The sequence below is a fragment of the Cedecea sp. Ae19-4 genome (genome assembly GCF_059801165.1).
The window spans coordinates 457,322-514,992 of sequence record NZ_JBCHWG010000003.1 but is presented as its reverse complement, the minus strand read 5'-3'; the positions used below and the strand labels follow the sequence as shown (position 1 = coordinate 514,992).

The 57,671-nt window shown below is 54.6% G+C and carries 52 protein-coding genes and 1 tRNA gene (1 of these 53 cut by a window edge); 35 read left to right on the top strand and 18 right to left on the bottom strand.

Annotation, left to right across the window (positions count from 1 at the left end; genetic code table 11):
- The first annotated feature begins 73 nt into the window (after positions 1-73).
- The 14 genes from AAIE02_RS20325 to AAIE02_RS20260 all read left to right on the top strand — a co-directional run bounded on the left by AAIE02_RS20325 (position 74) and on the right by AAIE02_RS20260 (position 18,910).
- A complete protein-coding gene (locus tag AAIE02_RS20325) occupies positions 74-1,579 on the top strand; it encodes a CoA-acylating methylmalonate-semialdehyde dehydrogenase (RefSeq protein WP_498533141.1) in 1,506 nt (501 codons plus the stop codon).
- 11 nt (positions 1,580-1,590) lie between these two features.
- Positions 1,591-3,519, top strand: a complete 1,929-nt coding sequence (gene iolD / locus AAIE02_RS20320; RefSeq protein ID WP_498533140.1) for a 3D-(3,5/4)-trihydroxycyclohexane-1,2-dione acylhydrolase (decyclizing) — start codon at positions 1,591-1,593, stop codon at positions 3,517-3,519.
- 318 nt (positions 3,520-3,837) lie between these two features.
- Positions 3,838-4,824: an inositol 2-dehydrogenase gene (gene iolG, locus AAIE02_RS20315; protein ID WP_008457020.1), complete on the top strand. Its 987-nt coding sequence runs from the start codon at positions 3,838-3,840 to the stop codon at positions 4,822-4,824.
- 35 nt (positions 4,825-4,859) lie between these two features.
- Complete coding sequence (locus tag AAIE02_RS20310; RefSeq protein WP_166995218.1) at positions 4,860-5,789, top strand: substrate-binding domain-containing protein; 930 nt, start codon at positions 4,860-4,862, stop codon at positions 5,787-5,789.
- Between the two features lie 51 nt (positions 5,790-5,840).
- A complete protein-coding gene (locus tag AAIE02_RS20305) occupies positions 5,841-7,388 on the top strand; it encodes a sugar ABC transporter ATP-binding protein (protein ID WP_336983833.1) in 1,548 nt (515 codons plus the stop codon).
- Between the two features lie 11 nt (positions 7,389-7,399).
- Positions 7,400-8,428 (top strand): ABC transporter permease subunit, encoded by a 1,029-nt coding sequence (locus AAIE02_RS20300; RefSeq protein ID WP_166878096.1) that lies wholly within the window; start codon positions 7,400-7,402, stop codon positions 8,426-8,428.
- Between the two features lie 87 nt (positions 8,429-8,515).
- Positions 8,516-9,649, top strand: a complete 1,134-nt coding sequence (locus tag AAIE02_RS20295) for a Gfo/Idh/MocA family protein (RefSeq protein ID WP_498533139.1) — start codon at positions 8,516-8,518, stop codon at positions 9,647-9,649.
- A gap of 9 nt (positions 9,650-9,658) precedes the next feature.
- Positions 9,659-11,572, top strand: coding sequence for a bifunctional 5-dehydro-2-deoxygluconokinase/5-dehydro-2-deoxyphosphogluconate aldolase (locus tag AAIE02_RS20290; RefSeq protein ID WP_498533138.1), 1,914 nt, complete (start codon positions 9,659-9,661; stop codon positions 11,570-11,572).
- Positions 11,573-11,582: 10 nt separating this feature from the next.
- Positions 11,583-12,473, top strand: a complete 891-nt coding sequence (gene iolE, locus AAIE02_RS20285; RefSeq protein ID WP_008457033.1) for a myo-inosose-2 dehydratase — start codon at positions 11,583-11,585, stop codon at positions 12,471-12,473.
- Positions 12,474-12,482: 9 nt separating this feature from the next.
- Positions 12,483-13,301, top strand: a complete 819-nt coding sequence (gene iolB, locus AAIE02_RS20280) for a 5-deoxy-glucuronate isomerase (protein WP_498533137.1) — start codon at positions 12,483-12,485, stop codon at positions 13,299-13,301.
- A gap of 211 nt (positions 13,302-13,512) precedes the next feature.
- Positions 13,513-15,375 carry a bifunctional glutathionylspermidine amidase/synthase gene (gene gss / locus AAIE02_RS20275; RefSeq protein ID WP_336818890.1) on the top strand — a complete coding sequence of 621 codons (1,863 nt, stop codon included), beginning with the start codon at positions 13,513-13,515 and terminating at the stop codon, positions 15,373-15,375.
- A gap of 515 nt (positions 15,376-15,890) precedes the next feature.
- The gene (locus AAIE02_RS20270) at positions 15,891-17,111 is read left to right on the top strand and encodes a phosphoadenosine phosphosulfate reductase (RefSeq protein ID WP_498533136.1); all 1,221 of its coding nucleotides are present in this window, start codon (positions 15,891-15,893) and stop codon (positions 17,109-17,111) included.
- A complete protein-coding gene (locus AAIE02_RS20265) occupies positions 17,111-17,737 on the top strand; it encodes an IbrB-like domain-containing protein (protein ID WP_336983838.1) in 627 nt (208 codons plus the stop codon). Before AAIE02_RS20270 ends, AAIE02_RS20265 begins: the two co-directional genes overlap by 1 nt.
- 228 nt (positions 17,738-17,965) lie before the next feature.
- A complete protein-coding gene (locus AAIE02_RS20260; RefSeq protein WP_336983839.1) occupies positions 17,966-18,910 on the top strand; it encodes a hypothetical protein in 945 nt (314 codons plus the stop codon).
- Positions 18,911-19,248: 338 nt separating this feature from the next.
- Here AAIE02_RS20260 and AAIE02_RS20255 read toward each other — a convergent pair.
- Positions 19,249-19,324: transfer RNA gene (locus AAIE02_RS20255), tRNA-Phe, on the bottom strand.
- A gap of 432 nt (positions 19,325-19,756) precedes the next feature.
- On the opposite strand from AAIE02_RS20255, the gene AAIE02_RS20250 reads away from it, so the two are divergent.
- Positions 19,757-21,892 carry an ornithine decarboxylase gene (locus AAIE02_RS20250; protein WP_498533135.1) on the top strand — a complete coding sequence of 712 codons (2,136 nt, stop codon included), beginning with the start codon at positions 19,757-19,759 and terminating at the stop codon, positions 21,890-21,892.
- Between the two features lie 114 nt (positions 21,893-22,006).
- Here AAIE02_RS20250 and mltC read toward each other — a convergent pair whose 3' ends face one another.
- From mltC to mutY, 3 genes are read right to left on the bottom strand one after another with little or no spacing between them, the layout of a single operon-like run.
- The gene (gene mltC / locus AAIE02_RS20245) at positions 22,007-23,086 is read right to left on the bottom strand and encodes a membrane-bound lytic murein transglycosylase MltC (protein ID WP_008461527.1); all 1,080 of its coding nucleotides are present in this window, start codon (positions 23,084-23,086) and stop codon (positions 22,007-22,009) included.
- 43 nt (positions 23,087-23,129) lie between these two features.
- Positions 23,130-23,405 (bottom strand): oxidative damage protection protein, encoded by a 276-nt coding sequence (locus AAIE02_RS20240; protein WP_008461529.1) that lies wholly within the window; start codon positions 23,403-23,405, stop codon positions 23,130-23,132.
- Positions 23,406-23,407: 2 nt separating this feature from the next.
- Positions 23,408-24,490 (bottom strand): A/G-specific adenine glycosylase, encoded by a 1,083-nt coding sequence (gene mutY, locus AAIE02_RS20235; RefSeq protein ID WP_498533134.1) that lies wholly within the window; start codon positions 24,488-24,490, stop codon positions 23,408-23,410.
- 155 nt (positions 24,491-24,645) lie between these two features.
- On the opposite strand from mutY, the gene trmB reads away from it, so the two are divergent.
- The 3 genes from trmB to AAIE02_RS20220 all read left to right on the top strand — a co-directional run bounded on the left by trmB (position 24,646) and on the right by AAIE02_RS20220 (position 26,476).
- Positions 24,646-25,365: a tRNA (guanosine(46)-N7)-methyltransferase TrmB gene (gene trmB, locus AAIE02_RS20230; RefSeq protein ID WP_166868480.1), complete on the top strand. Its 720-nt coding sequence runs from the start codon at positions 24,646-24,648 to the stop codon at positions 25,363-25,365.
- A complete protein-coding gene (locus AAIE02_RS20225) occupies positions 25,365-25,691 on the top strand; it encodes a YggL family protein (protein ID WP_008461534.1) in 327 nt (108 codons plus the stop codon). Before trmB ends, AAIE02_RS20225 begins: the two co-directional genes overlap by 1 nt.
- Positions 25,692-25,759: 68 nt before the next feature.
- Complete coding sequence (locus AAIE02_RS20220; protein WP_008461536.1) at positions 25,760-26,476, top strand: YggN family protein; 717 nt, start codon at positions 25,760-25,762, stop codon at positions 26,474-26,476.
- Between the two features lie 159 nt (positions 26,477-26,635).
- Here AAIE02_RS20220 and hemW read toward each other — a convergent pair whose 3' ends face one another.
- Genes hemW through AAIE02_RS20195 form a run of 5 tightly spaced genes read right to left on the bottom strand, consistent with a single transcriptional unit; the run spans position 26,636 to position 29,957 of the window.
- The gene (hemW, locus tag AAIE02_RS20215; RefSeq protein WP_498533133.1) at positions 26,636-27,778 is read right to left on the bottom strand and encodes a radical SAM family heme chaperone HemW; all 1,143 of its coding nucleotides are present in this window, start codon (positions 27,776-27,778) and stop codon (positions 26,636-26,638) included.
- Positions 27,771-28,364 (bottom strand): XTP/dITP diphosphatase, encoded by a 594-nt coding sequence (locus tag AAIE02_RS20210; RefSeq protein WP_166995243.1) that lies wholly within the window; start codon positions 28,362-28,364, stop codon positions 27,771-27,773. The genes hemW and AAIE02_RS20210 overlap by 8 nt, the downstream gene beginning before the upstream one ends.
- Before the next feature lie 13 nt (positions 28,365-28,377).
- Complete coding sequence (yggU, locus tag AAIE02_RS20205; RefSeq protein ID WP_172744601.1) at positions 28,378-28,677, bottom strand: DUF167 family protein YggU; 300 nt, start codon at positions 28,675-28,677, stop codon at positions 28,378-28,380.
- Positions 28,674-29,228, bottom strand: coding sequence for a YggT family protein (locus AAIE02_RS20200; RefSeq protein WP_008461544.1), 555 nt, complete (start codon positions 29,226-29,228; stop codon positions 28,674-28,676). The genes yggU and AAIE02_RS20200 overlap by 4 nt, the downstream gene beginning before the upstream one ends.
- A gap of 24 nt (positions 29,229-29,252) precedes the next feature.
- Positions 29,253-29,957 (bottom strand): YggS family pyridoxal phosphate-dependent enzyme, encoded by a 705-nt coding sequence (locus tag AAIE02_RS20195; protein WP_498533132.1) that lies wholly within the window; start codon positions 29,955-29,957, stop codon positions 29,253-29,255.
- A gap of 16 nt (positions 29,958-29,973) precedes the next feature.
- Here AAIE02_RS20195 and AAIE02_RS20190 point away from each other — a divergent pair, with 16 nt between their 5' ends.
- The 3 genes from AAIE02_RS20190 to AAIE02_RS20180 all read left to right on the top strand — a co-directional run bounded on the left by AAIE02_RS20190 (position 29,974) and on the right by AAIE02_RS20180 (position 31,722).
- A complete protein-coding gene (locus tag AAIE02_RS20190) occupies positions 29,974-30,999 on the top strand; it encodes a type IV pilus twitching motility protein PilT (protein WP_498533131.1) in 1,026 nt (341 codons plus the stop codon).
- Between the two features lie 61 nt (positions 31,000-31,060).
- Complete coding sequence (locus tag AAIE02_RS20185; RefSeq protein WP_166995303.1) at positions 31,061-31,243, top strand: type II toxin-antitoxin system HicA family toxin; 183 nt, start codon at positions 31,061-31,063, stop codon at positions 31,241-31,243.
- A gap of 23 nt (positions 31,244-31,266) precedes the next feature.
- Positions 31,267-31,722 (top strand): type II toxin-antitoxin system HicB family antitoxin, encoded by a 456-nt coding sequence (locus tag AAIE02_RS20180; RefSeq protein ID WP_166995305.1) that lies wholly within the window; start codon positions 31,267-31,269, stop codon positions 31,720-31,722.
- A gap of 5 nt (positions 31,723-31,727) precedes the next feature.
- Here AAIE02_RS20180 and ruvX read toward each other — a convergent pair whose 3' ends face one another.
- The 8 genes from ruvX to metK form a co-directional block, all read right to left on the bottom strand.
- On the bottom strand, positions 31,728-32,147 hold the full coding sequence (ruvX, locus tag AAIE02_RS20175; RefSeq protein WP_008461550.1) for a Holliday junction resolvase RuvX: 420 nt from the start codon (positions 32,145-32,147) through the stop codon (positions 31,728-31,730).
- Positions 32,147-32,710: a YqgE/AlgH family protein gene (locus AAIE02_RS20170; protein WP_008461552.1), complete on the bottom strand. Its 564-nt coding sequence runs from the start codon at positions 32,708-32,710 to the stop codon at positions 32,147-32,149. Before AAIE02_RS20170 ends, ruvX begins: the two co-directional genes overlap by 1 nt.
- Positions 32,711-32,857: 147 nt before the next feature.
- On the bottom strand, positions 32,858-33,805 hold the full coding sequence (gene gshB / locus AAIE02_RS20165) for a glutathione synthase (protein WP_498533130.1): 948 nt from the start codon (positions 33,803-33,805) through the stop codon (positions 32,858-32,860).
- A gap of 12 nt (positions 33,806-33,817) precedes the next feature.
- On the bottom strand, positions 33,818-34,549 hold the full coding sequence (gene rsmE / locus AAIE02_RS20160; protein WP_498533129.1) for a 16S rRNA (uracil(1498)-N(3))-methyltransferase: 732 nt from the start codon (positions 34,547-34,549) through the stop codon (positions 33,818-33,820).
- 144 nt (positions 34,550-34,693) lie between these two features.
- On the bottom strand, positions 34,694-35,401 hold the full coding sequence (gene endA, locus AAIE02_RS20155; protein WP_166878139.1) for a deoxyribonuclease I: 708 nt from the start codon (positions 35,399-35,401) through the stop codon (positions 34,694-34,696).
- A gap of 92 nt (positions 35,402-35,493) precedes the next feature.
- Positions 35,494-36,009, bottom strand: coding sequence for a SprT family zinc-dependent metalloprotease (locus AAIE02_RS20150; RefSeq protein WP_336983654.1), 516 nt, complete (start codon positions 36,007-36,009; stop codon positions 35,494-35,496).
- A 70-nt stretch (positions 36,010-36,079) separates the two neighbouring features.
- Entirely contained in the window at positions 36,080-37,474 is a 1,395-nt protein-coding gene (locus AAIE02_RS20145; protein ID WP_498533128.1) for a sugar porter family MFS transporter, read from the bottom strand.
- Positions 37,475-37,868: 394 nt separating this feature from the next.
- On the bottom strand, positions 37,869-39,023 hold the full coding sequence (metK, locus tag AAIE02_RS20140) for a methionine adenosyltransferase (RefSeq protein ID WP_498533127.1): 1,155 nt from the start codon (positions 39,021-39,023) through the stop codon (positions 37,869-37,871).
- 331 nt (positions 39,024-39,354) lie between these two features.
- On the opposite strand from metK, the gene yqgG reads away from it, so the two are divergent.
- The 4 genes from yqgG (at position 39,355) to speB (ending at position 42,944) form a co-directional block, all read left to right on the top strand.
- Complete coding sequence (gene yqgG / locus AAIE02_RS20135) at positions 39,355-39,606, top strand: small protein YqgG (protein ID WP_498533126.1); 252 nt, start codon at positions 39,355-39,357, stop codon at positions 39,604-39,606.
- A gap of 101 nt (positions 39,607-39,707) precedes the next feature.
- The gene (yqgB, locus tag AAIE02_RS20130; RefSeq protein WP_157141458.1) at positions 39,708-39,854 is read left to right on the top strand and encodes an acid stress response protein YqgB; all 147 of its coding nucleotides are present in this window, start codon (positions 39,708-39,710) and stop codon (positions 39,852-39,854) included.
- Complete coding sequence (speA, locus tag AAIE02_RS20125; protein WP_008461567.1) at positions 39,847-41,823, top strand: biosynthetic arginine decarboxylase; 1,977 nt, start codon at positions 39,847-39,849, stop codon at positions 41,821-41,823. The genes yqgB and speA overlap by 8 nt, the downstream gene beginning before the upstream one ends.
- Before the next feature lie 200 nt (positions 41,824-42,023).
- Complete coding sequence (gene speB, locus AAIE02_RS20120; RefSeq protein ID WP_008461568.1) at positions 42,024-42,944, top strand: agmatinase; 921 nt, start codon at positions 42,024-42,026, stop codon at positions 42,942-42,944.
- A 36-nt stretch (positions 42,945-42,980) separates the two neighbouring features.
- Here speB and loiP read toward each other — a convergent pair whose 3' ends face one another.
- Positions 42,981-43,739, bottom strand: coding sequence for a metalloprotease LoiP (gene loiP / locus AAIE02_RS20115; protein ID WP_008461569.1), 759 nt, complete (start codon positions 43,737-43,739; stop codon positions 42,981-42,983).
- A gap of 268 nt (positions 43,740-44,007) precedes the next feature.
- Between loiP and tkt the strand changes: the two genes are divergently transcribed.
- From tkt to AAIE02_RS20065, 10 genes are all read left to right on the top strand, one after another.
- Entirely contained in the window at positions 44,008-45,999 is a 1,992-nt protein-coding gene (gene tkt, locus AAIE02_RS20110; protein WP_498533125.1) for a transketolase, read from the top strand.
- Positions 46,000-46,326: 327 nt separating this feature from the next.
- Positions 46,327-47,373: an erythrose-4-phosphate dehydrogenase gene (epd, locus tag AAIE02_RS20105; protein ID WP_008461572.1), complete on the top strand. Its 1,047-nt coding sequence runs from the start codon at positions 46,327-46,329 to the stop codon at positions 47,371-47,373.
- 21 nt (positions 47,374-47,394) lie between these two features.
- Positions 47,395-48,558: a phosphoglycerate kinase gene (gene pgk / locus AAIE02_RS20100; RefSeq protein WP_008461573.1), complete on the top strand. Its 1,164-nt coding sequence runs from the start codon at positions 47,395-47,397 to the stop codon at positions 48,556-48,558.
- A 97-nt stretch (positions 48,559-48,655) separates the two neighbouring features.
- Positions 48,656-49,735 (top strand): class II fructose-bisphosphate aldolase, encoded by a 1,080-nt coding sequence (fbaA, locus tag AAIE02_RS20095; protein ID WP_498533124.1) that lies wholly within the window; start codon positions 48,656-48,658, stop codon positions 49,733-49,735.
- 402 nt (positions 49,736-50,137) lie between these two features.
- Positions 50,138-51,076, top strand: coding sequence for a transcriptional regulator TdcA (gene tdcA / locus AAIE02_RS20090; protein WP_034810145.1), 939 nt, complete (start codon positions 50,138-50,140; stop codon positions 51,074-51,076).
- Between the two features lie 101 nt (positions 51,077-51,177).
- Entirely contained in the window at positions 51,178-52,176 is a 999-nt protein-coding gene (tdcB, locus tag AAIE02_RS20085; protein ID WP_008461576.1) for a bifunctional threonine ammonia-lyase/L-serine ammonia-lyase TdcB, read from the top strand.
- Between the two features lie 15 nt (positions 52,177-52,191).
- Complete coding sequence (gene tdcC / locus AAIE02_RS20080) at positions 52,192-53,523, top strand: threonine/serine transporter TdcC (RefSeq protein WP_498533123.1); 1,332 nt, start codon at positions 52,192-52,194, stop codon at positions 53,521-53,523.
- A gap of 36 nt (positions 53,524-53,559) precedes the next feature.
- Positions 53,560-54,768 (top strand): propionate kinase, encoded by a 1,209-nt coding sequence (gene tdcD / locus AAIE02_RS20075; RefSeq protein ID WP_498533122.1) that lies wholly within the window; start codon positions 53,560-53,562, stop codon positions 54,766-54,768.
- A 29-nt stretch (positions 54,769-54,797) separates the two neighbouring features.
- Positions 54,798-57,092 carry a formate C-acetyltransferase gene (pflB, locus tag AAIE02_RS20070; protein ID WP_166995254.1) on the top strand — a complete coding sequence of 765 codons (2,295 nt, stop codon included), beginning with the start codon at positions 54,798-54,800 and terminating at the stop codon, positions 57,090-57,092.
- Between the two features lie 171 nt (positions 57,093-57,263).
- Positions 57,264-57,671: the beginning of a small-conductance mechanosensitive channel MscS gene (locus tag AAIE02_RS20065; protein ID WP_008461586.1), read on the top strand. The gene runs 453 nt beyond the window's last position; the window shows 408 of its 861 coding nt (coding positions 1-408); its start codon is at positions 57,264-57,266; the stop codon falls past the right edge of the window.

The window sequence follows — 57,671 nt, the reverse complement described above, 5'->3', positions numbered from 1 at the left end:
ATTTGAACTTAAAATGGAATGTTTGTTTCATATACAGTGTTCGGGAGACAACCCTAACAGCAAGAGGCCAGAGATGGAGACGGTAGCGAATTTTATCCACGGTGAATGCGTCGCGGGCGAAGGCCAGCGGGTACAGGCGATCTTTAACCCGGCGACCGGCGCGCAGATCCGCCAGGTCGCCATGAGCACGGCCAGGCAGACGGAGCAGGCCATTGCCGCTGCCCAGCAGGCGTTTCCAGGCTGGGCTCGCCAGTCTCCGCTTAAGCGCGCCCGCGTGATGTTCCGCTTTAAAAGCCTGCTTGAGGAACACATGGACGGCCTGGCGAAGCTCATCAGCGAAGAGCACGGCAAGGTTTATTCTGACGCGGTGGGCGAACTGACCCGCGGCCTTGAAGTGGTGGAATTCGCCTGCGGCATCCCGCATCTGCAAAAAGGTGAGCATTCGGCCAACGTGGGTACGGGCGTGGACAGCCATTCTCTGATGCAGCCGCTTGGCGTCTGTGCGGGGATCACGCCGTTTAATTTCCCGGCAATGGTGCCGATGTGGATGTTCCCTATCGCGCTGGCAACCGGGAATACCTTTGTGCTCAAACCGTCGGAAAAAGATCCGTCTCTGTCGCTGCGTCTGGCTCAGTTGCTGAAGGAAGCCGGGCTGCCGGACGGCGTGTTTAACGTGGTGCAGGGCGATAAAGAAGCCGTGGACGTATTGCTGACCGACCCAAGGATTCAGGCCGTTAGCTTTGTCGGCTCTACGCCGATTGCCGAATACATTTACCAGACCGCTTCTGCCCAAGGCAAGCGCTGTCAGGCGCTGGGCGGGGCGAAAAACCACTGTATTTTGATGCCGGATGCCGATCTGGAGATGGCAACTAACGCCATTATGGGGGCGGCTTTTGGTGCCGCGGGGGAACGCTGCATGGCGCTTTCGGTGGTGGTTGCCGTGGGGGATGAAACTGCAGATGCGCTGTGCGCGGGGCTGGAAAAACAGCTTGCTACGCTGCGTGTGGGGCCGGGCCTTGGGCAGGAGCCGGAAAACGAAATGGGGCCGCTCATTTCTGCACCGCACCGGGCCAAAGTGCTGGGCTATATTGATAGCGGAGAGCAGCAGGGCGCGACGCTGCGCGTGGACGGTCGGGGCCTGAGGCTCGCAGGCCATGAAGGCGGCTATTTTGTTGGCCCAACGCTGTTTGATCATGTCACGCCTGAAATGACCATTTATAAAGAAGAGATTTTTGGCCCGGTACTGAGCGTGGTGCGCGTGCCGGATTACGCCAGCGCGCTGGAACTGATCAACAAGCACGAATACGGCAACGGCACGGCGATTTTTACCCGTGACGGTGGTACTGCAAGGCGATTCACCGAAGAAGTTCTGGTGGGCATGGTCGGCGTGAACGTGCCTATCCCGGTGCCGATGGCTTTCCACAGCTTTGGCGGCTGGAAGCGTTCTATCTTCGGGCCGCTGAACGTGCACGGCAGCGACGGCGTGCGTTTCTATACGCGGATGAAAACCGTCACCGCTCGCTGGCCGGAAACCAGCCATCAGCAAGGATCTGCATTCTCAATGCCGACGCTGGGCTAAGGGGAGGAAAGATGACCACACACCGCATGACCATGGCGCAGGCGCTGGTCAGGTTTTTAAACCAGCAGTACGTTGAAATCGACGGGCAGGAAGCGCCCTTTGTGGAAGGCGTAATGACCATTTTCGGGCACGGCAACGTGCTCGGGCTTGGGCAGGCGCTGGAGGAGGACCCCGGCCACCTGAAGGTGCATCAGGGCTGTAACGAACAGGGCATGGCGCATATCGCCACCGGCTTCGCTAAGCAACACCGGCGGCAGCGTATTTACGCCGTGACCTCCTCCGTGGGGCCGGGGGCAGCCAATATGGTGACTGCCGCCGCAACGGCCACCGCCAACCGTATTCCGCTTCTGCTCTTGCCCGGCGATATTTACGCCAGCCGCCAGCCGGACCCGGTGCTCCAGCAAATCGAGCAGTTTCATGACCTGAGCATTAGCACCAACGACTGCTTCCGCCCGGTGTCCCGTTACTGGGACAGAATCAACCGCCCGGAGCAGCTGATGAGCGCCATGATTAGCGCCATGCGAGTGCTTACTAACCCTGCGGATACCGGCGCGGTAACGATTTGCCTGCCGCAGGATGTGCAGGGTGAAGCCTGGGATTATCCGCAAAGCTTCTTTGCCCGGCGAGTGCATCATATCGAGCGGCGTCCGCCGGATGAAAATCGGCTGCATGCCGCGCTAAAGCTCATTGCCAGCAAGCGTCGTCCGCTGGTTATTTGCGGCGGTGGGGTTCGCTATTCCGGCGCGCATCAGGTTTTTCAGGATTTTGTGGAACGCTTCGGGCTACCGTTTGCCGAAACCCAGGCCGGAAAAGGTGCGCTTGTAAGCGAGCACTCACTTAATTTGGGAGGCCTCGGCGTGACGGGCGGCCTGGCGGCTAACCTACTGGCCCCGCAGGCAGATTTAATCATCGGCGTCGGCACCCGGCTGACCGACTTTACCACCGGCTCTAAATCGCTGTTTTCACCCGAGGCTGAGTACCTGCTGCTAAACGTTGCCGAATTCGACGCCCTGAAGCTGGACGCCACGCCGCTGGTGGCCGATGCCCGGATTGGGCTAGAGCAGTTGACTGCCGGGCTGCATCAGGCTGGCTATCACGCCGCCTGGCAGAACGAAGCTGCTAACGCTCAAGCGGCCTGGCGCGAGGAGTGCCAGCGGCTGTGGACTCGGCAATGGCAGGCGGGAGAAGCCCCTGAAGTGGCGGGCCATCTGGACGAAACGTTGCAGGAATACAGCCGTGAGCTAGGTACGTCATTGACTCAAACCCGCGTGCTGGGCCTGGTGAATCAGCATATTGAAGATGACGCTATCGTGGTGGGCGCGGCGGGTTCGCTGCCGGGGGATTTACAGCGCCTGTGGCAGGTAAAAACGCCGGACAGCTATCACCTCGAATACGGCTATTCGTGCATGGGCTACGAGATTGCCGCGGCGGTGGGGGCAAAGCTCGCGAAGCCGCAGCAGCCAGTGTATGCAATGGTGGGGGACGGTTCTTACCTGATGCTGCATTCCGAGCTGCAAACCGCCGTGCAGGAAGGGATAAAAATCACCATTCTGCTGTTCGATAATGCCGGGTTCGGCTGCATCAATAACCTGCAGATGGGCCACGGCATGGGCAGTTTTGGTACCGAAAACCGCCATCGAAGTCCACACAGCGGCAGGCTGGATGGCCCGCTGGTGAAGGTCGATTTTGCCCAAAATGCCGAAAGCTACGGCTGCAAAGCCTGGCGGGTCAATAGCGAGGCGGAGCTGCTTGCCGCGCTGGAGGCATCCCGGCATGAGCCTGGGCCAACGCTGCTGGATATCAAAGTGCTGCCTAAAACCATGACCCACGACTACGAGGCCTGGTGGCGCACCGGAGACGCTCAGGTTGCTCGCTCGAGCACGGTGGCCGATGCCGCTGAACAAACCGCCGCTAAGCTCAAAAACGCCCGTCAGTACTAACCCTTCAGCATTCCGCTGGACTGTCTGGCGGAATGTTTATTTCATTTTTGCTTTATTCTCTTCTCGTACTGGAGCATGGGCGCGCTCTCCCTCTCAAATCCCTTCTCTGTGCAGGTTTTAATTCATTCGGCGTTGTGATTTTGCTAACAAAATACAGCCGATAAATTATCAAAATGTTAACCTCTGCGCAAAAATGAAACTTTCACTCTGCATTAAAATGAAATAAATGTTTTATTTAAGGCGTCGTTATTCAGCTGCATGTGAAAGCCGGAAGATCCGGCTCATGACCCTACTGCAACACCACTTTCGGGAGCCGCCATGTTTAACATTGCTTTACTGGGCGCGGGCCGTATCGGCCAAATCCACGCCGCCAATATTGCCGCCCATCCCCATTCCACCCTCTGGTCCGTTGTCGATCCTAATGCAGAAAACGCCGCGCGCATTGCCGAAAAATACCAGGCGCGCCAGCAGAGCGTTGCCGAGGCGATGAGCGACCCGGAGGTTCATGCGGTGCTGATCGCCTCGGCGACCGACACTCACGCTGACCTGATTGAGCTTGCCGCCAAACACGGCAAAGCGATCTTCTGTGAAAAGCCGGTGCATTTGGATCTGGCCCGCGTGCGCGACTGCCTGAAAGTGGTGAAAGCTCATAATGTGCCGCTGTTTATCGGCTTTAACCGCCGCTTTGACCCTCAGTTCCGCAAGCTGAAAAACGAAGCGCTACAGGGGCGCATCGGCACGCCGGAATCGCTGGTGATTATCTCCCGCGACCCGTCGCCGCCGCCCGCTGAATATGTGCGTGTCTCCGGCGGCATGTTCCGCGACATGACCATTCACGACTTTGATATGGCTCGCTTCATCATGGGCGAAGAGCCGGTGGCCGTGTATGCCCAGGGCAGCAATCTGGTAGATCCGGCGATTGGTGAGGCAGGCGACATCGACACTGCTTTTATCGTCCTGAAATATGCCTCTGGGGCGCTGGCGACCATTGTGAACAGCCGCCGCTCGGCCTATGGCTACGACCAGCGTCTGGAGCTGCACGGCGCTAAGGGCCTGCTAACAGCGGGCAATATCCTGGAAAACCAGGTTCAATTCTTTGGCGACGGCGGGAACACCAGCGCGTTGCCAGAACACTTCTTCCTCCAGCGCTACAAAGATGCCTACGCCGCCGAATGGCAGCACTTTGTTGCCGTCCTGCGCGGCGAGGCCAAACCCGAGTGCAGCGGCGATGACGGTGAACGCGCCCTGTACCTGGCCGACAAGGCGCTGGAGTCACTGCGTAGCCAGCGCGAAGTTGCTTTGTAACCTCCGAAGACCCTACACATAGAAGAGAGATAACAATGAAAAAGCTGATCCTCGCCGCCCTCATCGCCCTGACCACGGCTCCGGCGCTGGCCGAAAACGAACAGATTGTTTTTAGCACCCCCAACCTTGCGATGCCGTTTGAAGTGCATATGCAGCGCACCGCCGTGCAGGCCGCCAAAGAGATGGGCGTCAAGCTGCAGGTTCTCGACAGCCAGGGCAGCTCTCCTAAGCAGGTCGCGGACCTGGAAAACGCCATCACCCGTGGCGCTCAGGGCTTTATCGTTTCGCCAAACGACGTTAACGCCGTGTCGAGCGCGGTAGGTGAAATTCAGGATGCCAAGCTGCCGGTGGTGACACTCGACCGCTCGGTTGTTAGCGATAAGCCGGTGCCGCACTTTGGCGCCAACAACTATAAAGGCGGCCAGGCGGTGGCGGACTTTGTGAAAGCCAAATTCCCTGACGGCGCGGACATCGTGCTGCTGACCGGGCAGCCTGGCTCCTCCTCCAATATCGAACGTACTAAAGGGATCCGCGATGGTCTAAAAGCCGGGGGCGATAAATACAGGATCGTCGCCGATCAGACCGGGAACTGGATGCGTTCCGAAGGTATGCGCATCGTTGAAAGCGTTCTGCCGTCTCTGCCGAAAAAGCCTCAGGTGATCCTCTCCGCCAACGACGATATGGCGCTCGGCGCGATTGAAGCGCTGCAGGGCCAGGGCATGAAACCGGGTGAAGTGCTGGTGACCGGCTTTGACGCAGTGCCGGAAGCGCTGGCCCGCGTACGCGATGGCTGGATGGCGGCAACCGCCGATCAGCGCCCTGGTTTTGCGGTGAAAACGGCGATGAGCCAGCTGGTGGCCAACATCCGCGAGAAGAAGGCGATTACCGGGGCAGATTACGCGCCCACGATGATCACCAAAGATAACCTCGATCAAGCAGAGCGTATCGGCGAAGCCGGCAAATAAATCTGAACGTGCCCGTCCGCCTGCGGGCGGGCGCAACAGAGGAGCAGTCTGATGTCGCAACCTTTACTGAAAGTGACCGACCTGGCGAAGAGTTTCTCCGGCGTTTGGGCGTTAAGCAGCGCGCAGCTCAGCGTCGGGCAGGGGGAAATCCATGCCCTGCTGGGGGAAAACGGCGCGGGAAAATCCACGCTGCTGAAGGCGCTGGCCGGGGCGCAGCCGCAAACGCGCGGTGAGATCTGGTTCAACGGTGAAACGCTTTCTGCGGATGACTCGCCGGTAGCGCGCCAGAACAAAGGCATTATCACGATTTATCAAGAATTTAACCTGCTGCCCAATATGACGGTGGCGGAAAACATGTTTCTTGGCCGCGAGCCGCGCCGCCGCAACCTGATCGTCGACAGCAAAGCGGTGAACCAGGAAGCGCAGGTCATTCTGGATTATTTGCAGCTCAACGTTGCGCCGACGACCGCCGTGGCCCGCCTGAGCGTTGCCCAGCAGCAAATGGTGGAGATTGCCAGGGCGCTGACGCTGAACGCCCGGCTGATCATTATGGATGAGCCATCCGCTGCCCTGAGCGACAGCGAAGTTGAGAGCCTTCACCGCGTGGTGCGCGAGCTGAAAGGCCGTGGCGTCAGCATTATTTATGTGACTCATCGCCTGCATGAAGTCTTCCAGCTTTGTGACCGTTTCACCGTGTTTCAGGATGGCCGCTATACCGGCTCCGGCGACGTGGCGGGCATCAACGTGGAGCAAATTATTCGCCTGATGGTCGGCCGAGACGTGGTGTTTAACCGCCGCGATGCCAGCCTCACGCACCATGCAGACAAGCCCATCCGCCTGGCGGTGAAGGGGCTGAGCCGTGAAAAGCCGCCGCTTGATCCACACGGCATTGCGTTGAAAGACATCAGTTTCCACGTGCACGCCGGAGAAGTGTTGGGCATCGCCGGGCTGGTTGGTGCCGGACGCACCGAGGTTGCTCGCTGCCTGTTTGGCGCAGACAAATTCACCACCGGCAGTTTCGAGCTGGACGGCAAACCTTACCGGCCTCAAAACCCGATGCACGCGCTGGACCAGGGCATCGCGCTGGTGCCGGAAGATCGTAAAAAAGAAGGGGCGGTGCTGGGCCTGTCGATCCGCGACAACCTGTCGCTCTCCAGCCTTTCGTCCCTGCTGACCTGGCGCTATTTCGTTAGCCCGCGTAAAGAAGATGCGCTGATTGAGTCCTACCGGCAGGCGCTGCAAATCAAAATGGTTAACGCCGAACAGGAGGTGCGCAAGCTCTCCGGCGGGAACCAGCAAAAAGTGATCCTGGCGCGCTGTATGGCGCTGAATCCAAGGGTGTTGATCGTCGACGAGCCGACTCGCGGCATTGACGTAGGCACGAAATCTGAAGTGCATCAGGTGCTGTTTGATATGGCTAAGCGAGGCGTGGCGGTGATCGTGATCTCTTCCGACCTGCCGGAAATTCTCGCGGTGTCGGATCGGATCATCACCCTCAGTGAAGGGCGAGTGACCGGCGAACTGCACGGCGACGAAGCCAACGAAGAACGGCTGATGACCCTGATGGCCATCAACCATAGCGCCTTAAGCGCCGCATAACGGGGGAGCCCATGACGCAGATGATTACCAAAACCCAGACGCCGGCAAAAAGTGCCTCACGCTTCGATCCGATCGCTTTCTTCGAGCGCTTCGGGGTGCTGATCTTCATGTTCCTGCTGCTGATCTTCTTCCAGTCGCAGAACAGCAACTTCCTGTCCGAACGTAATATTTTCAACATCCTGACCGAGGTTTCTATCTACGGGATCATCGCGGTGGGCATGACCTTTGTCATTCTCACGGCGGGTATCGATCTGTCGGTGGGTTCGATCCTGGCCGTGTGCGCGATGACCGCAGCCTACGTGATCAAGGGGGATAACTTTACCACTGTCGATCCGAACGCCTGGGGCGGCTTTAGCTGGCTGCTGGGGTTGGGGATTTGCCTGGCGCTCGGCACGCTGATTGGGTTCCTGCACGGTCTGGGCGTCACTCGCCTGCGTCTGCCGCCGTTCATTGTCACGCTGGGCGGGATGACTATCTGGCGCGGCCTGACGCTGGTGATCAACGACGGCGCGCCAATTGCCGGGTTTGATGCCGGCTACCGCTGGTGGGGACGCGGCGAAATGCTCGGCATCTCGATACCTATCTGGATCTTCGCCATCGTCTCGATTCTGGGCTATCTGGCGCTGCACAAAACTCGCTGGGGACGCTTTGTGTATGCCATCGGCGGCAACCCGGAAGCGGCTCGCCTCGCCGGGGTTAACGTGAGGCGCGTGCTGGTTAGCGTGTATGTGGTGATTGGCTGTCTTGCCGGGCTGGCGGGCTTTGTGCTCAGCGCCCGATTGGGCAGCGCTGAAGCGGTCGCGGGGATCTCCTTCGAGCTGCGCGTTATCGCCTCGGTGGTGATCGGCGGGACATCGCTGATGGGCGGCTACGGGCGGATCAGCGGCACGATCATCGGCGCCATCATCATGGGGATCCTGATTAATGGCCTGGTGCTGATGAACGTGTCGGCCTACTACCAGCAGATCATTACCGGGCTGATTATCGTACTGGCGGTGGCGTTTGATACTTACGCCAAGAACCGGCGCGGCGCGCTGTAGGGATTGCCCCTCATCCTAACCCTCTCCCATTCAGGGAGAGGGCTGGGGTGAGGGTACAAAGGCTGGTCACGACTTCAGGAACAACACATGAAAAAGGTCAGAATTGGTTTAATCGGCACCGGCTACATCGGCAAAGCCCACGCCATCGCCTACGCCCAGGCGCCGACGGTCTTTGACCTGCAGGGCGAACTGGTGCGTGAAATGGTAGCGGAAATCACGCCGGAGCTGGCGGCAAAACGCGCGGCGGCGTTTGGGTTTAATCGCTCCACCGGCGACTGGCGCGAACTGGTAGCGGACCCGAACATTGACGTGGTGGACATTTGTTCCCCAAACCACCTGCATAAAGAGATGGCGCTGGAAGCGATTCGCCACGGCAAGCACGTCTATTCAGAAAAGCCGCTGGCGCTTAACGCCCGCGACGCACGCCTGATGGTGGATGCTGCCGATTTGGCTGGAGTGAAGACATTGGTCGGCTTCAACTACATGAAGAACCCGACGGCGCAGCTGGCAAAGCAGATCATTGCACGCGGTGAGATCGGGGAAGTGATCCACTTCTACGGCACCCACAATGAAGACTATATGGCCGATCCGCTTTCGCCGATCCACTGGCACTGTTTCAAAGAAACCGCCGGGCTTGGTGCGCTGGGGGATCTGGCGGCGCACATCGTCAATATGGCGCAGTACCTGGTGGGCGATATCCACGAAGTCTGCGGTGACCTGAAAATCGTGGTGCCGGAGCGCCCGGCTTCCGCTGGCAGCAGCGAGATGATCGCCGTGGAAAACGAAGATCAGGCCCACGCGATGGTGCGTTTTGAAGGCGGCGCCCAGGGCGTGATCGAAACGTCACGTGTCGCCAGCGGTAGAAAAATGGGGCTGACCTGGACAATCACCGGCACGAAAGGGGCGTTGAGCTTTACCCAGGAACGCATGGCGGAGCTGAAACTTTATCTGCAAAGCGATCCCGAAGGACGCCAGGGTTTCCGCACGCTGCTGGTTGGTCCGGCTCACCCGGATTACGGCTCGTTCTGTATGGGGGCGGGGCACGGCATTGGCTTTAACGATCAAAAAACGGTGGAAGTACGCGATCTGATCGACGGCATTGCCACTGATAAGCCGATGTGGCCGGACTTTGAAGAGGGCTGGAAGGTGTCGCGCATTCTCGACGCTATCGCCCTGTCACACCAGCAGGGGCGCTGGGTCAACGTATCTGACATTGTCTGAGGACGAAGCATGAAAGAAAAGCAGTTGGATCTGATTTGCATGGGGCGGGTCGCGGTAGATCTCTACAGCCAGCAGATTGGTGCGCGGCTGGAAGATGCCAGCAGCTTCGCCCGTTATCTTGGCGGCTCCTCCGGCAATGTGGCCTACGGTACCGCTCGCCAGGGGCTGAAATCTTCTATGCTGGCGCGCGTTGGCGACGAGCACATGGGGCGCTTTCTGCGCGAAGAACTTAGACAGGTCGGCTGCGACACCAGCCATTTAATTACCGACAAAGAGCGGCTGACGGCGCTGGTGCTGCTGGGCATCAAAGATCGCGACACTTTCCCGCTGATTTTTTATCGCGACAACTGCGCGGATATGGCGATTACGGCGGACGATTTCAGCGAAGAGTACATTGCCTCTGCCCGCTGCCTGGCGATTACCGGCACGCACCTCTCAAACCCGCGTACCCGTGAGGCGGTGCTGACTGCGCTGAGCTATGCCCGCCGGAACGATGTTCGCACCGTGCTGGATATTGATTATCGCCCGGTGCTGTGGGGGCTGACCTCCCTCGGCGACGGCGAGACGCGCTTTGTTGAAGCCGAACAGGTCACAACCCAGCTGCAAACGGTTCTGCATCTTTTTGATGTGATTGTCGGCACCGAAGAAGAATTCCACATTGCCGGCGGGTCAATCGACACGCTCGCGGCACTGAAAAAAGTGCGGCAGAACACCGAGGCGACGTTGGTCTGTAAGCGAGGCGCGCAAGGTTGTTCCGTGTTCCTCGGGCTGATCCCTGACTCGCTGGATGGCGGGATAAACGTCAGCGGCGTGCGCGTGGAAGTGCTCAACGTGCTGGGCGCGGGGGACGCGTTCATGTCCGGCCTGCTGCGCGGCTACCTCAATGACGAAGGCTGGGAGCAGGCCTGCCGCTATGCCAATGCCTGCGGTGCACTGGTGGTTTCACGCCATGGCTGCGCCCCGGCGATGCCGAGCAAAATTGAGCTGGATGATTACCTTTCGCGTGAACATCAGGTGCCTCGCCCGGATCTCGACGAACGCCTGAATCACCTGCACCGCGTCACCACGCGTCGACGCCAGTGGCCGGAACTCTGCGTGATGGCGTTCGATCACCGCAGCCAACTGGAAGAGATGGCGCTGAAAAGCGGCGCGGATTTACGCCGAATTCCGGTGCTTAAACAATTGATTTTACAGGCTAGCCGCGAAGCCGCTCAGCGTGCCGAGCTGGAGGGCAAAGCCGGGCTGTTGTGCGATGGCACCTTCGGCCAGGACGCGCTGAATTCCATCACCGGTGAAGGCTGGTGGATCGGTCGCCCGATTGAGCTGCCAGGGTCACGCCCGTTGGAAATGGAACATGGCAACATCGGCTCGCAGCTGATTAGCTGGCCGCAGGAACACATTGTTAAGTGCCTGGTCTTTTTCCACCCGGAAGATGCCCACGCTCTGCGTCTGGAGCAGGAGCAGAAGATTGCCGAAGTGTACCGCGCCTGCTGCCAGTCGGGCCACGAGCTGCTGCTGGAAGTTATCCTCCCGGCGAATATGCCGCGCAGCGATGAGCTTTATCTCAGAGCCGTTTCCCGCTTCTACAACCTTGGCATCTACCCGGACTGGTGGAAGCTGCCGCCGCTGAGCAGCGCTGGCTGGGCGGCCCTGAGCGAGCTGGTGGATAAACGCGATCCCCACTGCCGCGGCGTGGTGATCCTCGGCCTGGATGCCCCGGTAGAGGTGCTGCGTGATGGCTTCAATGCCGCCGCTAATTACCCGATTGTGAAAGGCTTTGCGGTAGGGCGCACGCTGTTTGGCGAAGCCTCGCAGGCCTGGTTAAAACGCGATATCGACGATGCGCAGCTGGTGGCGCGCATCCGTGACAATTACCTGCGGCTGATCGCCCTGTGGCGCGAGCGCGGCCAGCATAAACAATAAGGAGAGCATTATGACCGTGCATTTAGGCATTAACCCGCTGACCTGGACCAATGACGATCTGCCTTCTTTGGGCGCCGACACGCCGCTGGACACCTGCCTGAGCGAAGGAAAAGAGGCCGGATTTGAAGGTTTTGAACTGGGGAATAAATTCCCGCGAGAGGCCGGCGTGCTAGGGCCGATTCTCGATAAGCATGATTTGAAGCTGGTCTCCGGCTGGTATTCTGGCCGTTTGCTTGAGCGCTCCGTTGAGCAGGAAATTGAGGCCGTGCAGCCGCACCTGACGCTGCTGCGCGAACTGGGGGCGAAGGTGTTGGTATTTGCCGAAGTCACCCACTGCATTCACGGTGAGCAGCAAACTCCGGTGCATTTACGGCCCCGTTTCCCTGCCGAACGCTGGCAGGAGTACGGCGAAAAGCTTACCGCGTTCGCCCGTTATACCCAGCAGCAGGGCGTGCAAATTGCCTATCACCACCATATGGGAACGGTGATTGAGAGCGCGGATGACGTGAATAATTTGATGGTTCACACAGGGCCGGAAGTCGGGCTGCTGCTGGACACCGGGCATCTGACTTTTGCAGGGGCCGATCCGCTGGCGGTGGCCGAGCGCTGGATCTCGCGCATTAACCACGTGCATTGCAAAGATGTGCGCGCTGGCGTGCTGGCGGACGTGAAAAACCGCAAAACCAGCTTCCTGGATGCGGTCCTGAGCGGCGTATTTACCGTGCCGGGCGATGGCTGCGTGAACTACCCGCCGATCATGGCGCTGCTGAAAAAGCATGGCTATCAGGGCTGGCTGGTCGTTGAGGCCGAGCAGGATCCGGCGGTGGCACACCCGATGACCTACGCGCGTCTGGGCTACGCTAATTTGAGCCGTTTTGCTCGCGAAGCCGGGCTGATTTAAGGAGGGAGCATGGCCGAATTACTTTCCCGCTTGCAGCAGCCGGACGCGCAGGGGCAGACGCAGTGCGTCACGCCGGAAAACGCGGGCTGGGGCTACGTGGGATTCGCCGCTTATCAGCTTCAGGAAGGGCAGGTTCTGGAACTGCCCGCCGTGGAGGAAGAGCGCTGCCTGGTGCTGGTCGCAGGACGTGCGACGGTGGACACGCCGCTCGCTCGCTTCCCTGAAATAGGCGACCGCATGAGCCCGTTTGAGCGCCGTAAACCCTGGGCCGTGTACGTGACGTCCGGCGAGGGGGTTAAGGTTCTGGCGCTCACCGCGCTCGAACTGGCCGTTTGCTCCGCGCCGGGTAAAGGGACTTATGCCACGCGGCTCATTGCCCCGCAGGATATTGATGCCGAGGCGCGCGGTAAAGGCCACAACCAGCGCTATGTCCACAATATTCTGCCGGAGGATAAGCCCGCCGACAGCCTGCTGGTGGTGGAGGTGTATACCAACGAGGGCTGCACCAGCTCGTACCCGAGCCACAAGCATGACACCGATAATCTGCCCAACGAAACCTATCTCGAAGAGACTTATTATCACCGCCTCAACCCGCCGCAGGGGTTCTGTCTGCAGCGTGTGTATACCGATGACCGCTCGTTGGATGAGTGCATGGCGGTGTACGACAAAGACGTGGTGAAAGTGCCGAAAGGCTACCACCCGGTGGCGACGATGGCCGGGTACGACAGCTATTACCTGAACGTGATGGCGGGGCCGGTACGCAAGTGGATGTTTACCTGGGAGAAAGATCACGCCTGGGTTAACGGCAGCGAGTACGGGAACAAATAAACTGGCTGAGTCACTTTTTAACAAAGGCTGCCCGCTGAGGCAGCCTTTTTCTTTGGGCCCCGACCTGCCGGAATATGTCTGTTTAAACGAAGCGCGACTGCACAAAACCGTTGGCAGAGGTGTATGATAACGGCTTCTCTGTCAGGTTAATTTTAACGTGCAGACGACAATCCGCGTGACCTTTGCCGCCTGCCTGATTTAGGTTGGACACATGCATACAGGAACACCAGACAACGATTCGCCCTTTGGTACACTTCTGGGCTATGCGCCGGGTGGCGTAGCGATTTACTCCTCTAATTACGGCAGCCTCGACCCGAAAAATTACCCCGAAGACGCGGAGTTTCGCAGCTACATCGGCAACGAATACATGGGCCACAAATGGCAGTGCGTAGAGTTTGCCCGCCGCTTTCTCTTCTTAAACTACGGCTTTGTCTTCACCGACGTTCACATGGCGTGGGAAATCTTCTCGCTGCGTTTTTTACGTCAGGTGGTGAACGACAATATTCTGCCGCTGCAGGCCTTTGCGAATGGCTCAAAACGAGCGCCGGAGGCGGGCGCGTTGCTTATCTGGCAGAAGGGCGGCGAATTTCATGAAACCGGCCATGTCGCGGTGATCACTCAGCTTATCGGCAACAAAGTGCGCATCGCCGAGCAGAACGTGATTCATGCGCCGTTACCCGTCGGGCAGCAGTGGACGCGCGAGCTAACCCTGGTTGAGCGCGACGGTCACTACACGCTGCAGGATACGTTTGCCGACACGTCGATTCTTGGCTGGATGATTCAAACTGAAGAGACGACCGACAGCGAGCCGCAGCCGGAAATCGGCGGTGAAGCGCTAAAAATTGGTGGGGCTCGCCTGGCCAATAAGCGCCAGTTCGACGGCAAATGGCTGAATGAAAAAGATGAACTCCAGCTGGCCTATATACAGGCCAATGGCCACATTATTAATAAAGATCCTTGCCAGTATTTCACTATTACCGAAAGCGCCGAGCAGGAACTGATCAAGGCCACCAACGAGCTACACCTGATGTACCTGCACGCCACGGATAAAGTGCTGAAAGACGACAGTCTTCTGGCACTCTTTGATATTCCCAAAATTCTCTGGCCGCGTCTGAGGCTTTCCTGGCAATGGCGCCGCCACCAGATGGTCAGCGGCCGCATGGATTTTTGCATGGATGAGCGCGGGCTGAAGGTGTACGAATACAACGCCGATTCAGCCTCCTGCCACACCGAAAGTGGGCTTATCCTTGAGGAGTGGGTTAAGACGGGATACCGGGGAACCGGGCATAATCCGGCGGAAGGGTTGCTGGAAGAGCTTACCGGGGCCTGGAAGCACAGCAGCGCCCGGCCGTTTGTCCATATTATGCAGGACAATGACGCTGAGGAGGATTACCACGCGTTGTTTATGCAGCGTTCGCTGATGCAGGCCGGATTTGACACCAAAATATTGCACGGCCTGGGCGAGCTGAGCTGGGACAGCGCCGGGCAGCTTATTGATAATGACGGCCGGGCGGTGAACTGTGTCTGGAAAACCTGGGCGTGGGAAACCGCGATTGAGCAAATTCGTGAGGTTAGCGAAACCGAATATGCCGCCGTGCCGATCCGTACCGGCCATCCACAGGGAGAAGTGCGCCTGATTGACGTCTTGCTTCGCCCGGAAGTGCTGGTGTTTGAACCGCTGTGGACGGTGATCCCCGGTAATAAAGCCATTCTGCCGGTGCTCTGGCAGCTGTTCCCGAACCACCGTTACCTGCTGGATACGGATTTCGAGGTGAACAACCTGCTGTCAAAAACCGGCTACGCGGTGAAGCCAATTGCCGGGCGCTGCGGCAGCAATATCGATCTGGTCAGCCACCATGATGAACTGCTGGATAAAACCAGCGGCAAGTTCGTGGATCGCAAGAATATCTATCAGCAGCTGTGGTGCCTGCCGAAGGTGGATGGCAAGTACATCCAGGTCTGCACTTTTACCGTGGGCGGCAGCTACGGCGGCACTTGCCTGCGTGGCGATGATTCGTTGGTGATTAAAAAAGAGAGCGATATCGAGCCGCTGATTGTGGTCAAAGACAGGTAGCGGTTGATCGTCCCTAAGGATGAGTTGATGGCCCGGATGCTGCGTCGATCCGGGCAAGTCGCCCGCTTATACCACGGTAGTTCGTCTATTCTGTTTCGGCATCGCCTGCGCTATTTCTTATTTCTATCGTGGTTATCCATTTTATTAATCTGCAATTATTTTAATAAAATTAACGCCAGGCTGTAGATAGGGCTTCTTTGATTTTTTGTTGATGTGTTTTTTTTGTTTGCATTTTAAATATAGATAATTCAATTGATTACGGTTTTTTCTTGATGATTTTAAATTTTTATTGTCTGGGGTTGAGGCTGGATATAACATAACCGCACTGCGGTATTGATGGTGTTTATATAAAATATGCGAATCATAATTTATGTAAATGTTTTATCCGGAGAGCGTGGTTTTCCTGGCGGAGGATATTACCAGGCTGGTGCGCTAAGATATCTTGGGTGGATTGAACGAAATGCAGGGATTTTGCTGTCGTAGTAATGTTGAGACAGCAGTAAAAGGGAGTTTTTGTGAGAAAAGATAAAAAAATCATTCTTGATGATAATGTTCTTAATGCTTCTAAAAAGAGAATCGATTGGATATTCGATACCTTTGATCAGGTCTGCGTCTCTTTTTCCGGTGGAAAGGATTCCAGCGTGCTTTTTCACCTTGTGGCTGAAATCGCTCGCCGCCGGGAGCGTCAGTTTGACGTGCTATTTATCGACTGGGAAGTTCAGTTCCAGTATACCATCGACCATGTATTGCGACTCAGGCAGCAATATGACGATATCGTTGGGCATTTTTACTGGGTCGCTTTGCCGCTAACCACGGTGAACGGGGTTTCGCAGGCTCAGCCGGAATGGATTTGCTGGGAGGAGGGCGTGGAATGGGTTCGCCGGCCGCCAGAAGACGCCATTACCGATCCAAACTTCTTCCCCTTCTATCGCTATGGCATGACCTTTGAAGAGTTTATGCCAGCGTTCTCGCGCTGGCTTGCCGGCGATAAAGGTCTGGCCACGTTAACCGGTATCCGGGCCGACGAATCCCTCAACCGTTTTTTAGCGCTGGCTTCACAAAGCAAAACCCGCTATGCCGATGATAAGCCCTGGACTACGGCCAGCCGGGAGGGCAATTTTTGTGTCGCTTATCCTTTGTACGACTGGAAGGTACGGGACATCTGGATTTTTAACGGCAAATACAAAGCTGCCGGAAACCCGCTTTATGACCTGATGTATCGCGCCGGTGTCCCTATGAAAGCGATGAGGGTGTGTGAACCTTTTGGCCCGGAGGCGCGCCGTGGGCTTTGGCTCTACCATGTTCTGGAGCCGGAAACCTGGTCCCGGGTATGCATGCGCGTAGCTGGCGCCAATAGCGGCGCTATTTATGCGCACCAGAGCGGTTCTTTCTATGCCCGCAATACTAGCATCACAAAACCGAACCATTTAACCTGGCAAGAGTACGCCATGTTTTTACTGGCATCGATGCCGGAAAAAACGGCGGAGCATTACAAGAATAAAATTGCCATTTATTTAAAATGGTATAGAGAACGAGAGTTTCCAGAAAACATCCCTGATGAACAGGATAAAGATTCCGGCTCGAGAGATATACCCTCGTGGCGACGGATATGTAAGACGCTATTAAAGAATGACTTTTGGTGTCGGACGCTATCATTTAGCCCTAATAAGCCACAGCACTACAACCGGTACCTTGAAAGGATACAAAAGAAACGACAAATGTGGGGGATCCTCTGATGCTTAATACGCTATTAAAACAACTGGATAATTATCTTTCTTCCGTCGAATCGGATGAGTCAAAAGTGGACGCAATAAATGAAGTCAAAAAAGTCATGCATCAGCACAGCCCTTTTAAAAAAGAGCCGGTTGATTGTGTCCTTTGGGTTCGTGAGGGCGATATTGTGGCCAATGATTATAACCCTAACGTTATGGCGCCCGTTGAACGAAGCTTGTTACAGCTTTCAATTGAGACAGATGGATTCACTCAGCCTATTGTGGTGACGCCGCTGAAAGATAAGTTTCAGGTCGTGGATGGGTTTCACCGGCATTTGGTAGGAAAAACATCGCCTGTGGCAAAAAAGAGAATTAACGGTTTTTTTCCTATTACGGTGGTAAACCTGGAATCCAGTGGTGAAGCCGAATGTATTGCCGCGACGGTGCGTCATAACAGGGCGCGTGGAAAACATCAGGTAACGGCGATGTCCGATATTGTCCGCGATCTTTCCCGTCTGGGCTGGGATGATTTGAAAATCGGATCAGAATTGGGGATGGACGCTGATGAAGTGCTGCGCCTGAAGCAGATTAGCGGCCTGTCTGAGCTGTTCAGTAGCGAACAGTTTAGTGATGCGTGGACGATAAAATAGCGCGTTTTAAATAGTAAAAAAAACGCTTTTGGGGGGGCTTTAAGTTGTGTGTCTGGACGATAAATATTGTAGGTGAAAATAATTAATGGCGTTACAAGAGTCTTAATTAATGTATGTTAATGTTTTAATGAACATATTTGGAAGTAGTTAAGCCAATTTTTGTTGAGTTTATATTTGATGGTGTTTAATGTGTTTTCAATGTTCACCATTTGTTAATGTAAGGTTTTTATGTTAAATATTAACTTGAAAAAGTTTGGCGAGAAACTTGATAAGAATAAAATTGCAAGGTTTAGAGATGAATATCTAAATAAAAGATATAGTGAGCTAGAGACCAAGAGAATACTCGATGGTTGGCGGCGGCGAATCGATATAAATGGCGATCTTAAAATTATTCATACTATCAGTGGCATCTGTAGTATGAGTCGAGCTGGTCGAGATATTATATCTCCATTCGAGCAACGTTCTGTTGAGTCGATCTTAAATAGTTGGGATGTTATTTCATGTTGCTGCGTTGCAAAAAAAATACCGGCTCGTTTAGCGGGATGTGGTATAGCACCGCTCCCTGTTGCATTGGACTTAAATGTACCTGTGCAAAATATTCTGGGCACTCACCTACAGGATGTGGCATTCCCTAATTTTGCGGGTAGAGAGGGAGCTGTTCCTTCAGGAGCACTGGTCGATAGTTACGCTTTGGCAGACGCTATATTTCAAGGGAAAAATAGGCCTACTAAAGGTAACTTTAGAATGAATAAACCTTATAATACTTTGTTATCCGTTGAGGAAATTCATCGTCAAATTAGGCGTCAACAAACTACGGCCGAGTACAATGAGATTTTAGTTGTTGGGCGAACTGGCCTGAATATATATTCTGGACTTCCTGCAACAGATAGAATCAGATTAAATGGAATATCTTACCGTCCTTTTTATGCAGGGATCAAAAGTCTTCTCTCCAGTGGACGGGTCGGTCCTCAACTGATAGAGATGGTTCTTAAAGATTTAGAATTTATTAAAAAATTACTGCGAGTAAATAATCTTAATGAATTTACTTGCTGTTGGTCGAAGGGAGGGTTGTTGCGCATAAATCCATTGAACCAGGTTATTATCAATGCTGGATTTGAGCAAAGCTCTTATTCTCCTGAAGTTTTTAAATTATCAAATTATAGTTTTGCCTAATATGCATTCTCAATATTAGCCCTGAAAGTTTGTATCGTGTAAAACGGGAGCGTTTTTGAACAGCGCTTGCGTTGGACCCTTATGGGGGGAGTCTCAGGGATGAGACGAATACTAAAACGTCGGGAACGTTTTTGAACAGCGCTTGCGCTGGTCCCTCATGGGGTGAGTCTCAGGGATGAGACGAATACTAAAACGTCGGGAACGTTTTTGAACAGCGCTTGCGCTGGCCCCTCATGGGGTGAGTCTCAGGGATGAGACGAATAATCGACTTTCAGTTCGATGCAGAGTCCGTTTCGCCAAAAGCAAAAAACCCGCCATAGGCGGGTTCTTCTAAATAGTGGTGCCCGGACTCGGAATCGAACCAAGGACACGGGGATTTTCAATCCCCTGCTCTACCGACTGAGCTATCCGGGCAACGGGGCGCATTAAACCGTAAACCCCATTCCGCGTCAATGGCTTTGTTGCACAGCACGGTGCGTTTGCCTGATTTATGTGCGGGCTGTTACAGACTTCATGTTGAACCCCCTGGCAGAAGGTGCCATGATTGCGCCAGTTTTCTTATCCACTACGGGGCGCCTTGATGTTCACTCTCAATTCCCATGCATCTTTCGGGATGGCGCTCGTCCGTGCTGCTATAACCTTCCGAAGTCCCTTGCTCACCATGCGGTGAGGGCAATGCTTGCTCGCTGCAGGACATCAGTAAAATCAGGAATCGCCTGGTTTTACTGATGTCTGGCGGTCGAAGTGGATTCACACCTAAGACCTTCAGAACGCCTTCGTTGGGGAATTTTCCCTTTGCCGTGCCGGATGGCACTCACTCATCCTTGCAGACGGGGATTTGTGCTTATGAAATCACTGAAAATTGCCGCCAGCCACGACGTGGCTGCATTACTCTCAACGCATCGTGAAGTGGTCACGCTCGACGAGACCGACTTCACCGATGTGGCGGCAGTTGTCATCTCCGTTGCGGACAGCCGCAGCGGCATTCTGGCCTTGCTTAAACGCTCGGGTTTTAATTTGCCGGTGTTTATTTTTAGCGAAACCGCCGTTGACGGTTTGCCTGCGGTAACCGGCGTGATTGCCGGGAAAGCGCAGGATTATCTGGAGCTGGAAACCGCGGCCAGCGGCTACGAAGAAGATCTGTTGCCACCGTTCTTCAACACGCTGACCAAATACGTGGCGATGGACAACAGCACTTTTGCCTGCCCGGGGCACCAGCACGGGAAATTCTTTAAAAAACACCCGGCGGGACGGCAGTTTTATGATTTCTTTGGTGAGAACGTATTTCGTGCAGACATGTGCAACGCGGACGTTAAGCTGGGTGACCTGCTGATCCACGAAGGCTCAGCTAAGCACGCGCAGAAGTTTGCCGCGAAAGTTTTCCACGCCGACAAAACTTATTTCGTGCTTAACGGTACCTCTGCGGCGAACAAAGTGGTGACCAATGCTCTGCTGACACGCGGCGATCTGGTGCTGTTTGACCGCAACAACCATAAATCAAACCACCACGGCGCACTCATCCAGGCCGGTGCTACGCCGGTTTATCTGGAAGCTTCCCGCAATCCCTTTGGCTTTATCGGCGGCATTGATGCGCACTGTTTTGATGAGAAATACCTGCGGGAGCTGATTACGGAAGTGGCACCTGAACGAGCTCAGGAGGCAAGGCCTTTCCGCCTGGCGGTGATCCAGCTCGGCACCTATGACGGCACAATTTATAATGCTCGCCAGGTGGTAGATAACATCGGCCATCTGTGCGATTACATCCTCTTTGATTCGGCCTGGGTCGGCTACGAGCAGTTTATTCCGATGATGGCGGACTGTTCGCCGCTGTTACTGGAGCTGAATGAAAACGATCCGGGGATCTTTGTCACTCAGTCGGTTCACAAGCAGCAGGCCGGGTTCTCGCAGACTTCGCAGATCCATAAGAAAGATAACCATCTTCGCGGCCAGGCCCGTTTTTGCCCGCATAAGCGGCTGAACAATGCTTTCATGCTGCATGCTTCAACCAGCCCGTTTTACCCGCTGTTTGCCGCGCTGGATGTAAATGCCAAGATCCACGAGGGCGAAAGCGGCCGTCGCCTGTGGGCGGAATGTGTGGCACTGGGCATTGAAGCGCGCAAGGCGATTATCGCCAACTGTAAGATGATCAAACCGTTTATTCCGCCGGAAGTGGCCGGGCGGCCGTGGCAGGATCACCCCACGGAGAAGATTGCTCAGGAGCGCCGCTTCTTCAGCTTTGAACCCGGTGAGCGCTGGCACGGTTTTGAAGGTTATGCGAAGGACGAATATTTTGTCGATCCCTGCAAGCTGCTTCTAACCACTCCGGGCATCGATCCTGAAACCGGGCGCTACACCGAGTTCGGTGTGCCAGCGGCAATCCTCGCTAACTATCTGCGTGAAAACGGAATTGTGCCGGAGAAGTCGGATCTTAACTCGATCTTGTTCCTGCTTACCCCGGCGGAGAGCCACGAGAAGCTGGCTCAGCTGGTGGCCATGCTGGCGCAGTTTGAACAGCATATTGAGGACGACACGCCGCTGGCGGATGTGCTGCCCACGATTTATCAGAAATACCCGGTGCGCTACAAGGGCTACACCCTGCGCCAGCTTTGCCAGGAGATGCACGATCTGTACGTGAGTTTTGAGGTCAAAGAGCTGCAGAAGGCGATGTTCCGCAAGGAGAGCCTGCCTGCCGTGGTGGTGAACCCGCAGGACGCCAACATCGAGTTTATTCGCGGCAACGTGGAGCTGGTGCGCCTGAGCGAATCTGAAGGACGTATCGCGGCGGAAGGCGCGTTGCCTTATCCTCCGGGCGTGCTTTGCGTGGTGCCGGGTGAAGTTTGGGGCGGGGCGGCACTGCGTTACTTCCTGGCACTGGAAGAGGGCGTGAATATGCTGCCGGGCTTCTCCCCTGAGCTGCAGGGCGTGTACAGCGAGACGGATTCGGACGGCATTAAGCGGCTGTACGGCTACATGCTGAAGTAAGAGGGAATAGCCCCTCACCCCAGTCCTCTCCCCGAGGGAGCAGAAAAGGGTGAAGCAAGGCAGTCCCGAAATGTCCCCTCTCCCTTTTAGGGAGAGGGTTAGGGTGAGGGTAAATTACCGCCGGCGATAGCTCTTCTGGGCGTTATTCACTTTGTACAGGTAACGACGAGACTCTGCGGACGGATGGCGCGTGGTCAACGTTTGATAGACATCGCCCGGCGCCATGCTGTTAATCAGGCTAAACGCCTGCATCTTATCGTTAGAGAACACCCGCAGCACGCTGCCCGCGCCGCCGTTGTAGGCCGTAATCACCGCATAGCGACGTGACGTTGGGTTATCAATCTGCCCCAGATAGCTGTTCTGCAAAATCGCCAGATAGGCCGTGCCGGTATCAATGTTGCTTTCCGGGTCGAACAGGAAGCTGCGGCTTGGTTTGCCCCATTTCCCCTGCGCCTTAAACACGTCTACCCCGGCGCTGTGCTGAACAACCTGCATCAGGCCCAGTGCATCCGCGTGGCTTACCGCATACGGGTTGAAGCTGGATTCCGTCTGCATGATGGCCAGAATCAGTGACTCGTCCACGCCGTATTTCTTCGACGCTTTACGCACCATACCGATGTATTTATGGGCACGCTTGTCGAGGTGGTTAGGCACAAGATTGATGGTCACGCTATAGACGATTTTCAGCCCGGTACTGCGCTTTTGCAGGCGTGTTTGCAGCAGGTAGTCGGCAAACTTCGTCGCACGGCCTTCCCAGCGAATGGGCTGGCCGGTGTTATCCACGACCTGGCCGTAAAGGAACGGCTCTTTGGAGATCTGGACGTCGTTGGCATCGGAATAGAGATCTATTGAGCCAGGATCGTCCCCCATCAGCAGGGTCGTAATGATGGCCTGACGCAGGTGCGCGGCAGGGTCGGTGCCCGCGATGGTCTCAACGGTGATGGTACCTTCGTCGAAGTTGATGTGGCTACGCGTCAGATATTGGTCGGTATATTTGACGTAATCCTTCGGGCCTGCGATCAGGACCTCTTTCATACCCCAGATATTTTCGATGTTGTTGGCAAACTGCCCCATCAAAATATCAAACCCGTTGGTGTCCTTTACGTAGGCTTCGTTAAAAGCGTCATCGCCTTTTTTACTGGAGCAGGAGATCAGCAACGGGGCCACGAGAGCCAGCGCGAGAAGTTTTTTCATCATTCCGTGTATGCGTGTTGTGTTTGCAAAAAGGTGCCGACGATTACTGTTTTTCTGGCGGGGTGAAGCCTTCGATATGGACTTCTTTCCCTTCAAACAGGAAATTGACCATCTCGTTTTCCAGCTCTTTGCGGTGTTCCGGGTTCATCATGCTCATCTTTCTTTCATTGATCAGCATGGTCTGCTTGGACTGCCACTGCGCCCAGGCTTCTTTGGAGATTTCGTTGTAGATCCGCTTGCCCAGTTCGCCCGGGTACAGCTGGAAATCCTGGCCTTCAGCATCGCGCTGCAGGTAAGTACAAAAAATCGTTCTGCTCATGATTATTCCTCTTCTTCGGCACGAACGGGCGCTAAGGCAACCGGTTCGGCTCGTAATTGTTGTAGCAGGCGTTCCACGGGAGCCGCCAGCCCGACAGACGGTGGCTGGCCTAAGTTATACCAGAGAGCGGGGCCTTCATCCATGCAGGCGTCCATGGACGACACCGGAAGCCACATCGGCACAATGTCTAAATGGAAATGGCTAAAGGTGTGGCGGAAAGCCGTTAACTGCGTGAGATTATCTGCCGGAATACCTCTCTGCTCCAGCCAGCGATGTAATTCCTGTTCTTCAGCAAACTGTGGGAAGCAGAATAGGCCTCCCCATAGCCCGACCGCCGGGCGCTGCGCCAGGAAGACTTCATCGCCATGCTGCATCATCAGCATATAACCGGTGCGTTCAGGCAGCGTCACTTTAGGCTTCTTGCTGGGATAGTTCGCCCAGCTGTGGTTGGCATAGGCCACGCAGCCGTTGTTCAGCGGGCAAAGCTCGCATTTTGGCTTTGAGCGGGTGCAGACCATGGCCCCGAGGTCCATCATCGCCTGATTAAACTGGCTAACGCCCTGTGCAGGGGTCACGCGTTCGCTGATTTCCCAGAGGCGGTTTTCAACCTCTTTTTTGCCCGGCCAGCCGGAAACGGCATAGCAACGGGCGAGCACGCGCTTTACGTTGCCATCGAGAATCGGGAAGTGTTTACCCAACGAAAGAGACAGAATCGCGCCTGCGGTTGAGCGCCCGACGCCAGGCAGGTCGGCCACTTCGTCATACGTTTGAGGGAAAACGCCACCGTGTTTATTGGCAACCTGCTTAGCGGCTTTATGCAGATTGCGCGCGCGGGCGTAATAACCCAGCCCTGTCCACAGGTGCAGCACTTCGTCCAGCGGGGCGTTCGCCAGGTCGGTCACGGTGGGGAAACGCGCCATAAAGCGCTCAAAATAAGGGATGACCGTCGCGACCTGGGTTTGTTGCAACATTACCTCAGAGAGCCATACTTTATAAGGCGTTTTCTCCTGCTGCCACGGCAGGGTTTTGCGCCCATACTTGTGGTACCAGTCGAGGACTTGTTGGGCGAATTGAGGAGCTTGCATGGTCAACGCGGGATATCCGGCAAAGGTGTAATAAAGGAGCCGATTCCAGCACAGCGGCGTAAAGCTGTAAACCGGAACTTTCTGCCACTTGCTTCTCATCCTTAACTTTGGATAATGCCCGTTTCCCGAACACTAAGCGAAGCGTTAAGAAAACCATGAAGAATGACGTCATTTCACCGGAATTTAATGAAGAAGGCCGTGTGCTGCGCCGCATCCGCAGCTTTGTCCGTCGCCAGGGGCGTCTGACAAAAGGCCAGCAGCACGCGCTGGATAACTACTGGCCGGTGATGGGCGTTGAGTTCCAGGCCGAGCCTGCCGACTTTAGCGAGATTTTTGGCCGCGAAGCGCCGGTCACGCTGGAGATCGGTTTTGGTATGGGCACCTCGCTGGTAACCATGGCACAAACCAATCCACAGCATAACTATCTCGGTATTGAAGTGCATTCACCGGGCGTGGGCGCTTGTCTGAGCACAGCGCATGAGGCCGGCGTGGAGAACCTTCGTGTGATGTGCCACGACGCGGTGGAAGTGCTGGAAAACATGATTCCTGACAATTCTTTGAACATGGTTCAGCTGTTTTTCCCTGATCCATGGCATAAAGCACGTCATAATAAACGCCGTATCGTTCAGGCACCGTTTGCTGACCTGGTAAAACGCAAGCTGAAGCTGGGCGGCGTGTTCCATATGGCTACCGACTGGGAACCTTATGCTGAACATATGCTCGAAGTGATGTCCTCTATCGAAGGGTATAAAAACCAGTCGGAGAGTCACGACTACGTACCGCGTCCGGACTCACGTCCGGTAACCAAATTTGAACAACGTGGCCATCGTCTTGGTCACGGCGTATGGGACTTAATGTTCGAGAGGGTGAAATAATGGCAAAGAATCGTAGCCGTCGTCTGCGTAAGAAAATGCACATCGAAGAGTTCCAGGAACTGGGGTTCTCGATTGCCTGGCGCTTCCCGGAGGGCACTTCCGAAGAGCAAATTGATAAAACCGTGGACGAGCTGATCGCCGAAGTGATCGCGCCGAACAAGCTGGCGTTTGACGGCAGCGGTTACCTTGTCTGGGAAGGTCTGGTGTGCATGGAAGAGATTGGCAAATGCACCGAAGAGCATCAGGCGCTGGTGCGTAAATGGTTAGAAGACCGCAAACTCGAAGATGTTCGCATCAGCGATCTGTTCGACGTCTGGTGGGATTAAGCTTTAGCAAAAACAGGCTGGTTAATTAACCGGCCTTTTTTTCAGGAGCTGATTTTTCAGGAGAAAATATGATCCGTAAGGTTCTTTTAGGCGCGCTGCTGGTCACCGCCGCTTCGGCACACGCGGACTATCAGTGCAGCGTCAATCCACGTGATGACGTGGTGATTAACCCGCAGTCCGTGCAGGTTGTGGGTGAGAACGGCAATCTGGTCATCGCGCCTGACGGCAGCGTGCAATACAACGGTGTTCAGAAGACTCTGACCGCTGCACAGCGCCAGCAGGCGCTGAACTACCAGAAAGCCCTGCGCACGGATTTACCGTGGATCGATAATGGGGCTCGCTCTCGCGTAGAGAAAAGCCGCGTCGCGCTGGACGGCATTATTGCTAAACAGGTCGGGGAAAGCAGCAGCATGCGTAATCGCCTGACCAAGCTGGATGCCCAGCTAAAAGAGCAGATGAACCGGATTATTGAGCGCCGCCAGGACGGGCTGACGTTCCATTATAAAGCGGTCGATCAGGTAAGAGCCGATGGCCAGCAGTTGGTGAACCAGGCGATGGGCGGCATTCTGCAGGACAGCATTAATGAAATGGGCGCGCAGGCGGTGCTGAAAGGCGGCGGCAACCCGCTGCAGAATGTACTGGGTAACCTGGGCGGTCTGCAAACGGCGGTTCAGAACGAATGGAATAATCAGCAGGCTGATTTTGAACAGTTCGGCCACGAGGTGTGTAACCGGGTGGTGTCGCTGGAAAATCAGCGTAAAGGGCTTGTGGGGGCGCTGAAGTAATTTTCCCCTCACCCTAACCCTCTCCCCTAAGGGGAGAGGGGATAAACCGAGTTCCCCTTCACCAGTTCTCTCCCCAAAGGGGATAGGGGATAAACCATGCCGCCCATCACTTGTTTTCCCCCTCTCCCTCTGGGAGAGGGCCGGGGTGAGGGTAAAAACTTACGCTTCGTCGGCTAAAAACAGCTCCAGCAGGGAATTTAAAAACAGTTTCCCGTGCTCGGTTATCTGCCAGTATTCATCCGTTTCCGTCATATAGTTTTTCGCCAGCGCCTCATCCAACTGCGGGCGAATTATCGCTTCATCTAAACCGGTATAAAGCGTGAACTCACTGCGTGGTGCGGCCTCCAGCAGGCGGAAACGGTTCATAAAGAATTCGAACGGTTTGTCGGTCTGCTCAACGTCATGCTGGCGGTCGAGGTACTTTCCTTCCATGTAGCCGCGCGGATGGCGCGTTTTCGCCGTGCGCGTAATGCGCCCGTCCGGGAAGGTGATTTTGCCGTGCGCGCCGCAGCCAATCCCCAAATAGTCGCCAAAGCGCCAGTAGTTCAGGTTGTGCTGACACTGATAACCGGGCTTAGCATAGGCTGAGGTTTCGTATTGCTGGTAGCCCGCGGCGGTCAGTAGCTTATCGCCTTGCTCGAAGATATCCCACAGCGCGTCGTCGTCCGGTAACTTCGGCGGACGTGATCCAAACAGCGTGTTCGGCTCGATGGTCAACTGATACCAGGAAAGATGCGGGGGATTCAGGGCAATGGCCTGGCGCAGATCGTCCAATGCCTCTTCGAGCGACTGGTCAGGTAGGCCGTGCATCAGGTCAAGGTTAAAGCTGCGCAGCCCCAGGCCGCTTGCCAGGTTCGCGGCACGTTTGGCTTCACCCGCATCATGAATACGGCCCAGGCGCTTTAATTTGGGCTCGCTAAAGCTCTGTACGCCGATAGAAATCCTGTTCACGCCTGCTTTCTGGTAGCCAACAAAGCGCTCGGCCTCGACCGTGCCGGGGTTAGCTTCCATGGTGATTTCTGCGTCGCCTGCCAGTTTCAGGCGCGAGCGCACGCCGTCCAGCAGCGTTTGCATGGCTTCGCTGGACAGCAGGCTTGGGGTACCGCCCCCGATGAAAATAGTCTTTACCTCACGCCCCTGAGCAAGCGCCACGTCGCGGTCGAGGTCGTGCAGCAGATGGCTCACGTATTCGTCGTGCGGCACGTCGCCTTTAAGCGCGTGGGAGTTGAAGTCACAGTACGGGCACTTCTGTACGCACCACGGGATGTGAATGTAGAGACTCAGAGGTGGCAAATTAGCCATTACGCATTGCTTCCAGTAACAGTTTCAGCGCTTGCCCACGGTGGGAGATCGCGCTCTTTTCATCGCGGGTTAGCTCCGCCGCGGTTTTACCCTCGGAAGGAACGTAGAAGATAGGATCGTAGCCAAAGCCACCTTGCCCTGCTGGCGCCTGGGTAATCACGCCCGGCCAACTACCGTGAAACACCAGCGGCGTTGGGTCTTCCGCGTGACGCATATAGACCAGCACGCAGTGGAACTGAGCCTGGCGTTTGTCGTCCGGCACGTCGTTGAGCGCTTCCAGAAGCTTGTCGAGGTTCTGCCGATCGCTGGCATCCTCGCCCGCGTAGCGTGCGGAATAGATACCCGGTGCGCCGCCCAGCGCATCCACCGCCAGGCCGGAATCGTCGGCCAGCGCCGGTAGCCCGGTCACTTTAGCCGCATGGCGAGCCTTGAGAATCGCATTCTCAATAAAGGTCAGGCCGGTCTCTTCGACAGACTCTACGTTCAGCTCGGTTTGCGCGACCACATCGAAGCCAAAATCCGCCAGCAGATTGGCGAGTTCACGCACTTTACCGGCGTTACCGGTAGCTAATACGACTTTTTGCATAGTCAGTCCTGTGTTATTCGAGGGGGGCAATCAATGCCGCGACTTCCGTCGGGATCTGCTGCGGGCCGATAATTTTAACTTGTTTATGGCGACCAAGTTCGCCTTTCTCTATCACGACCTGGCCTTTCGCTACCCTGAATTGTTTGGCCAGATATTTTACCAGGTGAGCGTTGGCCTGCCCGTCTACCGGTGGTGCGGTGATGGCGACTTTTAACTCGTCGCCATGCAAACCGACCAGGCTATCGCGGCTGGCCTTGGGCTGAATATACAGCCGCAGAACCAGCCCGTCAGGCTGCTGTGTCACAGCACTCAAATCGCGTACCAAAGGCCAGGGAACAGGTCCATACCGAGGTAGTTCAGCGCATAAAGAATAAGAATGACCACCATGGCGGAGAAATCAATGCCACCCATCGCAGGCAAGATGCGGCGAATCGGCGCCATCATTGGCTCGGTCATTTGCATCAGCACGTATTCAATAGGGCTGCGGCCCTGGCTTATCCAGCTCATCAGGGAACGAACGATGATCACCCAGAACACCAGGGTACCGGCTGATTTCAGCAGCGACAGCACGCCGATGAGTAAGTTTAATGGATCGAGCGACAGCCCGCCGGACTGGATCAGCAGCAGAATAGGGAATTTCAGCGTGGTGAGTATAAATGCCACCAGCAGAGATGAGGTGTCAATAGGGCCCAGGGATGGCAGTACGCGACGAAGCGGTCCGACAACGGGCTGGGTAACTTTAACGATGAACTGGGCAAACGGGTTGTAGAAATCACAGCGCGCCCACTGCATCCAGATACGGATAAGCAGCACCATTACGTAAAGCTCAATCAGGGTTTTGACCAGGAAAGTCAACGTAAGCATGGTTTTCCTCAAAAATGATGGTGATTAACGAGCGGGATAATCCCGCGCGCCGAAAATAGCGGTTCCAATGCGCACCATGGTGCTGCCTGCGGCAATCGCGGCTTCCATGTCATCGGTCATGCCGAGAGATAATGTATCGATCGTGGTAAAGCGGGCTTTGAGTGCATTACAGGCTTCTGCCATTTTGCGGCAAACGGTAAGCTGGCGCTCGTAATCCGGTTCTGGCGCAGGGATGGCCATCAGGCCTCGCAGCGTCAGTCCCGGTAAGGCCGCCACTTCGGCAGCTAACTGCTCCATCTCACTCAGCGCGATGCCGGACTTACTGTTTTCGTCGCTGATATTAATTTGAATCAGTACGTTTAGCGGCGGCAACGTCGACGGGCGTTGTTCGCTGAGTCTGCTGGCAATTTTCAGCCGATCTACGGTATGGCACCAGTCAAAATTCTCCGCCACAAGGCGGCTTTTATTCGACTGCAGCGGCCCGATAAAGTGCCACTCCAGCCCTGTTACACTTTGTTCAGCAAAGTGGTGAATCTTATCCACGCCTTCCTGCACATAGTTTTCGCCAAAGGCGCGTTGCCCGGCAGCAATCGCTTCTGCGAGGGCGCTCGCAGGCTTGGTTTTGCTGACTGCAAGCAGAGTCACTTCTTCGGGGCTTCTGCCGCAACGTGCCGCAGCGGCTGAGATTTTCCCATGTACCTGTGCCAGATTGTGCGCTATCTCATTCATGATCGTTGGAAGTGATATGGATATCGAAGAAATTGTGGCCCTTAGTGTAAAGCATAATGTCTCCGATCTACACCTGTGCGCGCGCCAGGCGGCACGCTGGCGAAAGTGTGGCAGGCTGGAAGCGTGCCCGGAGAAGGTGCCGGAAGTCGAAGAGGTTCTCAACGGATGGTTAAATGAGGAGCAAAAGTTGCAGCTTAGTCGCGCCGGCCAGCTCGATTTTTCCCTCACGCTCGTGAACGGCATCAGGCTACGCGGCAATGCTTTTCTCCATCAGGAAGGTTATTCGCTGGCGCTTAGATTACTCGCATCTTCTTGCCCGGATCTGCATACGCTTGGCGCACCCTCCCAACTGAAGGCGCTTTTACGGGAAAGTGAAGGGCTGATACTGGTGACTGGTGCTACCGGGAGCGGGAAGTCTACAACCCTTGCCGCGATGATTCAGCATCTCAATCAGCATCTTGACGGCCATGTGCTAACGCTGGAAGACCCCATCGAATTTATTCACGCCTCTGGCCGCTGCCTGATTCAGCAGCGCGAGCCCGGCCTGCACTGTGAAAGCTATGCAGCAGCGCTAAAAGCCGCTTTAAGGGAAGATCCGGACGTCATTCTGCTGGGTGAGCTCAGGGATAGTGAGACTATTGGCCTGGCGCTGACCGCGGCAGAAACAGGGCATTTGGTTCTGGCGACATTACACACACGCGGTGCTGCTCAGGCGGTAGAACGGCTGGTGGACGTGTTCCCTGCTCAGGAGAAAAGCCTGATTCAAACTCAGCTTGCCGGAAGCCTGAAAGCGGTGCTGGCACAAAAGCTTGTACCGGCGACTGACGGTGGCCGGGTGGCGCTGTACGAACTGTTGGTCAATACCCCGGCTGTGGCAAATTTGATTCGTGAGGGGAAGACGCATCAACTGCCTGGCGTGCTGCAAACCGGCCAGCAGCATGGCATGCAAAGCTTTGCCCAGAGCGAGGCGCTGCTGCTGCGTGAAGGTAAGATAGTTGGACACGATCGGGAATTCAGCGTGCCATGGGAGGCGACATTTTGAACGCTTTTATTGCCTTAATGTGTATTGGTGTGTATATTATCCATCATTCAGGGAGAGCATGATGACCTCTGCTGAGCTGATAAAGGAATTGAGGGCCACGGGGTGCGAACCCGTCAGGCGTTCTGGGGGTAGCCACTGGATCTGGTGGTCACCTACAACCGGAAAAACGTTCCCCGTTCCGCATCCCAAAAAGGATTTGCCCGTCGGTACCGTCAAATCCATTCGTAAAATGGCAGGCATTTAGCCTGTCGCTGCCGGAGGTTGATGATGTTTTTTTCCGTTGGTGTGGAATTACCCGCAACTGAAAACGAAGCGTTTGGCCTGGTCGTGCCCGCGCTATGCAATGATGAATTTGGCTGCGTATCGGCCGCAGACAGTCAGGCGGATATCGCCCCGATGGTGCAGGATGCGGTGCTGTCGATTGTGGATTTAATGGTGGAGAGCGGCAAAGACATTACTCAACTGTGTGATGCGGGGCCTTTTGCTTATGCCGCAGACCCGGAGTACGGCTACTGCCAGCAATGGCTGCTGGTTGATGTGGATTTATCCGCGCTGGAAGGAAAGCAGCAGCGGCTAAACATCATGCTGCCAGACGCGCTGCTGCGGCGTATTGATTCCCGGGTAAAACAGCCCTCTTCAGGCTACCGGGACCGCAGCCATTTTTTGGCGATTGCCGCAAGGCATGAACTGCTGAACGCAGGGAACGACGCGCCCGGCAGTTAAGCCCTTCACGGGTGGTACTCGAACCAGCTTTCAAGAATAATCACCGCAGAAGCGGAGTCGATGCTGCCTTTGTTGAGGGCGCGGAAACCACCGTGTTCGAATAACCCGGCGCGGGCTTCGACGGTGCTCAGCCGCTCGTCCTGCAGGGAGACTTTCACGCCAAAGCGGCCGTGCAGGCGGTTCGCAAACTTGCGGGCTCTCGCCGTCAGGGGTTGTTCGGTGCCATCCATATTCAGCGGCAGGCCGACAACGACTTCTTCCGGCTGCCACTCCTTCAGGATTTTTTCTACCGCATTCCAGTCCGGAGTGCCGTCCTGCGCCTTAAGCGCGGTTAACGGGCGCGCAGTGCCGGTAATGCGCTGGCCGATGGCGACGCCGATACTTTTGGTGCCGAAGTCAAAAGCCATTAAAGTTCCACTGCTCATCAGGCGTGCCCCGCTTCGCTTGGCATGGTGTGGATATCGATACCAATCAGACGGGCGGCCTCGCGCCAGCGCTCTGAAATGGGCGTATGGAACAAGATCTCAGGCGAAGCAGGCGCCGTCAGCCATGAGTTTTCCATGATCTCCTGTTCAAGCTGCCCCTTTTCCCAGGAAGCATAGCCGAGGGCAACAATCACCTCTTTCGGCTGTTTGGCCGTGCCTAACGTTTCCAGCACATCACGGGAAGTTGTAATCACCGTGTCGTCGGAGATGCGAATGCTTGAGCCAAAGTTGTCCGGCGGTGAGTGCAGAATAAACCCGCGATCTTCCGCCAGCGGGCCGCCGATAAATACGGGTTTATCCAGTCGAATCGTAGCGTCGCGCGGGTCTGGTTCTATTTTTAGCTTTTCGAGAACGCCATCCACCTGCAGGTTTTCCAGCGGTTTATTGATGATAATGCCCATCGCGCCTTCATCGTTGTATTCACAGATATAAACTACGGAGCGCTTAAATAAAGGGTCCTGGAGAGCCGGCATGGCAATAAGAAAGTGATGCTGTAAATTCATTGTCAGAGGTTCTGATCCCGGTTGATAAAAGCGGCAGTGGCTGCGCGAAGTGTGGCCAGCTTACCACTAATGAAGGAGGGCGGGCTACCCGCCGTGAATCGTGCCTTCGAAGGGGGAAGGCGGGTAACAGCTACCCGCCAGATGCGCTTAGTGAGCGAGGCGTTTTTCGATGGCGTCGAACAGCATCCCGGTGATCGACACAGGGAATTCAGCTTCGATTTCGCGGATGCAGGTTGGGCTGGTGACGTTAATCTCGGTCAGGCGATCGCCGATAATATCCAGACCAACAAAAATCAGCCCTTTGGCTTTCAGCGTAGGCCCAACGCGGCGGGCAATTTCCCAGTCGCTGTCGGTCAACGGACGTGGTTCACCACGGCCACCGGCGGCCAGGTTACCGCGGGTCTCACCACCCTGCGGAATACGAGCCAGGCAGTAAGGTACCGGTTCGCCGTCGACCACCAGCACGCGTTTATCACCGTCTTTAATGGCAGGCAGGTAGTTCTGCGCCATGCAGTAGCGGGTACCCAGTTCGGTCAGCGTTTCGGCGATAACGCCGATGTTTGGGTCATCCTGTTTCACGCGGAAAATAGAGGCGCCACCCATACCGTCCAGCGGTTTCATAATGATGTCGCCGTGCTGCTGCCAGAAGGCTTTCAGCTGAGCTTTGTTACGGGTGACCAGCGTTTCCGGCGTTAAGTCGGCAAACCAGGCGGTGAACAGCTTTTCGTTACAGTCGCGCAGGCTCTGCGGTTTGTTAACGATCAACGTGCCTTTCTCTTCTGCGCGCTCAAGAATATAGGTCGCGTAGATAAATTCAGTGTCGAACGGCGGGTCTTTGCGCATCAGTACCACGTTCAGATCGGCCAGGGCGATATCCTGCTCGGTGCCAAACTCATACCACTTATCGTAGTTCTGCTCGACGCTGAGCAGGCGCGTGCGGGTACGCGCTTCGCCGTTGTTCAGATACAGGTCGGCCATTTCCATGTAGTGCAGTTCGTAACCACGACGCTGCGCTTCCAGAAGCATGGCGAAGCTGGAGTCTTTTTTAATGTTGATGTGTGCGATGGGGTCCATCACGATGCCGAGCTTGATCATTGTTGTTCTCCTTTAGCCCAGGTCGCCAAAGCGCACCTGCAGTGCGGTGATGGCGGTGAGCGCGGTGGTCTCAGTACGCAGAACGCGCGGTCCCAACAGAATATCAGTAAATTGGTGCTCTGCGGTCATGGCAATCTCATCTGCAGACAGGCCGCCTTCCGGGCCAATCAGCAGGCGGACGCGCTCGACCGGCTGCGGCAGCGTGTTGATGCTGGCGCTGGCTCGCGGATGCAGATTGAGCTTCAGGGCGTCATCCTGCTCGGCGCACCAGGCGGCCAGGTCCATCGCCGGGCGAATGTCTGGCACCCGGTTGCGGCCGCATTGCTCACAGGCGGCAATCGCAATCTTTTGCCACTGCTGGCGTTTCTTGTTCAGCCTTTCCGCATCCAGTTTTACCCCGCAGCGCTCGGAAAACAATGGTGTAATCTCGTTCACACCCAGCTCCACGGCTTTTTGAATGGTGAATTCCATCTTTTCGCCGCGGGACATGACCTGGCCGAGATGCAGCCAGAGCGGTGACTCACGGTCGTCCTCGTTGCCCGCCAGGATTTTAACGCGCACGCTTTTTTTATCCGCCTGCACGATTTTCGCGTCGAACACCTGATTGCTGCCGTCGAACAGCTGAATAGCCTGGCCCGCGCTCATGCGCAGCACGCGTCCAACGTGGTTAGCCGCATCTTCGCTCAGGGCAACGTCCTGGCCAACGGAAAGATTTTCAGGATGGTGAATGCGGGGTATACGCATGAAGTGAGTTCCGGTTAGTTGCGCTGCAGGAATGGGCTCTTATCCTGACTCTATCCCAAAAAGGGAGAGGGGATTTTCACCCTCTTGTCTGTAGGTCGAGGGCGATATTCGTCACAGCAAATAAAGAATTGCCGCTAGTGTAGGTTAGCTGTTTCGCGCCTGGCAAGCCCGCAGCACATATGGATTATGATTGCCCTGGACTTTCGCAATGCGCTCATCCCGCTCGCACTCCCAGGTGTTGACCGGGTAGCGTTTATCCCAGGCCTGGAATAATTGAGTCTGCTGGCGAGAAAGCGACAGCTGGTATTGGTCGCGCATGTAGAAATAAGTGCGCGCAATTGCGCCTCGAGCGCGTTCCGGCGGCTCGGCCACTTTATCCTTAAAATCAATTTTCATTGCGCACTGGCCGTATTGGCCTTCGCCGCCGTTCCATTGGCTGTACATGAAGTTATTTCTGTCGGCGTTAACCTCGCCCACGGCAGGCTGCAGGTTATGCATATCGCTTTCTATTTTGCGGTATACCGGATCTTTGGCGCAGTTTTTACGTCCACCGTCTTGCCAGCACTGCAGCAGGTGGCCGAACTGCCAGGCAGGCATGACGTGCTCCCATTCAATGCGGGTGGCCCGGTTTTCGTTCTTCCGCACTTTATAGCCACAGGACTCCAGGTCCGGGATACCCTTTTTACCCTGCCAACTAATTTTACAGCCGCAGTAGAAGTCGCCCGGAGCATCGGCGTTGACCTTGACGCCTGCGGTTTTGGCTTGTGCGAAGCTATTGATGCCGTTGCTGAAGGCGGGAAGCGAACTGAAGGCTGCAACGAATGCAACAGCCCAAGAAATTTTGCGAGACATTTCCAGAATCCTTACTAAAACGTGCCCGCACCCTACCTGATCGGATATCCAGTTTCAATCAGAGGTAGTGTAAAAATTCCAGAAATAAACGATTAATTACATGGGGTTGTAACGTCGAGTTTTAATAACTGGCCGCAATGAGTGCAGCGATATTCGGCTTCGCCGCGCAGCACCCGATTGTGGCGGCGCACGGTGAGCTGATGCTGCTGGCAAGGGCAGCGGTAGGGGAAGGTATTTTTGCGTACCGAATCGACTTCAAATTTATGCGTGCGGCGGGCCGGGACGCCGAGCACGGTTTCCATCATCCATTTCCATTCCTTGCCGTGGGGGGCGACGCGGCCAAAGTGCTTCCATACCAGCAGGTGAGCCAGCTCATGGGGGACAACTTCTTCGACAAAAGCCTGCTGATTTTCCATCAGCAGCACCGGATTCAGGCGAATTTCGTTGCTTTCCAGCCAGGCAGTGCCGGCGGCGGTGCCGCGCTGCTGATAAACCACTTTGGGCTCAGGATAATGAGTGCCTAAATGCGCGTTGGCCTGCTGAAGTTTTTCACGCAGGCAGCGCATAACGGCTTGCTGGAGAGCGATAGGGAGTCTGAGGACTTTCATAACGGCAGAGAATAATGGGGCAGGAAGCGCGGTGCAAGCCCCTCCCGTTACCGGAAGGGGCTTTCAGGACTCAGTTGTGTGCGCCGATTTCGCGTAATTTACGGCCTTTCATCAGGTTACGTTCGATGTGTTCCAGAGAGACATGTTTCGTCTCAGGAATAAGCCACAGCGTCAGGACGATAAAGAACAGGTTCAGCGCCGCATAAACCCAGAAGGTGTTAGCGTTGCCCAGCGTGTTCAGCATAGTCAGGAAGGTGGCGCCGACAATCATATTGGCAATCCAGTTGGTGGCGGTGGAGCAGGTGATGCCGAAATCGCGCCCTTTGAGCGGCTGGATTTCCGAGCACAGCACCCAAATCAGCGGGCCAGCGCTCATGGCGAAGCCAACGATAAACATCAGCAGCATGGCAACCGCAAAGTACTGCGCGCCCTGGGAATGGATGCCGACGTGTAGCATGGTGCCCAGCACGCCCATGCCGACGGCCATGACCAGGAAGCCGAGCACCAGCGTAGGTTTACGTCCCCAGCGGTCAACCAGACCGATAGCAATAAAGGTAGCCAGCACGTTAATCAGGCCCACGATCACGGTGCCCCACATTTGCTGCGTGGTATTCGCGAACCCGGCAATTTCGAAGATTTTTGGTGCGTAGTACATGATGACGTTCATGCCGGTGAACTGCTGCATGACCTGCAGCAATACGCCAAGAAAGACCGCCCGGCGGAAGTTCGAGTTGTCCTTAAACAGCGACCACCCGCTTTGTTTCACCTTCAGGCTTTCGCGGATTTCTTCCAGCTCACGTTTCGCCTCTGTGCTGGTATCGCGCAGGCGCAGCAGCACGCGTTCAGCATCGTGGAAGCGGCGCTTGGCGGCAAACCAGCGCGGACTGTCCGGCAGGAAGAACACGCCAACCAGCAGTAGCAGAGCGGGAAGGGTGATCACGCCCAGCATCCAGCGCCAGGATTCGGTGTAGCTGAAAGCGGTATCGGAGAGATAAGCGCCCAGAATACCGATGGTGATCATCAGTTGGTACATGGAGATCATGCTGCCACGGATCTTCTCCGGCGCAATTTCTGACAGGTAAAGCGGGGCGGTATAGGAAGCGACGCCAACGGCCAGGCCCAGCAGGACACGAGACACGATCAACACTTCAACATTGGGCGCAAAGGCCGAGAACAGGGAACCGAGCACAAACAGCACGGCACCTATCATCAGGCTGTATTTTCTCCCCAGTTTGAAAGAGAGCCAGCCGCTGCCGATGGCCCCGACGGCTGCCCCGAACATCATCGAACTCACCACCCATTCCTGGGTGTGGGAGGTGATGGCAAAGTCTTTAGCGATAAACGGCAGCGCACCGGCAATCACCCCAATGTCCAGGCCGAACAGCAGGCCGGCGAGCGCGGCGAGGAAGCAGACAAAAAAGGTCATGCTTTTGTTGGAGCGCCCGGTTTTTTTATTGTCAGGCATATCGCCCTCCACGTGGATTTTTTCGGATTTGACGTTTTTAAGGGTAGGGCAGTAAACGGCGGAAGTGTGTGATGATAATCACAGTGATGTAATCGTTTACACTAGAGGTCTAAATTGAGAGGAAACTTAATGTTGATAAGACAGGGAATTTACGGCTAATAAAATCCGTCCTGCGGTTAAAAATCGGTGTTTGATGAGCTGTTATGTAACAAATGATGTGCCTGAACGCACATATGAATAAAAGTGGCAATAAAGGCTATTCCTGTTATGTGTAATCGGTTTCAAATTGTTGCCGGTGATAGCAGGGAGCCAGGAGAAGAGAAATCTGTAGGTACAGAACCAAAAAGCAAAAGGCCAGCATAAGCTGGCCTTTAAAGTACAAAGCGGTGGCGGGTTATTTCAGGCCAGCGGCTTCACGTAGCAGTACGGCTTTGTCGGTTTTTTCCCATGGGAAATGTTCGCGACCAAAGTGACCGTATGCGGCGGTTTCTTTGTAGATCGGATGCAGCAAATCCAGCATCTGAATCAGGCCGTATGGACGCAGGTCGAAGAACTCGCGTACCAGCAGGGTCAGCTGCTCGGTAGAGATTTTCTCGGTACCGAAGGTTTCCACCATGATGGAAGTAGGTTCTGCCACGCCGATAGCGTAAGAAACCTGAATTTCGCAGCGGTCAGCCAGGCCAGCGGCGACGATGTTTTTCGCGACATAACGCGCAGCATAGGCAGCAGAACGGTCAACTTTAGACGGATCTTTACCTGAGAATGCGCCGCCACCGTGACGAGCCATACCACCGTAGGTATCAACGATGATTTTACGCCCGGTCAGACCGCAGTCACCCATTGGGCCACCGATAACAAAACGGCCAGTTGGGTTGATGTGGTATTTGGTGGAGGCGTTCAGCCACTCGCCCGGCAGAACTGGTTTGATGATCTCTTCCATCACCGCTTCCTGCAGGTCTTTCAGCGCGATGTCTTCAGAGTGCTGAGTGGACAACACAACCGCATCAATACCGACGATTTTACCGTCGTCGTACTGGAAGGTGATCTGGCTTTTCGCGTCCGGGCGCAGCCACGGCAGGGTGCCGTTTTTGCGCACTTCAGCCTGACGCTGCACCAGACGGTGGGCGTAGGTGATTGGCGCTGGCATCAGCACGTCGGTTTCGTTGGTCGCATAGCCAAACATCAGGCCCTGATCGCCCGCACCCTGTTCCAGCGGATCGGTACGGTCAACGCCCTGATTGATGTCCGGGGATTGTTTACCAATCGCGCTCAGAACAGCGCAGGAGTTGGCATCAAAGCCCATATCTGAATGCACATAGCCGATTTCACGCACGGTTTTGCGGGTGATTTCTTCGATATCAACCCACGCGCTGGTGGTGATTTCGCCGCCAACCAGAACCATACCGGTTTTGACGTAGGTCTCACAGGCTACGCGTGCTTTCGGATCCTGCTCGAGGATCGCGTCAAGGACGGCGTCGGAGATTTGGTCAGCGATTTTATCAGGATGCCCTTCAGATACAGACTCGGACGTAAAGAGGTGTTTAGCCATATTTTCTTCACCCTAAGAGGATTTATTTAGTTCAGGCTGCTGCTCTACGCCACAGCGGTGGCGAGATAGACCAACCCGGGAACTTATTGCCACAGATTGAAAAACAGGCAGTCTAACAGTTAATCAGTATAGATGGATTAACATCTGGACGGCCATTTTAGATTAGACAATCGGCAGATAGCCAGAATTTTTTAGGGTAACGGCAACATGTGATAAATCTTGAGTGGAAAGTGGAGCTGACACTGCTGGCAATTTACACATTTTGTTTTGCTTTTTACCCCTTATATGGGTATAAAGCGGCGCGCGCGGCTTAATCAAAAGCACACGATTCGTGTTGCCCACTTCCAGCCGGGTTGAGCAATTATTTAGAGCCTGTCAGGTACAGTGTTCGCAGCTTTGGCTTGTCGCATACATATTCAACGTATGCGTGGAGGTGATACAAGTAATGAACCGCCGTCATTCACATAACCCAGCACGCCGTTCTGGCGCGCGTATGCTCCTCGCAGCCTGCATCTCATGCTTTCAAACTTGCCGATGTTTTACCCATCTCGGCGCTTCTCAGGATCCCCGGGCCGGTCTGTAATCCGCCGTGGTAACTGAACAAGGGCGCTCTTGTATTACAAGAGTTTTCTCGTGGTTTCGCCGTCCTGTCATACAGGGTTCGGATACGTGTTTTACAATGATATGAAAATGAAACCGGTCGCACAGCCTGGCTGTCAGCGTCTTGTGCTGTCAATGCGCGCTGTTAATGGGTTGTTATTGCAGGATACCCCTGCGATAGTAGTCAACTGTTTTGCACAATCGACAAAATTTGAGGTTCGCCATGACTGACAAAATCACTTCTGTTTCGGGTTCGTCAGTGGGCGAGCAGGATGTACATCGTTCCATTCAGGAGGTTGCCATGAGCTCCGAGGAAGCCAGCAAGATGCTGCGTACATACAATATTGCCTGGTGGGGCAATAACTATTATGACGTTAACGAACTGGGCCATATTAGCGTTTGCCCGGATCCGGACGTTCCGGAAGCTCGCGTGGATCTCGCCGAACTGGTGAAAGCGCGTGAAGCTCAGGGCCAGCGCTTGCCTGCGCTGTTCTGCTTCCCGCAGATCCTGCAGCACCGCCTGCGTTCGATTAACGCCGCCTTTAAGCGTGCGCGTGAATCCTACGGCTACAACGGCGATTATTTTCTGGTTTACCCGATCAAAGTTAACCAGCACCGCCGTGTGATTGAGTCGCTGATTCATTCCGGCGAACCGCTGGGCCTGGAGGCGGGTTCTAAAGCCGAGCTGATGGCCGTGCTGGCGCATGCGGGCATGACCCGGTCGGTTATCGTCTGTAACGGCTATAAAGACCGCGAATACATCCGCCTGGCGCTGATCGGCGAGAAGATGGGCCATAAGGTCTACCTGGTTATCGAGAAGATGTCCGAAATTGGCATCGTGCTGGAAGAAGCCGAGCGACTGAATGTGATTCCTCGCCTGGGCGTTCGCGCACGTCTGGCCTCTCAGGGATCCGGTAAATGGCAGTCTTCCGGCGGTGAGAAGTCCAAATTTGGCCTGGCGGCAAACCAGGTTCTGCAGCTGGTGGAAATCCTGCGTGAACGCGGCCGCCTGGACAGCATTCAGCTGCTGCACTTCCACCTGGGTTCGCAGATGGCGAACATTCGCGATATCGCCACCGGCGTTCGTGAGTCCGCGCGCTTCTACGTTGAGCTGCATAAGCTGGGCGTGAACATTCAGTGCTTCGACGTTGGCGGTGGCCTGGGCGTGGACTACGAAGGGACTCGCTCCCAGTCCGACTGCTCCGTTAACTACGGCCTGAATGAATACGCGAACAATATTATTTGGGCAATTGGCGATGCCTGTGAAGAAAATGGTCTGCCGCACCCGACGGTGATCACCGAGTCTGGCCGCGCCGTGACCGCGCACCACACAGTGCTGGTTTCCAATATTATCGGCGTGGAGCGTAACGAATATACCGAAGCAACTCCACCTGCGGTTGACGCCCCTCGCGCACTGCAAAGCATGTGGGAAACCTGGGAGGAGATGCATCAGCCTGGGACTCGCCGCTCGCTGCGTGAATGGTTGCACGACAGCCAGATGGACCTGCACGATATCCACGTCGGCTACTCCTCCGGAGCATATAGCCTGCAGGAGCGTGCCTGGGCAGAACAGCTTTACCTGAACATGTGCCACGACGTGCAGAAGCAGCTTGATCCAAGCAACCGCGCGCACCGTCCAATTATCGACGAACTGCAGGAGCGCATGGCGGACAAAATGTACGTCAACTTCTCGCTGTTCCAGTCGATGCCGGATGCGTGGGGGATCGATCAGCTTTTCCCGGTACTGCCGCTGGAAGGGTTGAATCACGCGCCTGAGCGCCGTGCGGTGCTGCTGGACATTACCTGCGACTCCGATGGGGCAATTGACCACTATATTGATGGCGACGGCATAGCCACGACGATGCCGATGCCGGAATACGATCCGGAGAACCCACCGATGCTGGGCTTCTTCATGGTGGGTGCGTACCAGGAAATCCTGGGCAACATGCACAACCTGTTCGGTGACACCGAGGCTGTGGACGTCTTCGTCTTCCCTGATGGCTCCGTGGAAGTTGAACTGTCTGACGAAGGTGATACCGTGGCGGACATGCTGCAGTACGTGCAGCTCGATCCGAACAAGCTGCTGACTCAGTTCCGCGACCAGGTCAAGAACACCGGCCTTGACGATGCGCTGCAGCAGCAGTTCCTCGAAGAGTTCGAAGCGGGTCTGTACGGTTATACGTATCTGGAAGACGAGTAAGCTATCGCTTCCCCTCTCCTCTTCAGGGAGAGGGGCAAAGAGCGTGCAATAGCCTATACTCTCTTGAACCTGTATGAATTAGCGGCGATAATCCGCGCAATAAATAGTAGTCACCCAATCCAATCCCTTCCTCGTCGGGTTTAACGACGCGGAGGGGATTTTTTTTAGGCGTTTTTTAACCCCAACCGAGAGGTCAGACAATGAGCACCTTAGGCCACAAATACGATAACTCCCTGGTATCTAATGCCTTTGGTTTTTTACGTTTCCCGCTGAATTTCCAGCCGTACGATAGCGATGCAGACTGGGTGATCACCGGCGTTCCGTTTGATGCGGCAACTTCCGGTCGCGCAGGCGGCCGCCATGGCCCGGCAGCGATTCGTCAGGTATCCACCAACCTGGCATGGGAAGGAAACCGCTTCCCGTGGAACTTCGACATGCGCGAGCGTCTGAACGTTGTGGACTGCGGCGATCTGGTTTACGCCTTCGGCGATGCCCGTGAGATGAGCGAAAATCTCCAGGCGCACGCTGAGCGTCTGCTGGCTTCCGGCAAGCGTATGCTTTCCTTCGGCGGTGACCACTTCGTGACTCTGCCGCTGCTGCGTGCTCACGCGAAGCACTTTGGTAAAATGGCGTTGGTGCATTTTGATGCGCACACCGACACCTACGCGAATGGCTGCGAGTTCGACCACGGCACGATGTTCTACACCGCGCCAAACGAAGGCCTGATCGATCCGAACCACTCCGTGCAGATCGGTATTCGTACCGAGTTCGACAAAGATAACGGCTTCACCGTGCTGGATGCCTGCCAGGTAAACGATCGCGGCGTAGACGACATTATTGCCCAGGTTAAGCAGATCGTCGGTGACATGCCGGTTTACCTGACCTTTGACATCGACTGCCTGGATCCCGCGTTTGCGCCGGGAACCGGTACGCCGGTGATTGGTGGCCTGACGTCCGATCGTGCTATCAAGCTGGTTCGGGGCCTGAAAGATCTGAATATCGTGGGGATGGACGTGGTGGAAGTGGCTCCGGCCTACGACCAGTCTGAAATCACCGCGCTGGCTGCGGCAACGTTGGCGCTGGAAATGCTGTATATCCAGGCGGCCAAGAAAGGCGAATAAGCCTTTAAATACCGCCCCGTTGGGGGCGGTATCGCTTTATTTAATCCCATCCGCTGCCATGCGGTCGCGGATATGCTGGGCACGAGCGGCAGACGCCGGGTGGTCGTCCAGCATGGAGCTTTGACGGCCCTCGTCGAGCTTAGCCAGCTTCTCGAAGCTGGTGGCAAGACCGGTCGGGTTGATGCCGCGTTTGCGCAACAGATCGTAAGAGTAGTCGTCCGCTTCAGATTCCTGACGCTGGGAGAACTGAGCGTTCACCAGTTTTTCGCCTAAATCCCCAAGCTGAGACTGCGACAGGTTGCCAATCACGCCGCCTGCGGATGCGGCAGCAACGCGGGCTGCGTTAGCCCCGAGCGCGACCTGCATCCCTTTTTTCACGTGGCCCAGCGCGACGTGCCCCATTTCGTGGCCAATCACCGCTTCAACTTCGTTGTCGTCCATCATGTCCATCAGGCCGCTGTAGACGCGGATGCAGCCGTTCGCCATGGCGAAGGCGTTGACGTCTTTGGTCACATAAACTTTATAGTTAACCGGCAGACCGTTGATGTTATCCCCCAGCGCGGAGGCAATTTTGTTCAGCCGTTGGGTGTATGGGCTGTCTGCCGGGGCTATCGTAGCTTTGCTGTCCTGCTGCTTACAGGCATCATCGCTCAGGGTTTTCACCTGCGCATCGCTTAAAGTGTAGGCCTGGAAAGCTTCGGCTCCAGAGGTCAATAGCCCGTTGGAATCCATTCCCTGGCAGCCGCTCAGCAGGGCTGCGACGCTCAGGCTCAACAATATTGGGCGCATCTTCATGGCCATTTTCCTTTCTTTATAATAGGTAAAAACAGAATCGGATTTACCGCAGGCGAGGCGGCTCCAGAACCAGTATAAAGAAGAATAAATGGCCTGCGCATCAGGTTGCGCAACTTGCGAGCGTTATCCAGAGATTTCTTACCCTGTCAACGGCACGCCGCATGTACATGACCATTCCCCTGGTGTACATTGTTGTCACATTTTCGGGCGTAGCCCATAACGCATCGTAGTCAAGGCGCGACCTTCAACCATCCGATCTGGAGTCAAAATGTCCTCTCGTAAAGAGCTTGCCAATGCTATTCGTGCGCTCAGCATGGACGCAGTACAAAAAGCCAAATCCGGTCACCCGGGTGCCCCTATGGGCATGGCCGACATTGCCGAAGTCCTGTGGCGTGATTTCCTGAACCATAACCCACAGAACCCATCCTGGGCTGACCGCGACCGCTTCGTGCTGTCCAACGGCCACGGTTCTATGCTGATATACAGCCTGCTGCACCTCAGCGGTTATGATCTGCCGATTGAACAGCTGAAAAACTTCCGTCAGCTGCACTCCCAGACTCCGGGCCACCCGGAAGTGGGCTACACCGCCGGTGTTGAAACCACGACTGGTCCACTGGGTCAGGGTATTGCGAACGCGGTCGGTATGGCTATCGCAGAGAAAACGCTGGCGGCACAGTTCAACCGTCCGGGTCACGACATCGTGGACCACTTCACCTATGCATTTATGGGTGACGGCTGCATGATGGAAGGCATCTCTCACGAGGTTTGCTCCCTGGCTGGTACCCTGAAGCTGGGTAAACTGGTTGCGTTCTATGACGACAATGGCATCTCCATCGACGGTCACGTTGAAGGCTGGTTCACCGACGATACCGCAAAACGCTTCGAAGCCTACGGCTGGCATGTCGTGCGCGGTGTAGACGGCCACGATGCCGCGGCTATCAAACGTGCAGTAGAAGAAGCGCGTGCGGTGACCGACAAACCATCCCTGCTGATGTGCAAAACCATCATCGGTTTCGGTTCCCCGAACAAAGCCGGTACCCATGACTCTCATGGCGCCCCGCTGGGTGATGCAGAAATCGCACTGACCCGCGAAGCGCTTGGCTGGAACCACGCACCGTTCGAAATCCCTTCTGACATCTACGCGCAGTGGGATGCGAAAGAAGCGGGTCAGGCTAAAGAAGCCGCATGGAACGAGAAGTTCGCTGCCTACGCGAAAGCCTTCCCGCAGGAAGCCGCAGAGTTCACTCGCCGCGTGAAAGGCGAAATGCCTTCTGACTTCGACGCAAAAGCGAACGAGTTCATCGCTAAGCTGCAGGCTAACCCATCCAAGATCGCCAGCCGTAAAGCGTCCCAGAATGCTATCGAAGCGTTCGGCCCGCTGCTGCCGGAATTCCTGGGTGGCTCCGCTGACCTGGCGCCTTCTAACCTGACTCTCTGGTCTGGTTCTAAAGCTATTAACGAAGATACCGCCGGGAACTACATCCACTACGGCGTGCGCGAATTCGGTATGACCGCTATCGCCAACGGTATCTCCCTGCACGGCGGTTTCCTGCCGTACACCTCTACCTTCCTGATGTTCGTAGAATACGCCCGTAACGCGGTGCGTATGGCTGCGCTGATGAAACAGCGTCAGGTGATGGTGTATACCCACGACTCCATCGGCCTGGGCGAAGATGGCCCGACTCACCAGCCGGTTGAGCAGGTTGCTTCCCTGCGTGTGACCCCAAACATGAGCACCTGGCGCCCATGTGACCAGGTTGAGTCCGCAGTCGCGTGGAAGTACGGCGTTGAGCGTCACGACGGCCCGACCGCGCTGATCCTTTCTCGCCAGAACCTGGCTCAGCAGGATCGTACCGAGCAGCAGCTGAAAGACATCGCTCGCGGCGGCTACGTGCTGAAAGATTGCGCAGGTCAGCCAGAGCTTATCTTCATCGCTACCGGCTCTGAAGTTGAGCTGGCGGTGGCCGCATGGGACAAGCTGACTGCCGAAGGCGTGAAAGCGCGCGTGGTGTCCATGCCGTCTACCGACGCGTTCGACAAGCAGGATACGGCTTACCGTGAATCCGTGCTGCCGAAAGCTGTTTCTGCTCGTGTAGCTATCGAAGCCGGCATCGCTGACTACTGGTACAAATACGTTGGCCTGAACGGCGCTATCGTGGGCATGACCACCTTCGGTGAGTCTGCTCCAGCGGAACTGCTGTTCGAAGAGTTTGGCTTCACCGTGGAAAACGTGGTGAAACAGGCTAAAGCGATTCTGTAATCCGTCTCGCTAACTATCAGGGTCGCTTCGGCGGCCCTTTTTTATGCCGATTATTCCACTTATACCCTGTTCTTTATTCCACCATCGGGGCGCTCAGTTGCAGTTATTCCACCAAAACTGTGATGTACGTCAGAAGTTGAGCGGAGCATGTTGGGGTATCGTTCCTTTTATTCCCGCTTTCGCTTAACATAGCTGAAGCGTTTCAGTCGAATAAATGTTCGACAATTAAGCAAACAAGTGCAGTTTCATGAGTGCGAGGATTCCCCTCAGGCGGTTGCTGGATTACTCTGTCAGCCACTAAATCCCAGGGATTCTGGCAGGAGAGATATGACCGTACGCATCGCTATTAATGGCTTCGGTCGCATTGGGCGCAACGTGGTACGTGCTTTGTACGAATCTGGTCGCCGTGCGGAAATTACCGTGGTAGCAATCAACGAACTGGCAGACGCTGCGGGTATCGCGCATCTGTTGAAGTACGATACCAGCCACGGTCGCTTTGCCTGGGATGTTCGCCAGGAGCGTGAAGTCCTGTTTGTGGGCGATGACAGCATTCGCCTGCTGCATGAACCGACCATTGAAGCGCTCCCGTGGCGTGAACTGGGCGTTGATATCGTGCTGGACTGCACCGGCGTGTTCGGCTCCCGCGCTGACGGTGAAGCCCACCTTGCGGCAGGGGCGAAGAAAGTCCTGTTCTCACACCCTGGCGGTAACGACCTCGATACAACCGTCGTCTACGGCGTGAACCATGAGCAGGTCGAAGACAGCCACCGTATCGTCTCCAATGCCTCCTGCACCACAAACTGTATTATTCCAATCATTAAACTGCTGGATGAAGCGTTTGGCATTGAGTCCGGGACGGTCACTACCATCCACTCTGCCATGCACGATCAGCAGGTGATTGACGCTTACCACCCTGATTTGCGACGCACTCGTGCGGCGAGTCAGTCGATCATTCCGGTGGATACGCGTCTTGCGGCCGGTATCACGCGTATTTTCCCACAATTTAATGACCGTTTTGAGGCGATCGCGGTACGCGTTCCCACGATAAACGTGACGGCCATTGATTTGAGCGTGACGGTCAGAAATTCAGTAAATGCATGTGAAGTCAACCACTTGCTGCAAAAAGCGGCACAGGAAGCATTTCATGGTATAGTTGACTATACGGAATTACCGTTGGTCTCTACTGATTTTAACCACGATCCGCACAGTGCAATCGTCGACGGCACGCAAACGCGGGTCAGTGGGCAACATCTGATTAAAACTCTAGTCTGGTGTGATAACGAATGGGGCTTCGCCAACAGGATGCTCGACACCACGTTGGTTATGGCTCAATGGATTTCAGGTAAGGCGCACGTTGCGTCTGCAAAACTTTAAGAATCAACGAGAGGATTCACCATGTCTGTAATTAAGATGACCGATCTGGATCTGGCGGGCAAACGCGTATTCATCCGTGCCGATCTGAACGTGCCGGTTAAAGACGGGAAAGTCACCAGCGATGCGCGTATCCGTGCATCTCTGCCGACCATTGAACTGGCGCTGAAACAGGGTGCTAAAGTCATGGTGACTTCTCACCTGGGTCGTCCGACCGAAGGCGAGTACAACGAAGAATTCTCTCTGCTGCCAGTGGTTAACTACCTGAAAGACAAGCTGTCTAACCCGGTTCGTCTGGTAAAAGATTACCTGGACGGCGTAGAGGTTGCTGCCGGTGAGCTGGTTGTTCTGGAAAACGTTCGCTTCAACAAAGGCGAGAAAAAAGACGACGAAGCACTGTCCAAAAAATACGCTGCACTGTGCGACGTGTTCGTGATGGATGCTTTCGGTACTGCACACCGTGCGCAGGCTTCTACTCACGGCATCGCTAAATTTGCTGACGTTGCTTGTGCAGGCCCGCTGCTGGCTGACGAACTGGAAGCACTGGGAAAAGCTCTGAAAGAGCCGGCTCGCCCAATGGTTGCTATCGTTGGCGGTTCTAAAGTTTCTACCAAACTGACCGTGCTGGACTCCCTGTCCAAAATCGCTGACCAGTTGATTGTTGGCGGCGGCATCGCGAACACCTTCGTTGCAGCCCAGGGCCACAACGTAGGTAAATCCCTGTACGAAGCAGACCTGGTTGATACCGCTAAAGATCTGCTGACCCGTTGCGACATCCCAGTACCAACCGACGTGCGTGTGGCCACTGAGTTCTCCGAAACTGCGACCGCAACCCTGAAGTCTGTGAACGACATCAAAGACGAAGAGCAGATTCTGGACATGGGCGACGTTTCCGCTGAGAAACTGGCCGTGATCCTGAAAAACGCGAAAACCATTCTGTGGAACGGCCCGGTTGGCGTGTTCGAATTCCCTAACTTCCGTAAAGGGACCGAAATCGTTGCCCGTGCTATCGCAGACAGCGAAGCCTTCTCTATCGCAGGCGGCGGCGACACTCTGGCCGCTATCGACCTGTTCGGTATCGCAGACAAAATTTCCTACATCTCTACCGGTGGCGGCGCATTCCTTGAGTTCGTGGAAGGCAAAGTACTGCCAGCTGTAGCAATGCTCGAAGAGCGCGCTAAGAAGTAATTCCTACGGGCAGGGTAACCTGCCCGTTGATTTATTGCCGCCCGGCAAGATTCAGGACGGTGATTCGATTTTTCCAAGGCCTACAGGACACATCAACATGTCTAAAATTTTTGATTTCGTAAAACCAGGTGTTGTAACTGGCGACGACGTACAGAAAATCTTCCAGGTAGCAAAAGAGAACAACTTTGCTCTGCCAGCCGTTAACTGCGTCGGTACCGACTCTATTAACGCCGTTCTGGAAACCGCTGCGAAAGTAAAATCTCCGGTTATCGTTCAGTTCTCTAACGGCGGTGCTGCATTCATCGCTGGTAAAGGCGTGAAAACTGATGTTCCACAGGGTGCTGCTATCATGGGCGCAATCTCTGGTGCACACCACGTACATCAGATGGCTGAACACTACGGCGTGCCGGTTATTCTGCACACTGACCACTGCGCTAAGAAACTGCTGCCGTGGATCGACGGCCTGCTGGACGCGGGTGAAAAACACTTTGCCGCTACCGGTAAACCACTGTTCTCTTCCCACATGATTGACCTGTCCGAAGAGTCTCTGGAAGAAAACATCGAAATCAGCTCCAAATACCTGGCTCGCATGTCCAAACTGGGCATGACCCTGGAAATCGAACTGGGCTGCACCGGCGGTGAAGAAGATGGCGTGGACAACAGCCACATGGACGCTTCTGCTCTGTACACCCAGCCAGAAGACGTTGATTACGCTTACACCGAACTGAGCAAAATCAGCCCACGTTTCACCATCGCAGCTTCCTTCGGTAACGTACACGGCGTGTACAAACCAGGTAACGTGGTTCTGACCCCGACCATCCTGCGTGATTCTCAGGAATACGTTTCTAAGAAACACAACCTGCCGCACAACAGCCTGAACTTCGTCTTCCACGGCGGTTCCGGTTCTTCTGCTCAGGAAATCAAAGACTCCGTAAGCTACGGCGTAATCAAAATGAACATCGATACCGATACCCAGTGGGCAACCTGGGACGGCATCCTGAACTACTACAAAGAAAACGAAGCTTACCTGCAGGGTCAGCTGGGTAACCCGAAAGGCGCTGACCAGCCGAACAAAAAATACTACGATCCACGTGTCTGGCTGCGCGCAGCTCAGACCTCTATGATCGTTCGCCTGGAGCAGGCATTCAAAGAGCTGAACGCGGTAGACGTCCTGTAATTTGAGCTAATATTTGCTTCGATAAAAACCCGCCTTGGCGGGTTTTTTTATATTCAAATATAAGCGTAATATTTGCAGCCATTTTTAATTCTTTGTTTTATGCACCTTACTCTGAGTAAATAAACGTCAATATTGATAAGTTTTCAGTCGGAATAAGAGTTTATGGCTGGTTATATGAATTTATTATCTCCATAAATTTCTTTTATTCAGGATGTTTAGGTTGACCTTAATCATGGAAATAGCAAATTATAAAACATTAACTCATTGTTATTTATGGGTTTATATTCATTTGGTTGCTTGTTGTACTGATGAGGGTTGAGCTCTTGTGAGTCGCCGCACATAACACAGTAGGGAGAATACGTAAGATCGCCGCCATTGATAACTTATTAGGCATGGCGCTTTATGGATAATACGACATTACCTAAAACACAGCACCTGGTTGTATTTCAGGAAGTGGTAAGAAGTGGTTCATTTGGCTCTGCGGCGAAGCAGCTAAGTTTGACTCAGCCTGCGGTAAGTAAAATTATCAGCGATATGGAAGCCTTGTTTGGTCTGGAGCTTATCATTCGCAAAAATACCGGTGTTCAGCTTACGGCTGCCGGTAAAGTACTGCTCGGTTACGCCGAGTCGATTACCCGCGAAATGCGCAACATGTGCAACGAAATGAACAGTCTGGTCGGTAGCGAAGCGGTAGATGTTTCATTCGGCTATCCTTCACTTATCGGTTTTACCTTCCTGCCGGGCATGATGAAAGCCTTTAAAGAGCAGTATCCACAGGCTGAAGTTTCAATGTTTGAAGCTCAACTTTGCTCCTTCTTACCGGCGATACGTGACGGCAGGCTGGATTTTGCCATCGGTACGCTGAGCGATGAGATGCTGCTTCAGGATTTGCATATCGAACCCCTGTTTGAATCAGAGTTTGTTCTGGTAGCCGGACGAACACGAACGCGCGGAGGCGTGATGACGCTCCGCTCATTAAGCCATGAGCAGTGGGTGTTGCCTCAAACCGAAATGGGCTACTACAGTGAACTTCTGACCATCCTGCAACAGAACCATATCACCAGCGATAAAATCATTAAAACCGACTCAGTTGTCACCATCTATAACATGGTGTTGACCGCCGGTTTCCTGACGATTATTCCCCGTGAAATGATCGCACCTTTTGGCTCTCAGGAGTTTGTTCAAATTCCATTAACGGATGAATTACCTGTTGCACGCTATGCTGCGGTATGGTCGAAAAATTGCCGTATAAAAAAATCAGCGGCGACTCTGGTTGAATTAGCCAAAGTGCATTCAGTGCGTAGTAAATATCAATTTAATAAATTAACGGTGGTGGCTTAGCTTACTTAGCATAATCACTTTTTATCACTCATTAAATTAAAAAGGCGAGTTTTTTATTATTCGCTACGAATATCTTTTATTGCTTTGATGCGGAGATCAACATGCATATAGATAATGAATTGCCAGTCACAATTAACGATGTTCTTGAAGCGAAAAAAAGAATATCTGGATTTGTGTATAAAACCGGGATGCCTCGCTCTAATTATCTTAGCGAATGCTGTAAGGGCGACATCTATTTGAAATTTGAAAACATGCAGCGTACCGGCTCATTTAAAATGCGCGGTGCTTTCAATAAACTCAGTTCACTGAGTGAAGAAGAAAGAGCCCGGGGCGTGGTGGCCTGTTCTGCGGGTAACCATGCTCAGGGTGTTTCATTGTCATGTGCGCTGCTCGGTATTAACGGCAAAGTGGTGATGCCTAAAGGTGCACCGAAGTCAAAAGTTGCCGCCACGACTGACTATTCAGCTCAAGTGATTATCCACGGCGATAATTTTAACGAAACCATCGCCAAGGTCAGCGAAATTGTTGAGACGGAAGGGCGTATCTTTATCCCACCTTACGATGATGAAAAAGTCATTGCCGGGCAGGGGACGATTGGCCTGGAAATTCTTGAAGACCTTTACGACGTCGATAATGTGATTGTGCCGATTGGCGGCGGCGGCCTGATTGCCGGCATTGCGGTAGCCATTAAATCCATTAATCCAACAATTAATATTATTGGCGTGCAGGCGGAAAACGTCCACGGCATGGCTTCCTCTTTCCGTACTGGTGAAATTACCGCGTATCGGGCAGGCAGCACGTTGGCTGACGGCTGTGACGTTGCCCGCCCAGGAAAGCTAACCTTCGAAATCGTTAAAAAATTAGTCACCGATATTATTTTGGTCAGTGAAGACGATATCAGAAATAGTATGGTCGCACTTATTCAGAGAAACAAAATTGTCACTGAAGGTGCTGGTGCACTGGCTTCTGCTGCATTATTAAGCGGCAAGCTTGACCAGTACATTAAAGGCCGGAAAACCGTGAGTATTATTTCTGGTGGAAATATCGATTTGTCTCGTGTTTCTGAAATTACTGGCGCAGCGGAAGCCTGCCTGGTCTAAATAAGGATCTTCATTATGAGTAATGTAGAAACAACCCTGGTTGGTCAAAAAGAGTCCTCCCTGTGGCGTAAGTCCGATACCACCTGGACTTTAGGTCTGTTTGGTACCGCCATTGGCGCTGGGGTCCTGTTTTTCCCGATTCGCGCGGGCTACGGCGGGCTTATCCCAATACTTATCATGCTTGTTCTTGCCTATCCGATAGCCTTCCTTTGCCACCGCGCGCTGGCACGACTGTGCCTTTCCGGCAGCAATCCGTCGGGGAATATCACCGAAGTTGTCGAGGAGCATTTTGGTAAAACGGGGGGCGTCGTTATCACCTTCCTTTATTTCTTCGCGATTTGCCCGCTGCTGTGGATTTACGGCGTCACCATTACTAACACCTTCATGACCTTCTGGGAAAATCAGCTCCAGCTGATGCCCTTAAATCGTGGGCTGGTAGCGCTATTCCTGCTGATGCTGATGGCCTTTGTCATCTTCTTTGGTAAGGATCTGATGGTGAAGGTGATGAGCTGGCTTGTGTTCCCATTTATCGCCAGCCTGGTCATTATTTCCCTGTCGCTTATTCCCTACTGGAATTCAGCGGTTATCGATCAGGTGAACCTGAGTGAAATCGCGTTGACCGGCCATGACGGCATCCTGGTGACCGTGTGGCTCGGGATCTCCATCATGGTGTTCTCCTTTAACTTCTCGCCGATCGTCTCTTCCTTTGTGGTGTCGAAGCGTGAAGAGTACGAAGCGGACTTCGGGAAAGCCTATACCGAAGACAAGTGCTCAAAAATCATCTCGCGTGCCAGCATGTTGATGGTTGGCGTTGTGATGTTCTTCGCCTTTAGCTGCCTGTTCACGCTGTCGCCACAGAATATGGCCGAAGCAAAAGCGCAGAACATCCCGGTGCTCTCCTATCTCGCTAACCATTTCTCTTCACTCTCTGGTTCGAAGTCTACTTTTGCCACGGTGCTGGAATATGGCGCATCGATTATTGCCCTGGTCGCCATTTTCAAATCTTTCTTCGGCCACTATCTGGGCACGCTGGAAGGGTTGAATGGCCTGGTCCTGAAGTTTGGCTATAAGAGTGACAAAACGAAGGTTTCCGAGGGCAAACTTAATCTGATCAGCATGGTGTTTATCATGGGGTCAACCTGGGTTGTCGCCTACGCCAACCCAAATATTCTTGACCTGATTGAAGCGATGGGCGCCCCGATCATTGCCTCGTTGCTTTGCCTGCTGCCGATGTACGCGATTCGCAAAGTGCCGGCGCTGAGCAAATACAAAGGCGGAAGTGAAAATATCTTTGTTACCGTGATCGGCTTACTGACGATCCTTAACATCGTATACAAAATCTTGTAATTAACTGTCATTGGCTCAGGATGAGTGAACGTTAATATGAATGAATATCCGGTAATATTAACCATAAATTGCGGTTCATCTTCGGTTAAATTCTCCGTGCTGGATGAATTAACCATGGAGCCACTTTTAACGGGTATTTGCGAAGGTATAAATACCGAAGCCGCAATGCTTATCGTTAATAGCGGTGAGCCGGTGAAGCTGGCGCATTCTGATTATGAGGATGCGCTGGCGGCAATCTCCCTCGAGCTTGAAAGACGTCATTTGACCGAAAGCGTGGCCTATATAGGCCACCGCATTGCTCACGGTGGGGCGATTTTTGGCGAGTCGGTATTGCTTACGGACGACGTCGTGGAGCAAATCCGCGCGATCTCGCCTCTCGCGCCGCTGCACAACTATGCCAATCTCAGTGGCGTGGCTTCGGCCAGGCTGCGCTTCCCTGGCGTGCCGCAGGTTGCCGTGTTTGATACCAGCTTTCACCAGACGATGAAACCTGAAGCCTATCTTTACGGCCTGCCATATCGCTATTTCAACGAGCACGGCGTCAGGCGTTATGGATTCCACGGGACCTCTCACCGCTATGTTTCCATGCAGGCAAGCGAGCTACCTGAACTGAAAGGGCGTTCATTGGGGCTGGTGATTGCTCATCTGGGCAACGGGGCTTCAGTGTGCGCGGTTGTTGACGGGCAAAGCGCTGATACCTCGATGGGGATGACGCCGCTGGAAGGTTTGATCATGGGGAGACGCTGCGGCGATGTCGACTTTGGGGCGATGGTGTGGCTGGCAAGGCAGACCGGGCAGTCGCTGGACGATCTTGAGCAGGTGGCAAATACCGAGTCAGGGTTGTTGGGGCTTTCAGGTATATCTTCTGACTTACGGACGCTGGAAAAAGCCTGGCAGCAGGGGGATACCCGCGCGGAGTTGGCTATCAACACCTTTGTACATCGTATTGCCAAAGCCATCGGCGGGCACGCAACTTCGCTGCCACATTTTGATGGGCTAATTTTTACTGGCGGCATTGGTGAGAACTCCGCGCTTATTCGCCGTCTGGTTATTCAACATTTACGGGTATTCGGTTTCGAACTGAATGAAGAAAAAAATATGCGGCCTAATTCTGACGGCGAGCGTGTTATTTCAACCCAGAACTCGGCAGTACTGTGTGCAGTTATTCCGACCAACGAAGAAAAAATGATTGCTCTTGATGCCCGTGAATTGGGCAAGGCATCGGAGCTTGCGGCATTCGCTTAATTTTATTTGCGGTACAGAGGATTGAATGCATGAAAATGGATATTGATATTTCCCATGATAATTATGCTCAGGCCTGGCAGCAGTTTCGTGGGGAATGCTGGCAGCATGAAATTAATGTTCGGGATTTTATCCAGCAAAACTACACGCCGTATGAGGGGGATGATGCGTTTCTGGCGAGCGCAACATCTGAGACGACGGCGCTCTGGGAAAAGGTGATGGAGGGTATTCGCGTTGAAAATGCCACTCATGCCCCGGTCGATTTTGATACTAACGTGGCCACGTCCATTACCGCCCATGCCCCCGGTTACATTATCCAGCAGCATGAGAAAATTGTTGGCCTTCAGACGGACCAGCCGCTAAAGCGCGCGCTGCATCCTTTCGGCGGCATCAATATGATCAAAAGTTCGTTTGAAGCCTATGGCCGCAAAATGGACCCCGAGTTTGAGTATCAGTTTACCGAGCTGAGGAAAACGCACAATCAGGGCGTGTTCGACGTTTATTCGCCGGATATTCTGCGCTGCCGCAAGTCCGGCGTACTGACTGGGCTGCCTGATGGTTACGGGCGTGGCCGAATCATCGGCGATTACCGCCGCGTGGCGCTGTACGGCATTGCTTATCTGGTTCGCGAACGTGAGCTACAGTTTGCCGATCTGCAGCAAAAGCTTGAACGCGGCGAGGATCTTGAGGCAACGATTCGCCTGCGAGAAGAACTGTCGGAGCATCGCCACGCACTGCTGCAAATACAGGACATGGCCGCTGGCTACGGTTTCGATATCTCGAGGCCGGCGAGCAACGCACAGGAGGCGATTCAGTGGCTTTATTTCGCCTATCTGGCGGCGGTGAAGTCGCAAAACGGCGGAGCGATGTCGCTGGGGCGCACCGCAACCTTTATCGATGTTTATATTGAGCGCGATCTTCGCTCTGGCCTGCTCAATGAGCAACAGGCGCAGGAGCTTATTGACCACTTCATTATGAAAATCCGCATGGTGCGCTTCCTGCGCACGCCGGAGTTTGATTCGCTGTTCTCCGGGGATCCTATTTGGGCAACGGAAGTGTTAGGCGGAATGGGGCAGGATGGTCGTACTCTGGTGACCAAAAGTACCTTCCGCTATTTGAATACGCTTTACACCATGGGGCCTGCGCCGGAGCCGAATTTGACCATCCTTTGGTCTGAGGCGCTGCCGAAAGCGTTCAAGGTTTATGCCGCCAGAGTGTCGATTGAAACCTCGTCATTGCAGTATGAAAATGACGATCTGATGCGCAGCGATTTCGCCAGCGACGACTATGCGATTGCCTGCTGCGTTAGCCCGATGGTGATTGGCAAACAGATGCAGTTCTTTGGCGCTCGCGCCAACCTGGCAAAAACGCTGCTGTACTGCATCAACGGGGGAATGGATGAAAAGCTGAAGATCCAGGTTGGGCCGAAAACGCCAATGTTGCTCGACGATGTGCTGGACTACGACAAGGTGATGACCAGCCTCGACAGCTTTATGGATTGGTTGGCGGTGCAGTACGTGACGGCCCTGAACCTGATCCACTACATGCACGATAAATACAGCTACGAAGCTTCGCTGATGGCCCTGCATGACCGGGATGTTTACCGCACGATGGCCTGCGGCATCGCCGGGCTTTCGGTGGCGGTGGATTCACTTTCTGCCATCAAACACGCCGTGGTTAAGCCGGTGCGCGACCATACCGGGCTGGCGGTGGATTTCGTGATTGAGGGTGACTATCCGCAATACGGCAATAACGACGATCGCGTGGACGCCATTGCCTGCGATCTGGTTGAGCGTTTTATGAAGAAAATTCAGGCGCTGCCAACTTATCGCGATGCCGTGCCGACGCAGTCTATTTTGACCATTACGTCGAATGTGGTTTACGGGCAAAAAACGGGGAACACGCCAGATGGCCGCAGGGGAGGAACGCCGTTTGCACCCGGTGCGAACCCGATGCACGGGCGAGACACTAAAGGAGCTGTAGCCTCGTTAACCTCCGTGGCTAAGCTGCCGTTCAGCTACGCAAAAGATGGTATCTCTTATACGTTTTCCATCGTGCCTGCGGCGCTGGGGAAAGAGGATTCCATTCGCTGCCTGAACCTGGTCGGCTTGCTTGATGGCTACTTCCACCACGATGTCAAAACGGAAGGCGGGCAGCACCTGAACGTCAACGTGTTGAACCGTGAAATGCTGATGGATGCCATCGCGCATCCTGAAAATTATCCGACACTGACCATTCGTGTTTCTGGCTACGCGGTGCGTTTCAACGCGCTTACCCGCGAGCAGCAGCAGGATGTTATTTCCCGGACCTTCACACAAACGTTGTAAGCCCACTTTTAGCCCGGACATTCGTCCGGGCTTTTCCCTTTTTTTGCCGCATTAATACGCAATTTGAGATCAATTTTGTGACGTACTTGGCACATCCATGCGTTTTTGTTTACCCTTTACGGTTTGAACTGCCTTACCGGGCGGAGAAACTTTTCAGACAAGGAACAGTAAATGGAAGATCTCAACGTAGTAGACAGTATTCATAATGCGGGGGGCTGGCTGGTACGCAATCAGGAGCTGCTCCTGAGCTATGCGGTAAATATCGTCGCCGCCGTGGCCATTTTGATCGCCGGGATGATCGTTGCCCGTCTGGTCTCCGGAGCCGTTAATCGCCTGATGCTGGCTCGCAGCATCGACAGCACTGTCGCCGACTTTCTTTCCGCGCTGGTGCGCTACGGGATTATTGCCTTCACGCTGATTGCGGCCCTGAGCCGTGTCGGGGTGCAGACAGCTTCGGTGATTGCCGTGCTGGGTGCCGCCGGTCTGGCCGTTGGTTTGGCGCTGCAGGGTTCCCTGTCCAACCTGGCCGCAGGCGTGTTGCTCGTTACCTTCCGCCCGTTCCGTACCGGGGAGTATGTC

Bases quoted from the DNA above. Each gene is read 5' to 3' on its own strand.
- AAIE02_RS20325 (WP_498533141.1), top strand. From the start codon at position 74: ATGGAGACGGTAGCGAATTTTATCCACGGTGAATGCGTCGCGGGCGAA.
- iolD (WP_498533140.1), top strand. From the start codon at position 1,591: ATGACCACACACCGCATGACCATGGCGCAGGCGCTGGTCAGGTTTTTA.
- iolG (WP_008457020.1), top strand. From the start codon at position 3,838: ATGTTTAACATTGCTTTACTGGGCGCGGGCCGTATCGGCCAAATCCAC.
- AAIE02_RS20310 (WP_166995218.1), top strand. From the start codon at position 4,860: ATGAAAAAGCTGATCCTCGCCGCCCTCATCGCCCTGACCACGGCTCCG.
- AAIE02_RS20305 (WP_336983833.1), top strand. From the start codon at position 5,841: ATGTCGCAACCTTTACTGAAAGTGACCGACCTGGCGAAGAGTTTCTCC.
- AAIE02_RS20300 (WP_166878096.1), top strand. From the start codon at position 7,400: ATGACGCAGATGATTACCAAAACCCAGACGCCGGCAAAAAGTGCCTCA.
- AAIE02_RS20295 (WP_498533139.1), top strand. From the start codon at position 8,516: ATGAAAAAGGTCAGAATTGGTTTAATCGGCACCGGCTACATCGGCAAA.
- AAIE02_RS20290 (WP_498533138.1), top strand. From the start codon at position 9,659: ATGAAAGAAAAGCAGTTGGATCTGATTTGCATGGGGCGGGTCGCGGTA.
- iolE (WP_008457033.1), top strand. From the start codon at position 11,583: ATGACCGTGCATTTAGGCATTAACCCGCTGACCTGGACCAATGACGAT.
- iolB (WP_498533137.1), top strand. From the start codon at position 12,483: ATGGCCGAATTACTTTCCCGCTTGCAGCAGCCGGACGCGCAGGGGCAG.
- gss (WP_336818890.1), top strand. From the start codon at position 13,513: ATGCATACAGGAACACCAGACAACGATTCGCCCTTTGGTACACTTCTG.
- AAIE02_RS20265 (WP_336983838.1), top strand. From the start codon at position 17,111: ATGCTTAATACGCTATTAAAACAACTGGATAATTATCTTTCTTCCGTC.
- AAIE02_RS20260 (WP_336983839.1), top strand. From the start codon at position 17,966: ATGTTAAATATTAACTTGAAAAAGTTTGGCGAGAAACTTGATAAGAAT.
- AAIE02_RS20250 (WP_498533135.1), top strand. From the start codon at position 19,757: ATGAAATCACTGAAAATTGCCGCCAGCCACGACGTGGCTGCATTACTC.
- mltC (WP_008461527.1), bottom strand. From the start codon at position 23,086: ATGAAAAAACTTCTCGCGCTGGCTCTCGTGGCCCCGTTGCTGATCTCC.
- AAIE02_RS20240 (WP_008461529.1), bottom strand. From the start codon at position 23,405: ATGAGCAGAACGATTTTTTGTACTTACCTGCAGCGCGATGCTGAAGGC.
- mutY (WP_498533134.1), bottom strand. From the start codon at position 24,490: ATGCAAGCTCCTCAATTCGCCCAACAAGTCCTCGACTGGTACCACAAG.
- trmB (WP_166868480.1), top strand. From the start codon at position 24,646: ATGAAGAATGACGTCATTTCACCGGAATTTAATGAAGAAGGCCGTGTG.
- AAIE02_RS20225 (WP_008461534.1), top strand. From the start codon at position 25,365: ATGGCAAAGAATCGTAGCCGTCGTCTGCGTAAGAAAATGCACATCGAA.
- AAIE02_RS20220 (WP_008461536.1), top strand. From the start codon at position 25,760: ATGATCCGTAAGGTTCTTTTAGGCGCGCTGCTGGTCACCGCCGCTTCG.
- hemW (WP_498533133.1), bottom strand. From the start codon at position 27,778: ATGGCTAATTTGCCACCTCTGAGTCTCTACATTCACATCCCGTGGTGC.
- AAIE02_RS20210 (WP_166995243.1), bottom strand. From the start codon at position 28,364: ATGCAAAAAGTCGTATTAGCTACCGGTAACGCCGGTAAAGTGCGTGAA.
- AAIE02_RS20200 (WP_008461544.1), bottom strand. From the start codon at position 29,228: ATGCTTACGTTGACTTTCCTGGTCAAAACCCTGATTGAGCTTTACGTA.
- AAIE02_RS20195 (WP_498533132.1), bottom strand. From the start codon at position 29,957: ATGAATGAGATAGCGCACAATCTGGCACAGGTACATGGGAAAATCTCA.
- AAIE02_RS20190 (WP_498533131.1), top strand. From the start codon at position 29,974: ATGGATATCGAAGAAATTGTGGCCCTTAGTGTAAAGCATAATGTCTCC.
- AAIE02_RS20185 (WP_166995303.1), top strand. From the start codon at position 31,061: ATGACCTCTGCTGAGCTGATAAAGGAATTGAGGGCCACGGGGTGCGAA.
- AAIE02_RS20180 (WP_166995305.1), top strand. From the start codon at position 31,267: ATGTTTTTTTCCGTTGGTGTGGAATTACCCGCAACTGAAAACGAAGCG.
- ruvX (WP_008461550.1), bottom strand. From the start codon at position 32,147: ATGAGCAGTGGAACTTTAATGGCTTTTGACTTCGGCACCAAAAGTATC.
- AAIE02_RS20170 (WP_008461552.1), bottom strand. From the start codon at position 32,710: ATGAATTTACAGCATCACTTTCTTATTGCCATGCCGGCTCTCCAGGAC.
- gshB (WP_498533130.1), bottom strand. From the start codon at position 33,805: ATGATCAAGCTCGGCATCGTGATGGACCCCATCGCACACATCAACATT.
- rsmE (WP_498533129.1), bottom strand. From the start codon at position 34,549: ATGCGTATACCCCGCATTCACCATCCTGAAAATCTTTCCGTTGGCCAG.
- endA (WP_166878139.1), bottom strand. From the start codon at position 35,401: ATGTCTCGCAAAATTTCTTGGGCTGTTGCATTCGTTGCAGCCTTCAGT.
- AAIE02_RS20150 (WP_336983654.1), bottom strand. From the start codon at position 36,009: ATGAAAGTCCTCAGACTCCCTATCGCTCTCCAGCAAGCCGTTATGCGC.
- AAIE02_RS20145 (WP_498533128.1), bottom strand. From the start codon at position 37,474: ATGCCTGACAATAAAAAAACCGGGCGCTCCAACAAAAGCATGACCTTT.
- metK (WP_498533127.1), bottom strand. From the start codon at position 39,023: ATGGCTAAACACCTCTTTACGTCCGAGTCTGTATCTGAAGGGCATCCT.
- yqgB (WP_157141458.1), top strand. From the start codon at position 39,708: ATGAAAATGAAACCGGTCGCACAGCCTGGCTGTCAGCGTCTTGTGCTG.
- speA (WP_008461567.1), top strand. From the start codon at position 39,847: ATGACTGACAAAATCACTTCTGTTTCGGGTTCGTCAGTGGGCGAGCAG.
- speB (WP_008461568.1), top strand. From the start codon at position 42,024: ATGAGCACCTTAGGCCACAAATACGATAACTCCCTGGTATCTAATGCC.
- loiP (WP_008461569.1), bottom strand. From the start codon at position 43,739: ATGAAGATGCGCCCAATATTGTTGAGCCTGAGCGTCGCAGCCCTGCTG.
- tkt (WP_498533125.1), top strand. From the start codon at position 44,008: ATGTCCTCTCGTAAAGAGCTTGCCAATGCTATTCGTGCGCTCAGCATG.
- epd (WP_008461572.1), top strand. From the start codon at position 46,327: ATGACCGTACGCATCGCTATTAATGGCTTCGGTCGCATTGGGCGCAAC.
- pgk (WP_008461573.1), top strand. From the start codon at position 47,395: ATGTCTGTAATTAAGATGACCGATCTGGATCTGGCGGGCAAACGCGTA.
- fbaA (WP_498533124.1), top strand. From the start codon at position 48,656: ATGTCTAAAATTTTTGATTTCGTAAAACCAGGTGTTGTAACTGGCGAC.
- tdcA (WP_034810145.1), top strand. From the start codon at position 50,138: ATGGATAATACGACATTACCTAAAACACAGCACCTGGTTGTATTTCAG.
- tdcB (WP_008461576.1), top strand. From the start codon at position 51,178: ATGCATATAGATAATGAATTGCCAGTCACAATTAACGATGTTCTTGAA.
- tdcC (WP_498533123.1), top strand. From the start codon at position 52,192: ATGAGTAATGTAGAAACAACCCTGGTTGGTCAAAAAGAGTCCTCCCTG.
- tdcD (WP_498533122.1), top strand. From the start codon at position 53,560: ATGAATGAATATCCGGTAATATTAACCATAAATTGCGGTTCATCTTCG.
- pflB (WP_166995254.1), top strand. From the start codon at position 54,798: ATGAAAATGGATATTGATATTTCCCATGATAATTATGCTCAGGCCTGG.